We start from the raw sequence: 57450 nt of genomic DNA on the forward strand, positions 1-57450 counted from the left end.
AGCAGCACGTCGTACTGGCGCGAGAGGTCGTCCAGCACGCCCTGCAGGCCGCCCAGATCGGCGGCGGACTCGTTCAGGGCGCGGCTGAGCTGCTGCAGCGTGGAGAAGCGGTCCAGTTCCAGCGGGTCGAACGTGTGATCGGCCTGGTCCTGCTCACGCTGATAGCGCGCCACGATCTGCGCTTCGGTTTCCAGATCCAGGCGGCGCAGCTGATCGCGCAGACGGGCATTGGTGCGGTCCAGTTCGCCCATGGCGCCGCGGAAGGCACCGAGCTGCTGTTCCAGACGCGAACGGTAGATCGCCACTTCACCGGCATGATTGACCAGGCGGTCGAGCAGATCGGCGCGCACGCGCACCTGTTCCTGCTGCGGACGCGGCAGACCATCATCCTCGCTGACGGTTTCCAGCGGCACCGGTGCGGACAACGGGGCAGCGACGAGCGCGGCGATCGCGGCTTCGACCTTGGCGTCGCCGGAGGCAAGTGTCTGCTCGGCGGTTTCGATCTGCTCCGGCTCGGCACGGCCCTGGGTGCGCTGCTCGAAGGCGGCGATCAGGTCGTCCGGCATGGCCACGGTGCGGTGCTGCCCGGTCCGGGTCAGCAACTGGTGCAGACGATCGAAGCCACGCTCCAGCAGATGCACATCGCTGCGGTCGATATCGGTGCGGTTGGCTGCCACGGCTTCGAGCAGCGATTCGATGCCATGGCCGAGATCACCGATGGGATTGATGCCGGCCATGCGTGCGCCACCCTTGAGGGTGTGCAGGTCGCGCTGCAGGCCGGCGATGACGTCGCGGTCCTGCGGCGCGGCACGCAGTTCGCTGATCAGACCATCGCAATGGTCGAGCAGATCCTTGCCTTCCTCCACGAAGATGTCGACCAGTTCCTGATCGAGCTGGCTGAAATCGAGGGCATCACCTGCATCGAGTTCAACGTCATCGTCCGATGCCGCCGCCGCGAATGCGGTGTCGTCAGACTGCGCAACGGTGTTGACCGGCGCCGGCGCGTCTTCCAGTTCAAAGAAGCGCGCGGGTGCGGCGCCGGAGGGTTCGCTGTCGTCCGCGTCTGCGGTATCGGTCGCTTCGAAGGCTTCGGCAAAGGCGTCCCCTTCCACCGGTGCGTCGACCGTGGCATCCAGACCGAGCACACCGTTGTCTTCGCCCGCGTCGGCATCCAGTGCATCGAGCACGGTCAGGCCGTCGTCGATGGCCTGCTGCGCATCCACCACCTCGCCGAAGACCGGCGGCGGCGGCAGGATGTCGTCCAGCGCCTGCGCGTCGTCGTCGTCGTCGTTCTCATCGCTGCTGTCGGTGTCACGCCAGCCGTCGTTGGCGGCGTCGTCCACGGCGACCGCGTCGGCGCCAGCCGGCACAGTCCCGCCGCCGGGGTGAGACGCATCGAGGGTTGTCTCGACGCTATCGGCGTCGGCGTCGGCAACCGCTCCGGCAACGTCCTGTGGTTCGTCCGTCACGGCCGTCGTAGCACCCGGCTCCGGATCGGCCGCCAGCTCGGATGGGGTGAGGTGACCGAAGTACCGCGACAGATCTTCTGCGGAGGTGAGCTCCACGGCATCCAGACCGGCGTGCACCGCATCCAGATCGGTCTCCTCGGCCGCGGTGTCCTGCGTGTCCTGGACTTCGTTGAGCACCGGCGACGCCGGCAACCCGGCATCGAAGTAGGCGGACAGATCATCGGTTCCAGTCAGTTCCGCCGCGACCAGCGCGTCGTCAGCCGTGGCCTCGACGTCGACAGCATCCCCGTCGACCAGGGTCAGGCCGTCGGCCTCGATCAGCGCCTGCTGCACGTCGGCATCGGCAGCGTCATCGATGCTTTCCAGAACCGGTGCCTGCACGTCGACCGGCGGATGGTCAGCGGTGGCTTCTTCTGCAACGACAGCTTCTTCAGCAGCGATGGCTTGCTCAGCGTCGCTGGCCTCAACCGCAGCGTCGGCGTCCATGCCCGCAAGGTGATTGGCATCGGTCCCGTCCAGGGCCGAGTCTTCCTCCTCCAGGTCCCGTTCGTCGTCGACCAGCGCCGGCCAGCGTGCTTCGGGCAGTGTGTCGGCCAGGGCGACCAAGCGGGCAGCAAGCGCGCGCTGCACTGGCACGCGCGGCGCCTCTTGCTGCAGAGCCTCCATCGTGGTGGTGATCGCGGCACAGGTCTCCACCAGTGCCTGCAGACCTGCGTCGCTGGGCAGCGTATCGGCGGCCAGCGAACGCTTGATGTAACTCTCTGCCGCACCGGTGACCGCAGTGATCTCCGGCACGTCGGTCATGGCGAAGGCGCCATTCATGGTGTGCACCGCGCGCAGCAGGCCATCGGTGACCGGCTGCGACGCGTCGGACGCGCTGTCCAACCATGCCTGCAGCGTGGCCTGGTGCACCTCGACCTCGGCTTCCAGGATCTCGCGCAGGACGCTGTCGATGTTGGCCGGGGTGCTTTCCACCACGGGCGCGGGCACGGGTGCAATATCGACCGCCACCGGATCCGGCACGGTCGCCACCGGCGCCACCGGGCGCTGCAGCGGAACATGGAAGGTCTCTTCGCCTGCGGCCACGCGATCGGCGATCGCCTGCATCGCCTGCAGGTCGGCGGTCACGCGGCTGCCATCGCGCAGCGCAGCGTTGAGCTGCGGCAGGACGTCGTAGGCCTGCCCGACCAGCGCGACCACCGCCGGCGAGGCCGGACGGCTGCCGTCGAGCACGCGGTTGAGCATGCCCTCGATCTTCCAGCTGAATTCTCCCAGGGTGCGTGCACCGACCAGGCGACCACTGCCCTTGAGGGTGTGGAACACGCGGCGGATCGGTCGCAGCCGGTCCATGTTGTCCGGTGCGATGCGCCAGGCCGGGAGCAGGTTGCCCAGGTTCACCAGCTCTTCGTCGAACTCTTCGATGAAGACCTCGCGGATGTCCTGGTCGATGTTCTCGCCATCGTCCTCGAAGCCGGCCTCGATGCTGGTGTCCTCGGCAGTCACGGCAGCGACCTCGGCCACCAGGCCGGTGATCGGTGCCGCAACGGGATCGACACCCTCCGCGCGGAACTGCGCGGCGGCGGCATCCAGTTCGGCCAGGAACCGCACCGATTCGTCGTCCAGCTCAATCTTGCGGATCACCGCGTCCTGCACGCCCGAGGTCGGACGTGGCGCGGCCAACCCGTCGTCACTCTCGTCCGCAGATGCGACCGGGATGTCCTGGAGGAAGGTGGGAAGCGCCTGGACGTCTGCGTCGTCAGGCACCGATTCGGATGTCGATTCGGATTCGGCAACAGGTCCGGCGACAGGTTCGGCGTCGGCCGAACCCGAGTCGGCATCGTCGATCTGCAGCGACAACACGTCATCGGCGTTGTCCAGCCGCTCATCGAAGGTGAACTCGATCGGCTCGTCGCTCAGCTCCAGTGCCTCGTGCTCGGCTGCGACCGGATCGAACCCGGTCCCGTCCGCCACGAATGCAGGCATCTCCAGGAAGGTCGGATCGGCATCGTCGGTGCGTTCCGACGGCGTCGCATCGAGCTCCGTCTCGGCGGCGTCCGCCACCGGCGTGGACACCAAGGGAGGCACGCCCCACCCGGCACCGGCCGGGAGCTCGGCGATGACCGGATCGAAATGCGCGAAGGTCGGCAGTTCGTCCACATCGTTGTTGCCCGCCAGGGTCCACTGCGGCGCATCGGCCGCGATGGGCGCGGTCGACGCATCGAACACCAGCGCAGCCGGCGGGGCCACGGGCGTGGTGGCCGGCGGCGGCGGCGGCGGCGGATCGAAGGTGAAGTCCGGCAGCGGCGGCGGCAGGTTGGCCGGGCGCGGCATCTCGGCGGTGACGCCCAGCGCGATCGGCTCGGCGGCCGGCGCGTCCCACGGGGTCAGCTCGATGTGTTCCGGTGCCACCGGCAGGGCATCCGGCCCGGTATCGGCCGAGGGCTGGTTGGCATCCGGCAGCGGCCAGTAACGCAGGGTTTCCAGGCTGCTGCGGGTGATGTCCAGAATCTCGTCGCGGCCCGCGCGGCCTTCGCGCAGCGCTTCGAGGTAGTACTCCAGGCTGGCCATGGCATCGGCCAGGGTGTCGAGCTGGCGACCGCTCGGCACACGCTGCTTGCCCAGCAGTTCCACCGTGATGTACTGGCGCACGCCCTGCAGGTAGTCGGCCGGCACCGTCAGATCGAGCATGCGCAGCGCGCCGGCGACCTCGCCCAGCAGGCGCGGCACTTCCTGCAGCTGCTGGTGGTTCCAGTTGGTTTCGATGAAGGCGACGAAGTGCTCGCGCGCAGCGGCGAAGTTGGCGATTGCTTCATGCGCCAACACTTCCACCGTGCGCCGGTTTTCAGCCACGCTCGGGTCATCTTCGCCGCTGCCGGCGGCGCCCAGATGGGCGACCTGGTCATCCAGCGAGGCATCCACGTACAGCAGCGCGCCGGCGATATCCAGCAGCAGCGTTTCATCGATCTGCTGCACGCCCTGGACCACATCGCGCAGTGCGTCGCGCTGCTGCACGACCACGCCACGGGCCACGCCCAGGCCCATCATGCCCAGCGTGTCGGCCACCGCGCCCAGTTCGTTGACCTGGGTCTGCAGCTGCACCGGCTCGCCGCCGGTGCGCAGGTGCAGGTCCAGCGCATCCTTGATCCGCAGCAGCTCTTCCTTGACCGCGTTGCCGACGGTGTCGAGCAGCTCGCGGTTGCGCCCGCTCAGGCTGCCGCGCGCATGATCCAGCTCGGCCTCGGTGGCGCTCGCACTGTCCGGCGCGAAGGCGAACAGCACGCTTTCATTGATACCTGGCTCGGCGCGCGCCGAGCGGATGTCATTGAGCAGCGGCAGCAGCACGATCGGGATGTCGCGGTGACCGTTCTGCAGGCGCTCCAGGTAATCGGGCAGCAGCACGCTGCCACGCATCAGCGTGGCGCAGGCTTCATCACGATCGGGCACCTCACCGGCACCGATCGCATTGGCCAGCTGCTCCAGCTCCTCGGCCACCATCGCCGGGGCATACAGCTCGACCATGCGCAGGGTGCCCTGCACCTGGTGCAGGTAGCCGGCGCAGAAGCGCATGCGGCTGCCATCGGCAGGGTCTTCCACGTAGTACTCGACCTCGTTGCGCACCTGGCGCAGGGTCTCGTCCAGCTCCGGCTTGACCCAGCCCAGCGCAGCGTGGCTCATGGCATCGCGCAGCGTGCTCATGCCAGGTCTCCCGGCAGCTCGGCGCACATGGCGTGCGGTGATTTCTCGCGATGCATCATCTGCTTGTTCCTTCCCTCTCCGCCCTGCCCGCGGCTCACGCCGGCAGCTTGAAGTCGGCAACCGAGCGGCGCAGGTCGGCCGCCAGCTGTGCCAGGTGGCCGATCGACTCGGCGGTCTGTCCCGCGCCCTGCGAGGTCTGGCCGGTAATCTGACGGATCACGCCCATGGTGCGGGTGATGTCCGATGCCGCGGCCGACTGCTGCTGGGCAGCGATCGAGATGTTCTTGATGAGGTTGTTCAGTGCGTTGGAGACGCGCTCGATTTCAGTCAGCGCGGTACCGGCGTCTTCGGCCAGACGTGCGCCGGACACCACTTCGGCGGTGGTCTGCTCCATTGAGCTGACCGCTTCGTTGGTATCGGCCTGAATGGCCTGCACCAGGTTCTCGATCCGGCGCGTCGCACCGGACGTACGCTCTGCCAGGCGCTGCACTTCGTCGGCCACGACTGCGAAACCGCGACCGGCCTCACCGGCCGAGGCGGCCTGCACCGCGGCGTTCAACGCCAGGATGTTGGTCTGCTCGGAAATGTCGTTGATCAGTTCCACGATCGAGCCGATCTCCTGCGAGGATTCGCCCAGCCGCTTGATGCGCTTGGAGGTTTCCTGGATCTGGTCGCGGATCTGGTCCATGCCCTGGATCGTCTCGCGGACCACGCCGGCACCCTCGGCGGCGATCACCACCGAACGCTGTGCCACGTCGGCCGACTCGGCGGAGTTGCGCGACACCTGTTCGATGCTTGCCGCGATTTCGCCGATGCGGTCCGAGGCGGAGGTGATCTGGTTGGCCTGGTGGCCCGCCGCTTCTGCCAGCTGCATCGCCGTGGCCTGGGTTTCCTGGGTCGACACGGCAACCTTGGCCGAGGTGTCGTTGATCGTGGTCACCAGGTGGCGCAGTTCGTCCACGGCGTAGTTGATGGCGTCGGCGATGGCGCCGGTCATGTCCTCGGTCACCGAGGCCTTCACCGTCAGGTCGCCTTCACCCAGCGAGCTGATTTCATCCAGCAGCCGCATGATGGCCTGCTGGTTGCGGCTGTTGTACTCCACCTGGGTCTGGTAACGCAGTTCCTGCTCGCGCGAGCGGCTGCGCACGGTGCTGCCGACGAAGCCGACGATGGCGATCAAGGAGAGCGCACCGGACACCACGCCCAGCCAGAAATTCGGGAACAGGCGGGTATCGCGCAGCGAGCCGAACGAAGAAAACGCCTCGAACAGCTTTTTGCTGTCGCGGAGCATGTCCGCCGAGCCACCGGTCAGGGCGGCCGCCGAGGACTGCGCCGCGAACAGCTGGCGGGAACTGGCCAGGATCGCATCGGCGTCCTGCTTCATGGTGTCCCACTGCGCCTGCGACTGCTCCAGCGCAGCCAGCGCCGGGCCGTTGCGGACCGGGGCGATGCCCAGCTCGTCATTGCCGTTGCGCAGCGCATCCAGAATCTGGGTGAACACCACCGAGTCGCGGGCGAGCGCATCGCCCGCAGCGGCGGCATTGGCACCGCCGGCACGCATTTCGGTCACGCGGCGGGCCATGGAGCCGACCACCACCACCTGCTGCAGCGCGTTGTAGACCTGCGAGGAGGGCGCGCCACTGGCCGACATCGCGCGGACCACTTCGTTCAGCTGCGCCTGCAGTGCGGGCACGCCGTTGACGAAGTTGTTGGCGTTGCCCGCCAGGGCCAGCACCGCCGGTTCACTGGCGACCAGCTGGCCGGCGCTCTTGCCGAGCGGCTCCCAGGTATTGATCAGCGCATCGAGCGGGCCGGCGACATTGGTCTCGGTACCGTAGCGGCCCTGCAGGGCGCTGACGGTGGTTTCGATGTCGGTCTTGGTCAACTTGAACGCGGTGAACGCCTGGGCGTTGCCCGAGACCGCTTCACGACCCTGGTTGGCCAGCTGCTGCGAGAGCACCTGCAGGTTCGCCGCATCGGTGCTCGCACTGGCCAGGCGACTGCCCTGCCAGGTCGCCACGCCGGTGTTGACGCCGAACACGATCATCGACACGGCCAGCAGGCCGAGCCAGAAATTGGTGCCCACCGAGCCGAGCTTGCCGGCCTTGGCGGATTCCGAAGCAGTACTCATCGTTCAACCTCGATCTTCAATACGGAGAGACAGGCGCCTGCGGTCAGGCCGCGGCCTGCCTGAATTCGGGGGTACGCGACAGCAGCGACAGCGAGAACACGCCCCAGTCATGGCCGTCGCCGTGGAAGGCGCGGTCGACGAAGTGCGCATAACGGCCGGTGGCCAGATCGCCTGCGGCGGTGTCCTGGTCCTGCTCGAAGCTGCGCTGGCCGAACAGTTCATCAATGGTCAGCGCGACGTCGCCACCGGCCTGGCGCATGATCAGCACGCGCTGGCCTTCCTGCTGCACGGTGCGCTCGCCTTCCAGGAAATACTTCAGGTCCACCACCGGGAACAGGTTGCCGCGCAGGTTGCCCACGCCCAGCAGCCACGGCTGCGCGCCCGGCACCGGGGTGATCGGCGGCATCGGGACGATTTCCACCACTTCACGGAAGTCCGAGACCAGCCGGCGCTTGCCGACCCGGTAGCCGACGCCACGCCACAGGTCCTGCGAAAACTGCCGCTCGGGCAGCTGCACCGCATGGGCCAGGCTGCGCCGCTCGTAAGCCTCGAGGATGTCGAAAGGAGAACGCATCAGACCACCAACTGGTTGATCCGCGCGATCAGTTCCTCCTCGCGCGGCGGCTTGACGATGTAGTCGGCCGCCCCCTGGCGCAGCCCCCACGCCTTGTCGGTTTCCATCGCCTTGGTGCTGACGATGACCACCGGGATGTGCTTGATCGCCGCGTCGCGCGCCATCGCGCGGGTGGCCTGGAAGCCACTCATGCCCGGCAGCACCACGTCCATCAGCACCAGCTGCGGCGACTGCTCGCGCACGAGCTTGAGCCCGTCCTCGGCGTTGTCCGCTTCCAGGACTTCATGACCGGCCTTGGTCAACCACTGCGTGAACACCGCACGGTCGGTCGGTGAATCCTCGATCAGTACGATTCGAGCCATTGTGCCTTTCCCCCCTGGTCAGGCGTTGACGTATGTGCGGATGGCACCCAGCAGTTCTTCACGCGTGAATGGCTTGGTCAGGTACTGCTCCGAGCCGACGATGCGCCCCCGCGCCTTGTCGAACAGGCCGTCCTTGGACGACAGCATGATCACCGGCGTCGACTTGAACAGCTGGTTGCCCTTGATGAGCGCACAGGTCTGGTACCCGTCCAGGCGCGGCATCATGATGTCGACGAAGATGATCTGCGGCTGTTGGTCGGCGATCTTGGCCAACGCCTCGAAACCATCGGTCGCGGTCACCACCTCGCAGCCTTCGCGCTTGAGCAGTGTTTCCGCCGTCCTGCGTATGGTCTTCGAATCATCGATGACCATGACGCGTAGCCCTGCGAGTTCCCCACCCGCAGCCATGTATTCAGTCATTACCTTTCCCCAAGCGCGCGACGCGTGCACTGGTCCGGCGTCGCTGCGAAAGCGTATCTATATCCCAATACCGGCGCGCGCTTCAAGCATCCCCATCCCGGCCCCGCCGCGAGCGCCTCCCGCCGGCCCGGCGCCGGGCATTCTGCGCAAACCCGGGGGCGGCCCGTCGCCCGGCCGGACACTGCGTTGCGCTGCCCGGGGCAGGCATTGGGCGGCCATTGTCGCTACCATCATCGGCCTGCCCGCCAGGTTGCGACCATGCCGTTGAATGTCATCGTGGTGATGGACCCCATCGCCCATATCAAGATTGCCAAGGACACCACCTTCGCGATGCTGCTGGAAGCCCAGCGCCGCGGCCACGCCCTGCACTACGTCAGCCCCGGCGGGCTGGCCCTGCGCGACGGCCAGGCCATTGCCCGCACCGCCCCGCTGCAGGTGCGCGAGGACAAGAACGACTGGTTCACCCTGGGCGAGTTCAGCCAGACGGTCTTCGGCCCCGGCCAGGTCGTGCTGATGCGCAAGGACCCGCCGGTGGATGCCGAATTCATCTACGACACCCACGTGCTCAGCGTCGCCCAGCAGGCGGGGGCGATGGTGGTCAACGATCCGCAGGGCCTGCGCGACTACAACGAGAAGCTGGCCGCCCTGCTGTTCCCGCAGTGCTGCCCGCCGACCCTGGTCAGCCGCCGCAACGCCGACCTGAAGGCCTTCGTGCTTGAACACGGCCAAGCCGTGCTCAAGCCGCTGGACGGCATGGGCGGGCGCTCGATCTTCCGCAGCGGCACCGGCGACCCGAACCTCAATGTGATCCTGGAAACCCTGACCGACGGCGAGCGCACGCTGGCCCTGGCGCAGAAGTTCATCCCGGACATCACCGCCGGCGACAAGCGCATCCTGCTGGTCGATGGCGAGCCGGTGGACTACTGCCTGGCGCGGATTCCACAGGGCGACGAGTTCCGCGGCAACCTGGCGGCCGGTGGCCGTGGCGAAGGCCGCCCGCTGAGCGAGCGCGACCGCTGGATCGCCGCCCAGGTCGGCCCGGAAATGAAGCGGCGCGGCATGCGCTTCGTCGGCCTGGATGTGATCGGCGATTACCTGACCGAAGTGAACGTCACCAGCCCGACCTGCGTGCGCGAGCTCGACGCCCAGTTCGGGCTGAACATCGCCGGCACCCTGTTCGACGCGATCGAGGCCGGCCTGCCGCGATGAGTGCCAGCGTCGTCCCGGCCCCGACGTGGCAGGCGCGCGAATCCCAGCGGCTGGGCGCGACCCTGACGCTGTCCGTGCTCGTGCACGCGCTGCTGCTCCTCGGGGTCGGCTTTGCGGTGAGCGACAACGCGCCACTGGTGCCGACCCTGGATGTGATCTTCAGCCAGACCCAGACCCCGCTGACGCCCAAGCAGGCCGACTTCCTGGCCCAGGCCAATCAGCAGGGCGGTGGCGACCACGACAAGGCGCAGCGCCCGCGCGACAACCAGGCCGGGATCGTGCCGCAGACGCAGGCCGGGCTGTCGCCGATCCCGCAACAGCGCCAGGAGGCGGCCAGCGTGCCGCCGCCGCAGACCCGCGTGGTGAACAGCCGCAATGGGGCCGACACCGTCGCCGAGGCGCAGCCACAGCCGCTGCCCGAGCAACCCCGCCCGGATGCACCGATGACGGCCCGCGAGCAGCGCGATGTGGAGATGGCGCGGCTGGCCGCCGAAGTGCACCTGCGCTCGGCGCAGTACGCCAAACGCCCGAACCGCAAGTTCGTCTCGGCCAGTACCCGCGAATACGCCTATGCCAATTATCTGCGCGCGTGGGTCGACCGCGCCGAGCGCGTCGGCAATCTGAACTACCCCGATGAGGCACGCGCCCGCCGGCTCGGCGGGCAGGTGGTGATCACCGTCGGTGTGCGCCGCGATGGCACGGTCGAAAGTGCCCGCATCCTGCAGTCCAGCGGCACGCCGTTGCTGGATGAAACCGCGCTGCGCGTGATCACCCTGGCCCAGCCGTTCCCACCCCTGCCCAAGACCGAGGATGCGATCGACATCCTGCAGGTGACCCGTACCTGGGTGTTCCTGCCCGGCGGCGAGCTGCGCGACGACCGCTGATCGTGCACGGATCGCGCGCAGGGTCCAGCCACGCATGGCGTGGCTCTACGAGAACGCCGCGCAGGTAGTGCCACGCCATGCGTGGCTGGGGCTTACGATGCGATGCGCAGCTGGGCGCTACCAGGCGGCCTGCGTTACGAGGCCGCCTGCTTCGCCGCCCGCGCCGCCTGCTGTTCCACCAGGGTCAGTGCCACGTTGTTGCGCAGATACGCCGGCTCCACCAGCTCCGGTGCCACGCCCTCGCCGCGCTGGAACGCGGGCACTGCCAAGGCCAGCACGTCCGAAGCACGCGGCAGCGCCAACGCGTCCACGCCGGTCAGTTGATCGGCCAACCGCGTTGCCAGCACGCCCTCGGCCGCGCCGAAGCCAGTCCCCACGCCGAACCAGCGCGTGCCCCCAGGCAACACGACCTGCTCCGGCGCGCACACGCTCTCCTCGCCCTGCAGCTGCCACTGCCCGTCCACGCGGATGTGGCGTGCGGCATAGACCTCGCCCATGCGCGCGTCGATGCTGGCCAGTACATGATCGGCCTCGGCCGGCGCACGCAGCGCCAGCGCCTGCAGGGTGGAGACCGCGATCAGCGGGCGGTCCAGCGCGAGGGCGATGCCCTGGGCGATGGCGATCGCCAGCCGCACCCCGGTGAACGCGCCCGGCCCCCGCCCCAACGCGATCGCATCCAGCTGCGAACGGGCCACCCCCGCCTCGGCCAGCAGCGCCTCGGCCCAGGGCAGGCTCAGTTCGGCATGGCGGCGCGGGGCGATCTCGAAGCGCTCGCTGACCTGCCCATCCACATACAGGGCAACGGAACAGGCTTCGGTGGCGGTTTCAAAGGCGAGCAGTTTCATGGCGGTCAGAACAGGGAAGTGGGAAAGTCATCGGTAGGCTGCAGACGTACTACGGGCTGCGGTGATGCAGGCGCAGGTACAGACGCAGCGCCATCGACGGGCCATTGTGGCGCAAAGAAGGCCTGCACATCGGTCAGCGAACGGGTACGCCGGAACGGCGGCAGTGAATCCAGGAAGATCCGGCCATAGCCACGGCTGAGCAGGCGCGGATCACACAGCACCAGTACGCCGCGATCGGTTTCGCTGCGGATCAGGCGGCCCACCCCCTGTTTGAGCGCGATCACCGCCTGCGGCAACTGCTCATCGCGGAAGGGGTTGCCGCCGTCGCGGCGGATTGCATCCAGCCGCGCTTCGAACACCGGATCGTCCGGCGCGGCGAAGGGCAGCTTGTCGATCACTACCACGCTGAGTGCATCGCCCACCACGTCCACGCCTTCGCGGAAACTGGCCGAGCCCAGCAGGACGCCGTTGCCCGATTCACGGAAGCGCTGCAGCAGGGTCGCGCGCGGTGCCTCGCCCTGCACGAACAGCGGCCACGGTGCATCGCGCAGGGCCTCGGCCGCTTCGCGCAGTGCGCGGTGCGAGGCGAACAGCAGGAACGCACGGCCGTGCGAGGCCTCCAGTACTGGCGTCAGCGCGCGGATCAACGCGGTGCCGAAGCCGCGCGCGGCCGGATCGGGCAGATCGGTCGGCAGATAGCACAGCGCCTGTTGGGCCCAGTCGAACGGGCTGGGCTGCAGCAGGCTGACCGGATCATCCAGGCCCAGTCGTTGCGAAATATGCTCGAACCCCCCGTCCACGGTCAGCGTGGCCGAGGTGAATACCCAGGCCGCCATCGAGCGCTGGCGATGCTCGCGCAGCGGCCCGGACACATCCATCGGCGTGCGCTGGCAGCGGAAACCGCGTGGTGTCAGTTCATACCAGAGCACCTCCGCTGGCGGCGGCGCTTCGTCCGGATCGGTGTCGAAATCCAGCATCGGCGCATCGTCGCCCAGCCAGCGCGACAACCGCGAGACCGCTTCCATGGCGCGCGCATGGCAGGCATCCAGACCGGGTGACGCCTCGCGCACGCCGGCCAGCGCATCCCGCAGCTGCACCAGCGTACTCATCGCCGCATCGAAGCCATCGCGCACCTGCGGCACGGTCAGCGCCCGCCACTGGGTGCCGCGTGGCGGCAGGCCATCCATCGCCACGCGCAGGTCGCGCAGGGTCTGCTCCAACGCGGCCGCAGGCTCCTGCAGGGCGGCCTGCGCACCGGCCACGCTGCGGCTCTCGGCCAGGCAGTCGCGCGCCAGTTCCTGCCACGGGCGCATGCCGAAGCCTTCCCCGAAAAAGTTGGCCGCCAGTTCGGGCAGCTGGTGCGCCTCGTCGATCACGAACGCCTGCGCGCCCGGCAGGATCTCGCCGAAGCCTTCCTGCTTGAGCGCCAGATCGGCCAGCAGCAGGTGGTGGTTGACCACCACCACGTCGGCCGCCTGCGCCCGCTGCCGTGCCTGCACGACGAAGCAGTCATCCCAGAAGGGGCATTCGGTGCCAAGGCAGTTATCGACGGTGGAGGTCACCATCGGGTACAGCGGCGAGTCCTCCGGCAAGGCCTCCAGCTCGGCCATGTCGCCGTACTTCGTGCGCCCGGACCAGGCCAGGATGCGCTGGAACTGCGCGACCTGCTCAGGGGAACTGAAACGGGGTTCCCCCCGGGCCTGCTGCAGCCGATAGCGGCACAGATAATTGGCACGCCCCTTCAGCAGCGCACTGCTGTGGCCCACACCGAGCGCGGCCCGCACGCGCGGCAGATCGCGGTGATACAGCTGATCCTGCAGCGCGCGGGTACCGGTGGAGATGATGGTCTTCAGCCCGGACAGCAGCGCGGGCACCAGGTACGCATAGGTCTTGCCGGTGCCGGTGCCGGCCTCGGCCAGCAGCACGTCGCGCTGGTCGAACGCTTCGGCGATCGCCGCGGTCAGGCGCAGCTGGGCCGGGCGCGGAACGAAGGCATCGAGCTGGCTGGCGAGCGCACCGCCCTCACTGAGGGCATCGCGGCTGGCGTGGGCAAGTTGGGACATGACGCAATGATAAAGGGTGCCGACCGATGCCCGGCGCTACGCCGTCACGCATCCGACTGCATCGCCTACATCAGTAGCGCATGATCCCCGGCACCGTGCAGCCGTCCAGCTGGGCATGCGCCGAGGCCGCGTTTTCTTTCTCACCACGGGCCAGACGCGCCTGCTCGATCGTCGCCCAATGGCGACGGCACAGCGGGCCGGTCTTGGAACCGAGTTCGACCGACTTGCGGGCGAACGTTTCCGCCGCCGCCCAATCGCCCTGCAGCAGGGCGATCTCGGCCCGGTCCTGCAGCACCGACGGATCCGAGGCCATGATCGCCAGCGCCTGATCCAGCGCCGCCGCAGCGCCGGTCAGATCGTTGGCCTGGCGACGGGCATGCGCGGCCTGGCGCAGGTCTTCCACCTCGCTGTCGCGCAGCGGCTGCACGGCCAGCTCTTTATCATCATTGCCCGCGGCGGCATCCACAGCGGCCAGGCGCTGGGCCGGCGTGGTGGTGTCGACCGGCGCCTTCACGGCCGGTGGCGGAGTGACGCAGGCCGCCAGCGCGAGACACAGCGTGGCCAGCGACGCGGAACGGATCAGGAAACGGGTGGTCATGCAGGCAGGCCTCGATCAGGGTTGACGCGCGGGGGTGGCGGCCGGTGCATTCTGCGCCGGTTCGGGGGCGGGCTCCGGCTTTTTCTCAAGGCCGAACCAGCTGCGCCAGCCACCGCCTTCACTCTGTTCGCCGCCCTCGCCCTCCGGCAACGCGCTCGGCGCGGTGCACGGTACATAGGCCGGGGTGTAGCCGACCACGAACGGGAAGCGACGCGCGCCCGGGCAGGCTTCATCGGTGGTGGCCGTGCCGCTGGCCTCCACGTACTGCCAGTCCAGGCCCTTGTTGCTGACCTTCAGCGGCGAACTGGGCAGGCGCTGGAAAATGCCCGACCAGACCCTCATCGACCCGGTCGCGCCATACAGCCCGGCTTGTTCATTCTGGTCGTTGCCCATCCAGATCACGGCCAGATGGTCACCGGTGTACCCGGCGTACCAGCTGTCGCGGCCGTCGTTGGTGGTGCCGGTCTTGCCCGCCGGCTGCAGGCGGCCCAGGCCGTCGGCGTTGAGGCGCTGCGCGGTACCGCTGGCCACGACCTGCTGCAGACCGATGCTGATCAGGTTGGCGGCAATCGAGTCACCTTCCTGCGCCGGCGCCGGGGTCTTGTCGTAGCGCTTCATCAACTTGCCCTGCGGATCGAGCACGCCACGCACTGCGTGCAGCGGCTGGATCTCGCCCCCGGAGGCCAGGAACTGATACAGCTGGGCCATCGCATACGGGCTTTGATCCGTGGAGCCCAGGATCACCGCGGGATTGGGCTCGGCCTTGATGCCGGCCAGAACATGGATCAACTGCGTGACCCGCTCCGGGCCGACCTGCATGCCCACCCGGACCGTGGCCTGGTTGTAGGAATGGGCCAGCGCATCGATCAGGCGGACCGTACCGTGGCTGCGGTTGTCCGCATTGCCGGGCGACCACTGCTTCCCGCGGCTGAGCTGCACCGTCACCGGCGAATCATCGACCCAGCTGGACAGCGAGTAGCGGTCCGGCTGCGCCAGCGCCAGCAGATACACGAACGGCTTGAGCAGCGAGCCGACCGGGCGCTGCGCCTCGATGGCCCGGTTGAAGCCCGGCTCGGACACGTCACGGCTGCCGACGACGGCCAGCACATCCCCGTTGTGCACGTCGGTCAGCACCAGGCCGGCCTGCAACGCGGGACGGCGCTTGCTTTCCAGTGATTTGATCGTCTTGGTGACCGCACCTTCGGCATAGGCCTGCGCCGAGGGCGCCATGCCCGTCATCACGCTCAGCCCGGCGCCCTGCAGCACCGACTCGGGGTAATCGTGGCCGAGCTGGCGACGGACCAGATCGACATACGCCGGGAAACGGTTGGCCGCGATCAGGCCCGGCGTCTTGGGCACGCCCAGCGGCGCATCGACCGCGCGTTTGTACTCGGCATCATCGATCAGGTTGGCTTCGCGCAGCTTGCCCAGCACGAAGTTGCGCCGGTCCAGCGCGCGCTCGGGATTGCGGCGCGGATCGTAATACGACGGGCCCTTGACCAGACCGATCAGCAGCGCGACGTGCTCGGTATTGAGCGAGGCCAGATCACGCCCGAACCAGAACTCCGCGCCCGAGGACATGCCGTGGATGGCCTGGCTGCCACGCTGGCCCAGGTAGACCTGGTTGAGGTAGGCCTCCAGGATGGTGCGCTTGTCGTAGCGCGCTTCCATGATCAGCGCGTACAGCACCTCATTGAACTTGCGGGTGACGGTCTGCTCTTTGCCGATCCCGAGCAGGCCGCTGCGGGCCAGCTGCTGGGTCAGGGTCGAGGCGCCCTGGCGGCTCTGGCCACCGGAGCGAACCGTCACCCAGATCGCGCGGGCGATGCCGCTCAGATCAATGCCATGGTGGCGGTTGAAGTCCTTGTCCTCCACCGCCTGCAGGCCGGTGACCAGCAGCTCGGGGGTCTCTTCGATCCGCACCAGCCGGCGCTCTTCCTGCTTCTGGCCGTACAGCGTGGCGATACGGGCCGGATCCAGACGCGCGGCCTTCAGCGCCTTGCGGGTGTCGGGATCACGCAGCGAAGCGATCGACCCGCCGGACAGGCTCAGCTCGACGCGGCGCGGGGCGACCCGGCCGTCAACGTCGTTGTAGCCACGGCTGGAGATGACGAAACGCCCCCCTTCCTGCGTGTACGTGGCCGGTGATTTGCCGATCCCGTCATCCCGGTAGGCCGAGGCCGCCAGCTCGGTCTTGAGCGTGGCCGCATCCATCGCCACGCCGGGCGCCAGCGGCAGCGGGCGCGCATAGACACGCGTGGGAATCTGCCAGCGCAGCTCACCGAAACGCTGGGTGACCTGTTGGTTCAGGTACACCGTATAGGGGATCAGGAAGCCCAGCCCCAGCGCGACAGCCGCCATGCTCCAGGTGATCAACCGGCGTCGCCACAGTGGGCCGCGGCTTTCGGTGTCGTCTTCGAACTCGTCGATGTCGTCGGAATCGTAGCGTCGGGGCACGGGGATGCGAGAATATGGATTCCGGCGAGTCTAACGCAGCCGCTGCGGGAGCAGGTCGCCACCAGATCCACGTTTCAGTGCAGTTCAATCACATCAGGGGTCGGCCGCGCAGCCCGGCCCAGGCACCTTTGCACGCCGCAATCGCGGCTCGCCAGCCGCCGCCGGCCAGACATGCGTTGGCAAGGCGGGCCAGCAGGCGCGGAACATCATGAACAATCCAGGCCCACTCCACGTCGGGGCGGCGATAGAGCTGAAGTCGGGACCACGCCATCCGCCACGTCAGCGCGCCAAGACCCTTCAGCCGCGCAGGCGCTACTTGAACCCCGCGCGCCGACAACAACACCAGCAGCGCCTGCAGACGATGCGCGGTGCACATCCGCTGCCGCTCATCAAGCAACGCCAGGTTCCTCAAGCGATCCCGGATCGAGCGCCGGGATGCGCCGATCTGATTGCCAGCATGCTGGCGATAGTCGATCGTGGCCTGCGGCAGAACATCCAAGCCTCCCTCAAGTGAGGCGACCACCGCCAACCATTCGTCGTGACTCCACTTGGATCCAATCGGCAAGCCGTTTTCAAGCAGCACGCGCCTCAGCGCACACGTTGCCCCCGTGACAAAGTTGCGCATCAATACGGCATCCAACACCAGCCCGGAGCGCTCCAGTTCCAGCTCGGCTGGATGGACGCGCAACATGCCGAACAGCATCGCCCCAAGAGGTTCGCCCACTCCGTCGACCAGCCGCGCATCACTGTGCAGGAGCATCAAAGAGGCATCCGAATCGAACCTTTCCAGGTACGTCTCGACACGATCCGGATACCACACATCATCCTGATCACACAAAAACACGATTTCTGCCGTACAGCGCTGCAACACATCGGCGAAATTGAGTACATACCCCAGATTGCGGGGACGCTGGACAATATCAACGCGAATGCCGCGGGTGGCCGCGTGGCGTGCAAAGTCATTCAGTAGCGACAGTGTTGCATCGGATGAACCGTCATCGCCGATCACCACCTCGTCCACAGGGACGGTCTGAACCAGAAGACTGTCCAACTGCGCCTGCAGATAGGCCGCACCGTTGTAAGTGCACATCGCCACGGCGACGCGTGGAACTGCGCTGGACGTCATGCTGCACATCAGACGCAACCCTGCTGCGTTTGGACACCGCAACAATAGCAGCGCGCACGGTGACGGCCGCGCCCAGCCGCAAAGCGCAGATACGGGGTCAACGGACTGAGCCTGCGATGCGTTCCATCGCCTGGGCCGGGCTCATCGGCCTCCACGTCGCAGCCTCTGGCTTGAATGCCCGGGGGTGCACGCCAAGCCTCGACTGCAGGGGGCCATTATCAGCGATCAGGTCCTGCTCCAGGCGAGAGACGGGGCCACGCGCGCGCGCACTACACGCTGCCAGCAGGCGCAATGTGAACGATGGCAGATAAAACGGCACGATCCGCTCATCCAGACTCGCGTGTACCCGCTGGAACATATGCTGATAATCAAGGCGCTCACCGCCACCGATCTCGATGACCTGCCCGGCAGCGGCATCCGTGGACAACGCTGCAATCACGGCAAGGGCGATGTCATCGGCATGCACGGGCTGACGCATGCCGTGAGCCATGGGGATCGGGAACACACGCAGCCTTCGCGCCCGCTTCACAATGGGCGTCACGCTGCGGTCAATGCCAGCACCGTAGATCAGCGTCGGTCGCAGGATGGTCCACTGCATACCCAGGCGGTCCGCCTGCCGCGCCAATCCCTGCTCACCTTGCTGCAGACGCGCAACCACCGCTTGCTCGTCCGACTGGGCCGACCCCTGCTTGGTCACAATGCTCATCGAACTGGTCGCAATGATCTTTGCCGCCGGCGCAACAGTCTGCTGGGACAACCAGTGCACCCATGCTTCGAGTGGGCTGAAACTGGCAATAGCATCCCACGGCGGGTCCGCTGCGGTTGGCAGGACGCTCCCCAGATCACCGGTCAACCATGTCACACCCGGCTGAGCGGGCTGTGGCGTGCGACTGGCCGCAACGACGGGCGTTCCGGCAGCGATCAGCCGGGGCAGCAGATACCGGCCGATCTGGCTGGTCGCGCCGGAAACGAAGAGGGTCATGCAAACGCCGGTCTTGAAGAAGGGCCCGTACTATAGCTGAGGCACAGGCGGGGGCTCAGCGCGAGGATTCCAGATCCCGAAGCCGGCGATCCAGCGATTGATAGTCTCCACCGCCCGTTTCACTCCCGAGCCGCGCGGCCTGCTGCAAGGCCATTCGGGCAAATGCAGCATCGCCCCGCCCCAGCCGTTCGCTGCCGATGGCGAGCCAGCGCTGGGCAAGTCGCTGCCGGGCCTGCGCAACGCCCTGTGATCCAGGGCCCAGCGCCTGCCAGGCATCCAGGCACGCACCGGCGGCCAGCACACGGTTCTCGCGCAGCCGATCCTCGAAGCACTGCCGGCTGGCCGGCAGCAGGCGCTGTGCGGCCGCCCGCACGCGCGGATCCTGTGGTGCAACTCCCTGGGCTTCGCGCAGGGCGTCGTAGGCACTGCGCCCGGGGGGCTCAAGGAACTGCCCGGCGCCTTCCGCATCGTCCAGACGCGCGAGCAGGCGCTGAAGGGTGCGTTCGCGCTGGGCCCGCGGCACCGCCGGGGTCGTCAACGCCGCCTGGGAACGCCGGGCCTGGTCGATCGTATGTTGCACCGTCTCGAGCGCACGCGTGGACGCCCCCAGCGCTTCGGCTGCCTGCAGCGACTGGCCGGCTTCGTCGAAACGGAAATTGCCGGCCTGGCGGGTCGCCCGCATCAGCTGGGCGTCGGCGACCTGCAGCTGCCCACGGTGCGCGGCAGGATCATCGGGCACTGCCGAGAGCACCGCAGCGAAGGCCGCTGCCGCCGCCTCCAGCTTCTGCCGACGCAGTGCGGTCTCGCCGTCGCGCTGGCGGCGTTCGAGCGCATTGTTCACGGCCTCCTGGGTCGCCGGCAGGTCGACATGCCCTGCATCGAAACCACGGGCGCTGCGCACCAGCGCCGCCGCGCGTGCAACATCGCCACCCTCCGCTGCAGTGCGTGCCTGCTGCAGGAGATCGGACAACGCGTCCTCTCGTCCTTCCAGTGCGCGCAGCTGGTTGGGCATCAGCGCCAGCACCTGCTGGAACAGCGGCAACGCGCTGTCCGGGCCGCCATCGAGTCGTTGTGCCTGAAGCGCGGCTTCGGCACGGCCGAGCAACGCGCCGATCCCGGCGCGTGCCTGATCACGCGCGCGAAGCTGCTGCGCGAGCGCATCGGCATCGCGCTGTGGCACCTGCAGGTCGCGGGCCAACGCCAGGGCGGCGCTCGCCGCGACATGATCGCCCCGGTCCAGCGCATCGTGTGCCTGTTGCAGCGCTGCCTGGCCGGTCCGGGCGAGGCCGGTACGCGCCTGCAGCCGATCATTGTCCAGCGCCAATGCCGCCTGGAAAGACTCCCGCGCGCCACTGCCATCGGCCGCACTCAACCGGCCCGCGGCCAACGCACGATCGCCCTGATCGAGCAGCTGCTCGATCTGCGGCTCGTTCCAGAACCAGTTGGCCAAGGGCCGCCGCAGCAGCGCCAGGCTGACGAACAGCAGCACCGCCACCAGCGCCGCCCAGCGCCAGATGCGGCGGGCGTGGCGCGCCTGCAGCCACCACCAGCGGCCCTCGCGGCGTACCCGCCGCAGCGCCTCGTGCGCGGCGTCATGCCTGTCATCGTCCCGGCTCATGCCGCGAGCCTAGCGTGCGGCACGTGAGGTCAGCCTAGACGCCGGGCTTCGCTGACGCCGGGCAGCGCGTCCAGCTTGCCCAGCAGGGTGGAGAGCTGCCCGTAATCGCTGACCTTCAGGCGCAGGCGCAGATGCGCCCGGCCACTGTTGCGGACGTTGTCGCTGTGGATGTCCAGCACGTAGGCATCCTCCTGCGCGATCAGGTTGGTGATGTCCTTGAGCAGCCAGCGCCGGTCGACCGCATCGACCACGACGTCCACTTCGTAGCCGCCGCCGGCCTGGCCCCACTCCACTGGCAGGATGCGCTGCGGACTGGCCGCCGCCAGCCGCGCCAGCGCGGCGCAATCGGTGCGATGCACGGTGACGCCGCGGGCGCGGGTCAGATAGCCGACGATCGGCTCACCGGCCACGGGCTGGCAGCAGCGCGCCAGCTGAACCAGCAGGTTGCCGACGCCCTGGACGGTGAAGTTGGCGCTGCGCACGCTGTCGCGCCGCGCCGTCGGGCGCGGCAGGGCGGGCACCGCCGGCTGGCTGGCGGCACGCTCGGCTTCCAGCAGCGTGCGGCTGACCTGGTTCGGCCCGGTGTCGCCCAAGGCCACCTGGATGTAGAGATCATCGACGCTGTCGGCGTGGAACTTCTTCACGGCGATCGTCAGGTCGGCGTGCGCCAGGCCAAGGCGCTTGAGTTCCCGTTCGAGCAGTTCGCGACCGGCCTGCACGTTACGCGCCCGGTCCAGCTTGTGGAACCAGCCGCGCACCTTGTCACGCGAGCGGTTGCTGGCCAGGAAACCGCCGGAGGCGAGCAGCCAGTCGCGGCGCGGGTCGGCCTCTTTGCCGGTCAGGATCTCGACGCGGTCGCCGCTGCGCAGGCGGTAGGTCAGCGGCACGATGCGGCCATTGACCTTCGCCCCGCGGCAGCGATGCCCGACCATCGTATGCACGTGGTAGGCAAAATCCAGCGGCGTGGCGCCCTGCGGCAGGTCCATCACCTCGTCCTTGGGGCTGAGCGCGTAGACCCGGTCTTCGGTCAGTTCGGCATCCAGCGCGCCGGCCAGTTCGCCGGCATGGCCCTCCTGGGATTGCTCCAGCAACTGGCGCATCCAGGTGATCTTGCGATCGAACGCCTTCTCCGCACCCTTGCTGCCTTCCTTGTAGCGCCAATGCGCGGCGACACCCAGCTCGGCCTGGGCATGCATGTCATGGGTACGGATCTGCACTTCGATGGTGCGCCCTTCCGGGCCGACCACGGCGGTATGCAGCGAGCGGTAATCATTGGCCTTCGGGCGCGCGATGTAGTCGTCAAATTCGCTCGGCACCGGCGCCCACAGCGCATGCACCACGCCCAACGCGGCGTAGCAGGCAGCCACGTCGTCGACCATCACGCGTACCGCGCGGATGTCATACAGCTGCTCGAAGGCCAGCCGCTTCTTCTGCATCTTCCGCCAGATGCTGTAGATGTGCTTCGGGCGACCGCTGACCTCGGCGCGGATGCCCTGCGCCAACAACTCACGCGAGAGCGCCTTCTTGACGCCCTCGACATAGCGCTCGCGGGCCAGACGGGTTTCATCGACCTCACGTGCGATGCGACGGTAGGTTTCCGGCTCCAGGTGACGGAACGCCAGATCTTCCAGCTCCCACTTCAACTGCCAGATGCCGAGCCGGTTGGCCAGCGGCGCGTGGATGTCGCGGGTGAGCTGGGCCAGCGCGCGGCGCTCTTCTTCGGGCAGCCGATCGGCACCGCGCATGCGGGCCAGCTGGCGGGCGAGCAGGATCGGCACCACGCGCAGGTCGCGGATGATCGACAGCAGCAGGCGACGCAGGCCTTCGCTGTTGCGCCCGGCCTCGCGCCCGGCGTGCAGCGCCCAGACCTGGTCGGCCGCATCCTGCCCATCGAGCAGGCCGACGATCACCGGCTTGAGCGCGCCCAGCGGCAGCGTATCCACGCCAGCACGCAGCCACGGCAGGTCGAACAGCAGGGTGGCCAGCAACGCCGACTCGTCGGCGGAGAGCAGCGAGAGGGCATCGAGCGTGTCGGCCAGCACCGGCCAACCCACGCGCATGTCCGGATCGGCCTCGGGCAACTGCCAGCGCTGCAGCAACGCCTCACGCAGTTCAGGCGGCAGCGAGGCCACCGAGGGACGGTTCAACAAGGCATCCAGGCCGGGGGCAGAAGCGCGGTTCACAGCATCGTACAGACAAGATAGAGGCCACCTACACTAGCGCCGCAGCGCCCCCCCTACAATCGCCGTCGCCTGCATGTGCACATGCCGGGGCGCTGGCACTACACTGCGGCCATTCCTAGGAGAGACCCTGCCATGCGCTATTCCCGTCTGCGGTTGTTGGCCTGCGCGGCCGTTCTGATGAGTCTGTCGCTGCCGGCCCTGGCCCAGCGTGTGGTCGACGGCGATCTCCAGCAGCAGATGTCCGCGGCCGAATTCAAGGCGGCCGGGCTGGACAAGCTGAGCTCGCAGGAAATGGCCTCGCTCAACAACTGGCTGCAGGGCAAGGTGGCCGCGGCAGCCGCCGATGCACGTGAGCAGGTGCGCGAACAGGCCCGCGAAGAAGGCCGCCAGGAGGTCATCGTCAAGAACCGTGGCTTCTTCGACTTCGGCAGCAAGGACCCCATCGACAGCACGCTGCCGGGCGAATTCACCGGCTTTGGCAAGGGCCGCACCTATACGCTCGCCAACGGACAGGTGTGGGAGCAGACCGATGCGGCAGCCGTGGGCGGCGTGCGCAAAACCGATGCAAAGGTGTCGGTCATTCCGGGCATTTCCGGCGTGTGGTATCTGCGCGTGGAAGGCATCAACACCCGCGCCAAAGTGCGCCGCGTCAAATAACCGTAACGCCCCGTGCCGCAACGGCACGGGGCGCCAGCCGGATCAAGCCTTCTGCAGCGCCGCCACGCGCTGGGCCAGCTTCTTGGCCGAAATGCCGGTCCTGGCGCCCAGCTCCTGGGCGAACAGCGACACCCGCAGTTCCTCCAGGTCCCAGCGCAGATCCTGCCATTGCGGCCGCTGCCGCAGACCGCGCGCCTCGGCCTGCGCCAATGCGTCCACGAACGGACGCAATTCCAGCATCCGTGCCTGGTCGCGCGGTGGATCGCGCTTGGCACGTTCGGTGCGCAGGATCATGGCGCGCAGGTAACGCGGCAACTGCGCGAGGGCATCGGCCGGGGTTTCGCGCAGGAAGCCGGGATGGACCAGTGCCGCCAGCTGCTGCTCCATGTCATCGAGATTGCCGCGTGCCCAGCCCATCAGCGGCGCCTCCAGCTGCGGCTTGAGTTCGGCCACATGGGCCAGGATGTTCTCGGCCAGCTTCAAGCGGGCCATCGCCTCGCCGAACAGCGCTTTGCCCGCCTCCGCGCTGCGCGTGGCGAACGCGGCCGGGTCGCGGATATCGCCCAGACCATCGGCAAGCACGGCATTCATCGCGGCATCGACCAGGTCGCCACGCAGGCGCTCCTGAGATTCGATCGCGGCATACAACAGCCCGGTCTTGGGCGGCACCGGCAGCTGCTTGCGCGCCTGCTTGGCCTTGTCGGCCAGCGCGATCTCCAGCAATCGACGCACACCGAGCGGATGCTGCTCCAGCGCCTCATTGCGATCGGCAAAGATCTTCAACGCGGCGGTCTCGCCCTGGTCGACCAGGGCCGGGTAGGCCGGCACGCCCGCTTCGCCGGGCACCTGCAACGGGATCGGGCTGGCCGGGAAATCACGCAGCCCGTCGGCCGCCAGCGCACGGCCGGCGCGTGCGGCAAAGGCATCACCGGCCTTGTCACCGAAGCGGGCGCGCAGTGCATCCAGATCGCGCGAGGTCGCCAGCACCTTGCCATCGGCATCGCGCAGCCGCAGGTTCATGCGCAGATGGGCGTCCAGCGCGGCGTCATCGAAATCGGTCGCGGCCACCTTGGCACCGGTCGCACGCGCCAGGAACCGTGCCAGCTCGCCACGGATGTCATCGGCGGTCGGCTCGGCAAACGCTTCGGCGAACGCGCGACCGAAGTCCGGTGCCGGCACATAGTTGCGGCGCATCGCCTTGGGCAGGCTGCGGATCAGCGCCGCGGCCTTGTCAGCCACGAAGCCGGGCGCCAGCCATGACAGCCGCGCTGGATCGAGTGCGTTGAGCAGGTGCAGCGGTACCTCCAACGTGACGCCATCTTCGTCGGCACCTGGTTCGAAGGTGTAATGCAGCGGCAGCCGTGCATCACCCAGCGGCAGATACGCGGGATACCGCTCGGCATCGCTGCCCTCACCCGGCAGCAGATCGGCCAGTGTCCACGACAGGGCGCGGCGTTTCTCCGGTGCCAGCGCCTTCCACCAGGTATCCAGGCCCATCGCCGAATGGATCTCGGCCGGAATCCGGTCCAGGTACCAGCGCGCCTGCCAGCCTTCGTCGGCGACGATGCCGGCGCGACGCAGCTTGGCCTCTTCCTCGCGCGCCTGCTCCAGCACCTTGAGGTTGTCGGCGACGAAGCCGGCACGGGTGTTGATTTCGCCGGTCACCAGGCCCTGCCGCACGAAGATGTCGTGCGCTTCGCCCGGTGCGATGCGGCCGTAGTGCACCGGCTTCTTCGGGGCCAGTACCAGCCCGAACAGACTGATCTGCTCGGAGGCCAGCACCTGGCCCTGCGCGCGCGACCAGTGCGGGTCAAAGTGCTTGCGCAGCAGCAGGTGGGGCAGCTCGTTGATGACCCAGTCCGGCTCGATCGCCGCGTTGGTCAGGCCCCAGATTTTCTGGGTATCCAGCAGGGTGGCGGTCAGCAGCCACGGCGGCGGCCGCTTGGCCAGGGTCGAGCCTGGGAACGGCAGGAAGCGGCGCTGGCGCGGTGCCAGGAAGTCGCCCTTGTCGCTGCGGTGGCCGATCTGCGTGGGCAGCCCGGCGATCAAGGCACGGTGCAGGGTCTGGTAGGCCGCCGCGCGCACTTTGTCGCTGAAGGCGTTGCGCGCCTCGGAATCGGCCCCCTTGACCGGCGCCGGCGTGTTCTGGGCAGGGGTCGGCTCGGATTTCCCTTCACGGGCCAGGCGTGCGGCACGGTGCTGCTGGCCACGCGTCGCCTTGATCTTGGCCTCGTCATCGCGCGCCGGGGCAGGCGCGGAGGATCCGGCAAGCAAAGGCGCCAATGACGTTTCCGCGGGCTCCTCACTCCAGCCCAGCTCCTCGCACAGCACGCGCAGCTGACGGTGCAGCTCCCGCCACTCGCGCATGCGCAGGAAGCCGAGGAAATGCCGCCCGCACCAGTCGCGCAGCTTGGACTGGGTCAGGTCTTCGTGGGCCTGGCGGTAGCCGTCCCACAGCCGCAGCACACCGACGAATTCCGAACGCCCATCGGCGAACAGCGCGTGTGCGTTGTCGGCCGCGGCGCGCGCTTCCGGCGGGCGCTCGCGCGGGTCCTGGATACCCAGGAAGGAGGCGATCACCAGCATCGGCCGCAGGCAGCCCTGCGCCTGCGCGGCGACCAGCATGCGGGCCAGTTTCACGTCCACCGGCAGGCGCGCCATCTGGCGCCCGATCGGCGTCAGGCGGCGCTCGGCATCGACCGCACCCAGCTCACCCAGCTGCTGCCAGCCATCGGCGATGGCGCGCTCATCCGGTGCCTCCAGGAACGGGAAATCCTCGATCTTGCCCAGGCCCAGCTGCAGCATCCGCAGGATCACCCCGGACAGGCTGGAGCGGCGGATCTCCGGATCGGTGAATTCCGGGCGCGACAGGAAATCCGCTTCGGAATACAGCCGGTAGCAGATGCCTTCGGACACGCGGCCACAACGCCCTTTGCGCTGGTTGGCGCTGGCCTGCGAGACCGCTTCGATGTGCAACCGATCCAGCTTCTGGCGCGGGCTGTAGCGTTTGATGCGGGCGAAACCCGGGTCGATCACATAGCGGATGCGCGGCACCGTCAGCGAGGTTTCGGCGACGTTGGTGGCCAGCACGATGCGCCGGTTGGCACCCGGGTTGAACACCAGATCCTGATCCTTGACCGACAGCCGCGCATACAGCGGCAGCACGTCGGTGCCACGGTACTTGCGTCGTTCCAGCGACTGGTGCGCATCGCGGATTTCGCGCTCGCCTGGGAAGAACAGCAGGATGTCGCCACGCGGGTCGATCCGGGTGATTTCATCCACCGCCGCGACCACCGCATCATTCACGGTGCGATCGCCATCGCGCCCACCGTCGGCTTCGCCACCGCCCTCACCCTCCAGCGGCCGGTAACGCACCTCCACCGGGAAGGTACGGCCTTCCACGCTGATCACCGGGGCATCGTCGAAATGCTGGGCGAAGCGCGAGGTGTCGATGGTCGCCGAGGTGACGATCAGCTTCAGATCGGGGCGCTTGTTCAGCAGCTGCTTCAGATAGCCCAGCAGGAAATCGATGTTGAGGCTGCGTTCGTGCGCCTCGTCGACGATGATCGTGTCGTAGTTGGACAGCCAGCGGTCGCTGCTGATCTCGGCCAGCAGGATGCCGTCGGTCATGAACTTGATGCGGGTATCGTCACCAACGCGATCGGTGAAGCGCACCTGGTAGCCGACGGTGGTGCCCAACTCGGACTGCAGTTCCTGCGCAACGCGGGTCGCCACCGCACGTGCGGCGATCCGTCGCGGCTGGGTGCAGCCGATCATGCCGGCGGTGCCACGGCCGGCGGCCAGGCACAGCTTGGGCAGCTGGGTGGTCTTGCCCGAGCCGGTTTCACCGGCGATCACCACGACCTGGTGGTCGCGGATCAGCGCGGTGATGGCCTCGGCTTCACGCGCAATCGGCAGTTGCTCGTCCAGAGTGATGGCCGGCTGATTCAGCGCACGCGCTTCACGGCGCTGCACGGAGGCCCGCAAGGCCTGCTCGAACGCCGCCGCCAGCCCCGTATCCGCCGGTTTGGCTCGCCAACGCGAGAGCATCCCCAGCAAACGACCGCGGTCGCGGCTCATGGCCCCGTTGATGGCGGCCTGCTGCTGGGCCAGGCGTGCTGCATGTGGTTTTTCGATAGCGCTCATCAATCGATTCGTTTAGAACTTTTGTTTACTACTGAAAGGGTAGTCTGATCTATTGTGAAGGCCATCCGATTCATCCCATCCATAAGGAGTTCTCCCATGGCGAAGACGACCAAGACCCCGGCAAAGCCCAAGACTGCCAAGCAGAAGCTCGGCGCGGCGGCCCCGTCGGCCCCGAACATCGATATCGGGATCAAGGAGGGCGATCGCAAGAAGATCGCCGATGGGCTGTCGGCCTTCCAGGCCGATGCGTTCACGCTCTACCTGAAGACCCACAACTTCCATTGGAACGTGACCGGGTCGATGTTCAACTCGCTGCACACCATGTTCGAGACCCAGTACACCGAACAGTGGGCGGCCCTGGATGACGTGGCCGAACGCATCCGTGCGCTGGGTTTCAATGCCCCGGGCTCGTACCGCGAGTTCGCGGCCCTGACCTCGATCGCCGAGGAGCCGGGCCTGACCGACAGCGCGGACTGGCGTGAAATGGTACGCCAGTTGGTCACCGCCAACGAGGCGGTGTGCCGTACGGCGCGCAAAGTGCTGGACGTGGCCGACGATGCGGACGACGCACCGACCGAGGATCTGATGACCCAGCGTCTGCAGACCCACGAAAAGTACGCCTGGATGCTGCGTTCGCTGCTGCAGTAAGGATGTGTTTTTTGGCGGGCTTGGCTGGCTTGGCTGACTGAAGGCAGAGGCAAAGGCAAAGGCAAAGGCTTTGGCTGACGGGGTCTCCGTGTTGGCGAGCGGGGGCCAGGCCCTGCCGGGACGCGCCGTAAACCCATCCTTGGGGGCTCGACGTGCGCCATCCATGGCGCACGACGGTCCCGTCAGGGCCTGGCCCCCACTCGCCAGACAGATCTGGATGGACGGTTGGGCAAGCCAGAGCGGCCTCTTCGGCAAGCGGTAACAGGCCTCAGGTCACAGGCAAGCAACAGCAGACAGGCGCCGAGTGGCGCCTGTCTGCGTTTGACTGGCTCTGGACTGGCTCTGGACTGGCTCTGGACTGGCTCTGGACTGGCTCTCCTTTGAAGACCAACCAAGTGTCGACGGCGCGGTGTGGGTGGGTCTGCAGGACCGTTGTGCGCCATGGATGGCGCACATCGAGCCCCCATGGACGGGTTCACGGCGGGTCCAGCAGACCCACCCACACCGCGCCAACCCCGTAGGAGGCCACGCCCGGCGCTTTGTGCCTTCAGCTCTAGCTCTAGCTCTGGCTCCGGCCTCGGCTTTCCTACAGACCGATCCGGCATCAGAGGACACGGCCCGTAGCCTGGGCAAGGTAAACTAGCGCGATGTCTTCCCGCCCCGCGCACGACCTGCTCAGCCGCATCTTTGGTTACGACGAATTCCGCGGTCCGCAGCAGGCGATCGTCGAGCATGTCGCCGCCGGCAATGACGCGCTCGTCCTCATGCCCACCGGCGGCGGCAAATCGCTCTGCTACCAGGTCCCCTCCCTGCTCCGCGACGGCACCGGCATCGTCATCTCGCCGCTGATCGCCTTGATGCAGGACCAGGTCGAAGCCCTGCGCCAGCTTGGCGTCCGCGCCGAATACCTCAACTCCACCCTTGATGGCGAAACCGCCGCCCGCGTCGAGCGCGAACTGCTCGCCGGCGAACTGGACATGCTCTACGTCGCCCCCGAGCGACTGCTGACCGGCCGCTTCCTCTCGCTGCTCTCGCGCAGCCGGATTGCCCTGTTCGCCATCGACGAAGCCCACTGCGTCTCGCAGTGGGGCCACGACTTCCGCCCCGAATACCGCCAGCTCACCGTCCTGCACGAGCGCTGGCCCGACGTCCCGCGCATCGCGCTGACCGCTACCGCCGATCCGCCGACCCAGCGCGAAATCGCCGAACGGCTGGACCTGACCAACGCCCAGCACTTCGTCAGCTCGTTCGACCGGCCCAACATCCGCTATACCGTCGTCCAGAAAGACAACGCCAAGCGCCAGCTGCTGGACTTCCTGAAGGTCCACCGCCAGGAAGCCGGTATCGTCTACTGCATGTCACGGCGCAAGGTCGAGGAAACCGCCGAGTTCCTGTGCAAGGAGGGCATGAACGCCCTGCCCTACCACGCTGGCCTGCCCGCCGAGGTGCGCGCCGCCAACCAGCGCCGCTTCCTGCGCGAGGACGGCATCGTGATGTGCGCCACCATCGCCTTCGGCATGGGCATCGATAAACCGGACGTGCGCTTCGTCGCGCATACCGATCTGCCCAAATCGATGGAAGGGTATTACCAGGAAACCGGCCGCGCAGGGCGCGATGGCGAGCCTGCCGAAGCCTGGCTCTGCTACGGCCTGGGCGATGTCGTGCTGCTCAAGCAGATGATCGAACAGTCCGAAGCCGGCGAAGACCGCAAAACGCTCGAACGGTCCAAACTTGATCACCTGCTCGGCTACTGCGAATCCATGCAGTGCCGCCGTCAGGTCCTGCTGGCCGGGTTCGGGGAAACCTACCCCCAGCCCTGCGCCAACTGCGACAACTGCCTGCTGCCACCGGATGCCTGGGATGCCAGCGTCGCCGCCCAGAAAGCACTGAGCTGTGTCTACCGCAGCGGCCAGCGCTTCGGTGTCGGCCACCTGATCGACATCCTGCGCGGTGGCGACAACGAAAAGGTGCGCCAGTTCGGGCACACCGAATTGAGCACCTACGGCATCGGCAAGGATCTCGACGCCCGCACCTGGCGCAGCGTGTTCCGCCAGCTGGTCGCCTCCAGCCTGCTCGAGGTGGACAGCAGCGCCTACGGCGGCCTGCGCCTGACCGATGGCAGCCGCGAGGTCCTCAAGGGCCAGCGCAAGGTCATGATGCGCCGCGAGACGCCCAAGGCCGCCCGCGAGCGCGACCGCAGCGGCCAGCGCACCGGCCTGTCGGTGCTGCCACAGGACCTGGCGCTGTTCAATGCGCTGCGCAGCCTGCGCGCCGAGCTCGCGCGCGAGCAGAACGTGCCCGCCTTCGTGATCTTCCACGACAGCACGCTGCGCAACATCGCCGAACAGCGCCCCACCAGCGTCGATGCGCTCGGCCGGGTCGGCGGCATCGGCGGCACCAAGCTGGCCCGCTATGGCGACCGGCTGGTCGAGATCGTGCGCGAGGAAGGCTGATGCCCGGCCAAGCCCGCACGGACCGGCCTCCAGAGTTGAACCACGTGTTCAGCCGCAGGTGCGACCGCCCGGATTTGGCAGTAAGGTGAGGCCCATGTCCGCCAGTGGCCTGCTCCTGCGAGTGGTATTGATGCTCAGCCTGTTGCTCAACGGGCTGAACGCCGCCATGGCCGGCCCCATGGCGCTGGCCATGGCCGAACCGAGCCGCACCAACACGCCCGGCCCGCCCTGCCATGGCGATGCGCCGATGCCCGCCGCACTCGATCACCACGCCATGGCCGCCGCCGACACCGACACCGGCGTCCAGGCCCCGCACGATGGCGACTATTGCAAGATCAAGGACTGCCTGCGCAGCTGTGCCCAGCAGCCCAGCCTGACCGTCCAGATCGCGTGGATCGCCACGCCGCCACCGTTGTCGCTGGCGCCGATCCTGACCGCGCATCCGTCGCGGCCGATGCCCCCGCTGGACCGCATCACCCGCCCTCCGATCGCCTGATCCACCGCGCGCTGCGAGCGCCGGCCTGAGGCTGTGCACATGCGCCCCGGCGTGTGTGCGATGACGGCACCACGTGTGCCATTCGAATCGGATTCGGAGTTGCAATGACTTTCCCCAGAATACCCGGCACGGGCACCCCGCCCATGCCGTCACGCCGCCTGTTCGTGCAGGGCGTGGCTGCCGGCGGCGTGGTCGCCAGCCTGGCCGCCACCGGCCTGAGCCCGCGTGCGTTCGCCGCCGCCGGCCCCGGTCTTGCCGGTGCCCCGCAGGTCCTGAGCAGCCATGACGTGCAGCTGAGCATCGGCGAATCGCTGGCCAATTTCACCGGCCGCACCCGCCCGGCCATCACCGTCAATGGGAGCCTTCCGGCGCCGATCCTGCGCTGGCGCGAAGGCCAGACGGTCAACATCCGCGTGGCCAATACGCTGCAGGGCCACCCCACCTCCATCCACTGGCACGGCCTGCTGCTGCCGGCCAACATGGACGGCGTGCCCGGCCTGAGCTTCAACGGCATCGCCCCGGGCGAGGCCTACCAGTACCGCTTCACCCTCAAACAGTCGGGAACGTACTGGTACCACAGCCATTCCCTGTTCCAGGAACAGGCGGGTCTGTACGGCGCGCTGATCATCGACCCGCTGGAACCGGCGCCGTATCACGTCGACCGCGAACACGTGATCCTGCTCTCGGACTGGACCGACCTGGACCCCGGCGCGCTGTTCCGGCGCATGAAGAAGCTCGCCGAGTACGACAACTACTACAAGCGCACCCTGCCCGACTTCCTGCGCGATGTCCGCAAGGACGGCTGGGCCGCGGCCACCGCCGACCGCGGCATGTGGGGCCGGATGCGGATGACGCCAACCGACATCTCCGACATCAACGCCCACACCTATACCTACCTGCTCAACGGCACCGCCCCGGCCGGCAACTGGACCGGGCTGTTCCGCAGCGGCGAGAAGGTGCTGCTGCGCTTCATCAACGGCGGCTCGATGACCTATTTCGACGTGCGCATCCCCGGCCTGAAGATGACCGTGGTCGCCGCCGATGGCCAGTACATCCACCCGGTCAGCATCGATGAATTCCGCATCGCCCCGGCCGAGACCTTCGATGTGATCGTCGAACCCAGCGGCCAGGACGCGTACACGATCTTCTGCCAGGACATGGGCCGCACCGGCTATGCCGCCGGCACGCTGGCGGTGCGCCACGGCCTGCAGGCGCCGATCCCCGCGCGCGACCCTCGCCCGCTGTTGACCATGAGTGACATGGGCCACGACATGGGCCATGCCTCGAACGGGATGGCAGGCCACGACATGAAGGGGATGGAAGGCGGCTGCGGTGCCAGCATGGGCCACGGTGCGCACGGTGCCGATCCCAAAGCGCCGCGTCACCCGGCCAGCGAGCAAGGCAACCCGCTGGTGGACATGCAGAGCATGGCCACCGAGCCCAAGCTGGATGATCCTGGTATCGGCCTGCGCGACAACGGCCGCAACGTCCTCACCTACGGCGCGATGCGCAGCCTGTTCGACGATCCCGATGGGCGCGATCCCGGCCGCGAGGTCGAGCTGCACCTGACCGGCCACATGGAAAAATTCAGCTGGTCCTTCGACGGGATCCCGTTCGCCAGCGCCGAACCGTTGCGCCTGACCTACGGCGAGCGCATGCGCATCGTGCTGGTCAACGACACGATGATGCAGCACCCGATCCATCTGCATGGCGTGTGGAGCGACTTGGAAAACGCCGACGGCGAGTTCCACCTGCGCAAGCACACCATCGACATGCCACCCGGCACCCGCCGCACCTACCGCGTCCGTGCCGACGCCCTCGGCCGCTGGGCGTACCACTGCCACCTGCTGTACCACATGGAAGCAGGCATGATGCGCGAAGTGAGGATCGAAGAATGAGCCGCTCACCTCTCACCGCGCTGTCCGCACTGAGCGCCGCCCTGCTGCTGGCGTTGGCCGCACCGGCCTGGGCACAGTCGCATGCCGGCCATGCCACCGCGCCGACCACGACTGATGCTCCACCGGCGGATGACCGCCCGATCGATCATGGCAGCATGGATCACACCAAGATGGACCACTCAACGATGGAGCACGGCAGCGCTGATCACAGCCAGATGGACCACTCGAAGATGGACCATGGCAGCACCGATCACAGCCAGATGGACCACTCGAAGATGGGCCATGGCAGCACCGATCACAGCCAGATGGACCATTCAACGATGGATCACGCCGCGATGGGCCATGCCCCACCGAAGCCGCCTGTGCCCACCGAGCCGCTCGAACCGATTCCGGCCGTGACCGCCGCCGACCGCCTCGCCGCGTTTCCGCCGATCGACCACGGCGCGATGGAGCATGCGCCGGAGATCCACAGCCTGCTGCTGGTCAACCGTCTCGAACACTGGGACGGCCAGCACGGCAGCGGCCAGGCGTGGGAAGCCAGCGGCTGGGTCGGTGGCAACATCCACCGGCTGTGGCTGCGCAGCGAAGGCGAGCGCAGCGACGGCCGCACCGGCTCGGCCGATCTGGAAGTGATGTACGGCCGCAGCGTGTCGCCGTGGTGGGATGTCCTGGTCGGCGTGAAGCAGGATTTCCGGCCGGCCGATTCGCGCACCTGGGCGGCCGTCGGCATCCAAGGCCTGGCGCCGTACAAGTTCGAGACCTCGGCCACGGCCTATCTAGGCGAAGGCGGTCAGTTGGCGGCCACGGTCGAGGTGGAATACGAGCTGCTGCTGACCAACCGGTTGATCCTGCAGCCGCTGCTGGAAGCCACCTTCTCGGCCAAGGACGAGCCCGCGTATCGCAACGGCGCGGGCCTCAACAAGGTCGAAGCCGGGCTGCGCCTGCGTTATGAATTCAGCCGCCGCTTCGCACCGTACATCGGCATCAGCCACGAGCGGTTGTTCGGCGCTACCGCCGATTATCACGAAGCGGCCGCCGAACACGCACGCGATACCCGCTGGGTGGCGGGTGTACGGGTCTGGTTCTGATCCAGCAGCCATGGCAGGTTCCGGGTACCGACGTACCCGGAACCACGGCCGATCCCAGGCGATGGCGTAAGCTGCCGGCCCCACCTGCCTGCCTTGCGCCATGACGTTGATCCTCCGCCGTGCCACCGTTGCCGATGCCGACGCCCTCTCGGCGATCGCCATCGCCACCTACACCGAGACCTTCGGCGACTCTTACCCGCCGCAGGACCTGCGCGATTTTCTGGACAACCATTACGCGGTCGAACCACAACGCCGCGAGCTCGCCGATCCATGCAACGCGGCGTGGCTGCTGGACGACGGCGACCGTGTGGTGGGCTATCTCGCCGCAGGCCCGAACAGCCTGCCGCATGCGGACGCTGCCGAAGGCGATATCGAACTCAAGCGGCTGTACGTGCTCGCCAGCCACCAGGGCGGTGGTCACGGTGCGCACCTGATGGACGCGTTCCTGGCATGGCTCGACCAACCGCAGCGGCGAACGCTGTGGGTCGGCGTGTGGTGTGAGAACCTGGGTGCGCAACGCTTCTACGCGCGCTATGGCTGCAGCAAGGTGGGCGAATACGATTTCCCGGTCGGCGACAGCGTCGACCGGGAATTCATCCTGCGCCGCGCCTGAGCGCAGCGCAGGCCTGCATCAGAAGTCGAACAGGTCCGACAGGAAGCTCTCTTTCTTCTTCTTGCGATAGCCGTGCTGATCACTGTACTGCTGCTGGCCCAGATGGCGGGTATCCCTGTGCTGCACGGCGGCCGGCGGCGGCGGAGCGGCGGCGCGTGCCGGGGCGGGCGCAGGCGCTGCGGCACCGGCCGAGCGCTCGATGATCTTGTCCAGTTCACCACGGTCAAGCCACACGCCACGGCACTGCGGGCAGTAGTCGATCTCGATGCCCTGACGCTCGGACATCTGCAGCGCTTGGGTTTTGCATACGGGGCATTGCATGGGCGGTAATCCAAGGGGCAAAGCCGCACTCTAGCCGGTCATAGCTGACCGTGGTGCAACGCGGCCATGACCGATGGCCCCCCGACCTATGCCCCATGCTGCTGGTGTGGCAATGGCGAACAATCCACGCCGTCCCTGGATATGGAGCGTCCCATGCCGTCCCTTCGCCTGCCCACCTGGCTGGCCACCTTCGTGGTGGTGCTGACCCTGGCCGTGTCGATCAATCTGCGCGACCTCGCCGCGTGGCTGGGCAGCCCGATTCCGAAGCTGCCGATTCCCTATGGCGGTGCCATCCTCGACAACGGCCTGGGCGTGCTGCTGGTGCTGGCCGTGGCTGCACTGCTGCTGCGCCCCGGTCAACGCCTGCACGCGCTGCTCGGGTTGCGCTGGAATGGCTGGCAGGGCCCGGCGCTGGCCCTGCTGGCGACCGTGCCCTGCTGGCTCGGCCTGTGGTGGCTGGGCGGGCTGAATCCCACCCAGGACCTGCTGGCCTTGCTGATGCTCGGCGTGCTGTTTCCGTTGGCCGAGGAAATCATCTTCCGCGGTTTCGGTTTCATCTTCGCCCACCGCCAGCAGCGCTGGCCGTGGCTGGCTGCTGCGCTCGTGCAGGCGGTGGTCTTCGGTGCGATCCACTGGTGGTCGTTCGGCGGCGGCGGCGGCATGGCACTGCAGGTGTTCGCCATCACCGGCATCGGCGGGCTGGTGTTCGCCTGGCTCAATACGCTGGACGGTTACACCCTGTGGAGCGGGCTGGCGCTGCACGTCTCGCTCAACCTGGCCTGGAACGTCTTCGTGATCACCGAGGCGACCGCCGTCGGCTGGCCGGCGACGGTGCTGCGCCTGTCGGCGGCGGGCCTGGCGGTCGGGCTGGTGTGGGCCTGGCGGCGCCATCGAAAACGTTCACTCGCCCTCGCATGACCCGCGCCAACGCGGGCAGCACGGCCGGTTCACCGGGCATTTCGGCGACGTCAACGATCTCCTCACCAGCGCCCCGCGATAATTGCGCGCCCCTCTCCGGGGGAAAGCCGGAACCACGCTCCATGTTGTTGTCCAAGCACCATCCCGAACCGCGCGTGCTGTTGATCGAAGACACCGAAGACACCCGCGAGCTCAGCCGCATGGCCCTGGAAAGCCAGGCCTGCGAAGTCGTGGCGGTCAGCTCCGCCGAAGCCGCACTGGGCCTGCTGCAGGCCGGCGAGCGCTTCGATCTGGTCTTCACCGATGTCTGCCTGGGCGCGGTGAGTGGCATCGAGGCGGCGCATCGGGTCAAGCAGCAACAGCCCGGGCTGCCAGTGCTGGTCACCTCGGGCCTGGAGCCCTCCGTGGTGGTGCCGCAGCTCGGTCCGGGCATGCATTTCCTGCCCAAGCCCTACAGCATGAGCGAGCTGCTCGACGCGATCCGTGCCTGCTTCCAGCAGCCGCTGGCGGCCTGCGCCTGAGGCGAGTCACCTGCGTCGGCCGGCGGCCGGCCGAGCGCGCCGCTGAGTGACCTTCATCCGGATTTCATGTCCGCGTGCCCATCGTCGGTGCCGGGAACGGGGGTCTCCCGCTTTCCATACGATGCGACACGCTCCTTTTCCTTGCCGGAATCGACGACATGCTCTTCCGTATGCTGCTGGCCACACCCTTGCTGTTGATGCTGCCGTTGGACGACGCGCGCGCGGATGACGTCGTCACCTGCGAGAGCCGCGACAACCGCTATCAGTCCTGCACCCTGCCTCGCGCCGGCTACGTCACCCTGGACCGCAAACTGTCCGGTGCGGACTGCCGTCAGGGCCGCAACTGGGACTACGATCGTCGTGAGGTCTGGGTCGACGATGGCTGCCGCGCCTCGTTCCGTGTACATGGCGACAGCGATCGCGATGACCGCCATGACGATGACAACCACGACGCCAAGGTCGCCGCCGGCGTGTTGATCGGTGCGGCGATTCTCGGCGCGTTGGCCCACAACGCCAACAAGGATGACGCGCGCTACGACGACGAGAACTACCAGGGCGCACGCCACACGTCCTATGTGCCCAACTGGATGATCGGCGAGTTCGAGGGCTACAACCCGACCTTCAACGCCGACATCCGCATGCGCATCGACAGCGACGGCCGCATGAGCGCACACACGCGTGGGCAGTCGTTGAATGGCTGGGTCAATGGCGGCCAGCTCAACGTCGGCAGCAGCGTGTTCGACATCAGCCAGAGCCGCGAGGGCTTCGTCACCACCGAGGTGGGCGACCGCCAGAACGAGGTGCGTTACCGCCGCGTGCCTTGAGCTACGCGGCGATGGCCGCCATCACTTGGCGATCTGGCACTGCAGCGTGGTGCCGTAGAACTCCAGCGTGGTCTGGTCGTTGTGGATCCGCAGGTCGACACCTTCGCGCCCCCAGCGGCCACCGTTGTTTTCCTCACGGGTCACCGGCACCGGGAACACGATCGCCTGATCGTTGCCCCAACTGACCACGGCCGCGGTCGGGTCGATGTCGTTGTAGAACACCGCCGTCACCGGCTTGCTGTTGTCATCGCAGCGGTACTCGACCTTCGCCGGCACCTGGATGCCGCCAGCGTTGAGGGTCAGCTCGACCAGACGCGTCTGGTAGGACTCCACGAGACAACGGTGCGGATCGACCGCGCGCGAACAGGCATCACGCCCCTTGATCCAGCCCCGCTGTTCGGCCGCGATGTCCAGCTCGTCCGGGCTGGTCTGCACCCGCTTGTAGAGCGCGGCCAGCTGGCGATCCAGTGCGGCCAGGCGCGCGTCGCCGCACACCAGCGTCTCCGCCTGGGACTGCGCCTTGGTGCAATCGAACGACGGCGGCTGCAGGGTCGGGCTGGCGGGGGCGACGGGCGCGCTGGCAGCGGGGGGCGACGTGGCCGGCGCGGCAGGCTCTGCCGGAGTCGCGGTATCGGACGGCGCCGGCTTGGAACAGGCCGCGAGCGCAAGCGCCCCCACACCCAGCAGGACGAAACGGTTCATGGCACCTCCAACAACGATCAACGAATGACTGGCTATTGTGCCCCCGTAAGCGGTTCTGCGGTGTGCACAGGCAGACCGCTCGTGGGCCACGCCTGCATCGCTGCTCACCGTCATTCGAGGACAACCGATTGCCGGGCACCCGCAGGATGCCCCGGCGAGGCATGCTGCGCACCGGGTTGCCGCCCAGCCCCGGCTCACCTACGCTCCATGCCCGAATCGATCCAAGGACCATGCCCCGGATGAGTGGCAGCCCGTTTTCTTCTCTCACGCGACGACTGGCATGGCCGGCGCGTGCGCCTGTCCAGACACCGCTGGGCGCGGCCCTCCTCGTGGTGTTGCTGGTCGCCTCACCCGCACGTGCCGATGACATACCGCCGCAGTTCATGGCGCAGTACGAAGCCACGCGCGATTACCTGCAACTGCTGCAGCAAGCCGACGCCGACAAGGCACCGGAGCAGCTCGACAGCCCACGCGCCATGCAACTGCTGGCGGCGGTGACCAACACGACCGACGTCCTGGCGCCGGACTACGCGACGGCGGACCTGGGGCTGCTGACCAACGCGTGCCAGTACGGCGTAACGCTGTCCACCCGGTTGATGCAGTTCGGCATGGGTACGATGCCAGCCGCGGTGCTCCTCCATTCCGGCGAGCAGGCCCGCCAAGGCAAGCACAACGCCGAGCGCTTCCAGGCACAGCTGGGCCTGCTGCTGCCGTACCTGCTGCAGTGCGGTGCACGGATGCAGCCCCTGGTGGATACGTGGCTGACCGTTGCAACGCCCGCAGAGCTCGCCGGTCTGGGACCGGGCGGCACCGACACCCTTCGCCGCAATGCGCAACGCCAGTATCTGGAGATGCTGGAGGTGATGCGTGCCCAGCCGGCGGGCAGCACGCTGAAGCGGACCCTGGTCGGTGCGCTGGCGGAGACGGCGGCGCCTTACGCGCAGATGCTGCAGCCCGCGCAACGGCAGCCGGTGCGCGAGGCGTTGAAGGAAGCGCTGGAACAGGTGGACCCAAGCGAGGCTCCGCTCCTGCAGCAGGCCATTGCCGCGTTCAGCAGCGACCATTGCGGGACACTCTGCCAATCCTGATACATCGACGGCCGCGTCCACCAACTCGGCGCCTCGGATGAAGGGACGTTGTGGACCCGCAGCGTCGTGGGTGGTCACACCCACGCGGTGTAGCACTTGGTCATGAGACTACCCTGACCCGATGCTCATCCCAGTGCGACCCTCGCGTAACAGCGGCAGGTCCACGCTGGGGTTGCGACATCACGTCGCCTTGGAGTCACACCATGTCCAACATGCAGAACAACGAAAACAACGTCAAGAATGCTGCTGCACAGAAAGGCCCGCAGTCCGAACAGGATCGCAAGGACGCGCAGGCCAAGCAGCAGAAGCAGGAACAGGACACCAAGAACGCCCCTGACGCAGGCAACAAGCCGCAGCAGAAGTAATCGCTCTGCCGCATGGTGGGGCTGCGCATCCGCGCAGCCCTCACATGCAGACGGCGACCAGGCGCACTCGGCGCCATCCCGCACCCTTCAACGTCTCGCGTCCTTCAATCTCCTGCATCCTTCACTACGAACTTCACTACGAAGCTCATTCGCGACGCTGTTGATTCGCGACGCTGCGCATGCGCCTGCTTCCTTGAAGGTGTGGGTAACGGTGTGGGTGACTATGCATCCCGGCCCCGCAGGTCATCTACCTCCTGGCGCATGTCGTCCCAACCGAGCCGCGTCTCCAGCAGCATGCCGTTGAGCGTTCGTCGCGCATGTGCCGTCAGTGCGCCATCGCGCGCGGCCACTTCGAGTGCCCTCACCAGACGCGCTTCAGCTGCCTGGCTCTCGCTGGCGTACTGGATGTCCGCATCCCCGAGTACGGTACCCAACCTGCCAAAGCCGCCACGGAGGCTGCCGGCCAGGGTACGGTGGCGGGAGGGCTGGCCACCGGCGTCGCGCACCAGCCGCGTGACCCCATCGATGACCTGCATTTTCGCTGCGGCCATCCGCATCATCAGCGCGTTCAACTGCGAATCCTGCGTCCCATCGTCGGCGACGGCTCTGGCGTAGATGTCGTGGCCGTCACGCGCGATGCCGATGATCTGGTTGAGTTCGCGTATCGCGTGGCCGGATTGGACGGTACTCATCACAGCGCTCCGTGGGATCGTGGGCCCACTGTGGCCGGGGATCGCCTGATCGTGCGCGCGTCGTGGGGACGGTAGCGTGATGCGGCACCGGGACTTCCGGGAAACACGCGCATTGGCTACGATCGACCGGAGTCGATCGCACACACGATCCCGTCACCCTTGCCCCGTGCGGCACTGCGCCGGGTCGCAAGGAGGCTGTATGGCAGGGTTAAGTGGCACTGTATTCATGCTCGCGATGCTGGGTGTCGCCGCGCCGGGGGCATCCGTTGCCGCGCCGGCATTCGATCGCAGCGCCTGGCAGGCCGACCATGTGGCGCTCAAGCGCGCCTTGGAGCAGGACTACGCGCACCTGGCATGGGCCGCCTCGCCGCAAAGCGGCGTGGACCTTCCCGCACTGGATGCCGCGGCGCGGCGTGCGCTGGCTGAAGCACGTACGGATACGCAGGCGCGCCAAGCCCTGCACACTTTCCTGGCCGGGTTCCAGGATGGTCACCTCAGCCTGCTCGACCCGCTTGAACAGGCGCCCGACACGGCCTCGCCCACTGCCGTGGACCCCCGCACGCTGGGCGCGAGCGCAGGGTGTGCCGCGCTCGGCGTGGCCGATGAAGGCCGGCACGATTTCAGCCTGCCGCTGGAAACGCTGGCCGGCTACCAGCCCCTCAACGACGACGCCGATCCTGTGCTGCGCGCCGGCATTCTCTCGCTGCCGGATGGCCACACGGTGGGTCTGCTGCGCCTGCATGAGTTCGATGCCTTGCGCTATCCGGGCCTCTGCCACGCGCTGTGGCCGCAACTGCGGCATGCGGACTCCACCGACGACATGCGCGGCACCCTGGCCCGGGGCTGGGTCGCGGTGATCGCCGCCAGCCTGCGGCGTTTCCAACAGGACGGAGTGGACGCCGTGCTGGTGGATGTCGGCGACAACCCGGGGGGCGACGACAGTGGCGATACGCTGACCCGGCTGTTCACCCCGCAGCCGGTTGCTTCCGCCGTGCTCCAGGTCAGCCAGTCCCCGGCCGGCAAGCCCTATCTGGACGAACAATACGAGCGGCTCGACGACGCACTGCGCAATCACCGCCCCAACGCCACAGCCCGCAGGCTGCTCACTACGGAGCGGCAGGCGTTCCAGGCGTCGCGGCAGGCCACGGCGCTGCCGGCCTGCAATCTGTCATGGGCCTGGCGGGTACAGCACGACTGGAACGGCCCCACATGCCGGCGCCTGGTGCCCGCAGGTACCTCCGGGGGCCCGTTGCCGAGCCCTGCCGTGGACACCCTCGATGATTTCCTCATCGCGCACCGCCTGGACTGGTCACAGGATCTGCGCGAGCACTGGGGCGCCTGGAAGGGGCCGGTATATGTCCTCACCAATGCAAAGACGGCGTCCTCCGCCGAGATGTTCGCGGCGCGGATGCAGGACAACCACATCGCGCGCATCGTCGGGACGCACAGCGGAGGATACGGCTGCGGCTTCATGAGTGCGCAGGCGATGCCTGAACTGCCCCATTCGCATCTGCGCCTGCGCGTTCCGAACTGCGTGCGCCTGCGTGCCGATGGCAGTGACGAGGTGGCCGGCATCCGGCCGGACCTGCCGGTCGCGCCGCGTCGTGGCGAAGGCGCACGGGCCCGCGCGCAGCGGCTGGTCGATACGCTCATCGGCGACATCGCGCTGCATTGAATGCGGGCCGCGGCGGAGCCAATCCGGCACGCAGGCACGCGGTGAGCGCCGCTACACTGTGCACGCTGCAGGATCCGCAGCCTTCGGCATCGTCTGTCCCATGGAAAGAAGCTACTTCGCCACCCTGCTTGCCTTGATCCTTCATCAGATCGACGCCGCATTCTGGCGTGAGTGGGAGATGTTCCTGCTGCCCGGTGGCGTGCAGGGCTTCCTGGTCTTCAACCTGCTGGCCATCGGCGTGGTGCTGCTCGGCTACCGCGACGTGCTGCTGCAGACCAGCAAGGCGCGCGGCTTTGCGATGGTCTGCGCGGCGCTGGGCATCGCGACGTTCCTCATTCACCTCTGCTTCGCCGTGTTCGGCCACCGCGCTTTCCACCTGCCGTTGTCGATGGCGGTGATCGCAGCCTGCCTGGTCTCGGCGGTGTGCCTGTTGCGCTCGCTGCGCACCGATGCGCAGGGACGCCCACGCGCCTGACCGGTACCCTGGAAACACTGCGCGGGTGTCGGGCGAAGGTATCGGGAGCGACCCTGCCGCCCGGTCTGCCGGTGTGCCAATGCCAGGCGCGCAGTAGGAGAGCAAAAAGGGACAGTACCGTCGCAAAGACGACGGCGGTCTGCAGGACATCGATCACCATTGCCATTCCACTGCTCCGGATCGACCGCCGGCATGCACGCGTTCTCCGGGAAGCGGCATGTCGTGCTCAAGGTCGGGAGGTACAGCGTGCGCGTCCGGGCGATGGACAGGCATCGGTTCTTGCCCTGCTGCGCCTCAGTGAAAGGCGCAATTCGCTGTGATGAAGCTCGGTAGCGCGGACTTGAGCTCTCATGGCGCGTGCGCCCCGCTGGAGGCATGAAAAAGGCGACCTCGCGGTCGCCTCGATCATGATGCAATTGGTGGGCCGTGATGGATTCGAACCATCGACCAAAAGATTAAAAGTCTTCTGCTCTACCAACTGAGCTAACGGCCCATTGCATCCCCGACATGACGCCGGGGGTGCGCATTCTAACGCATCTTGAAGCTCATGCGTACCCGTCCGGCATCACACGTAATGGGTCGGGTCCGGCACGCCGGCATCGGTGAAGCCCTGCGCACGCAGGCGGCAGGCATCGCAGTGGCCGCAGGCGCGGCCCTGGTCATCGGCGTTGTAGCAGGACACGGTCAGGCCGAAGTCCACGCCCAGGCGGACGCCTTCACGCACGATGTCGGCTTTGCTCAGGAATTGCAGCGGTGCATGGACCTGGATCCCCGCCCCTTCCACGCCTGCCTTGGTGGCCAGGTTGGCCAGCGCCTGGAAGGCCTGGATGAACTCGGGGCGGCAATCCGGGTAACCGGAATAGTCCACCGCGTTGACGCCGCAGAAGATGTCGTTGGCGCCCAGCACTTCGGCCCAGCCCAGCGCGACGGACAGCATGATCGTATTGCGTGCCGGCACGTAGGTGACCGGGATGCCCTCGCCGCCCGCTTCCGGGACGTCGATGTCATCGGTCAGGGCCGAGCCGCCGATGCTGCGCAGGTCGACATTGACGGTCTTGTGGGCGACCGCACCCAGCGTGCTGGCGACGGCGGCAGCGGCATCGAGTTCGGAGGTGTGGCGCTGGCCGTAGCGCACGCTCAGTGCGTGGACGGCGAAGCCCTGCTCGCGGGCGATGGCGACAACAGCGGCGGAGTCCATGCCGCCGGACAGGAGGACGACTGCTTTTTTCATGGGGGTGTTTCCGGTGGTTTGCGGGGAACCAGCACGCTGTCCCGCGCCGGACGTCTTTACGGATGGTGAGGCGTGGTCGATGACAAGCGCAGCGCCGTAGCGCTGCAGCCGGCGTTACCTCCCGGGCTCGTCATTCCACAACAGCTTGTGCAGCTGCATCTGGAAGCGCACCGGCAGGCGATCGGCCACGATCCAGTCGGCCAGCTCGCGCGGGCTGACCTCGCTCTTGCTCGGCGAGAACAGCACCATGCTGCGCTCGTTGAGCCGGTGCTCGCGGACCATGCCGCGGGCCCATTCGTAATCCTCGCGGCTGCACAGGACGAACTTGATCTGGTCGCGCTTGGTCAGCAGCGGCAGGTTCTCCAGGCGGTTGCGGGCCATTTCGCCGGAGCCGGGGGTTTTCAGGTCGACCACGCGCGACACGCGCGGATCGACGGCGCTGACATCCAGCGCGCCGGAGGTTTCCAGCGAGACGTCCAGGCCGGCGTCGCAGAGCTTCTCCAACAGCACCAGGCAGCGCTTCTGCGCCAGCGGCTCGCCACCGGTCACGCAGACGTGGTGGACGCCCTGGGCGAGCACCTCGTCCACGATCGCGTCGATGTCCCACCAGGTGCCGCCGTGGAAGGCGTAAGCGGTATCGCAATAGGTGCAGCGCAGCGGGCAGCCGGTCAGGCGCACGAACACGGTCGGCCAGCCGGCAGTATCGGCTTCGCCCTGCAGGGACAGGAAGATCTCGGTGATCTTCAGTCGCGGCAGCGGGGACTGCACGATCTCACTGGGGAGTGCGGCAGCAGCAGACAGGGTCGTGGTCATGGCGGTGATTCGTGGGGGACGGCTTCGGAAACGACAACAGCCGGGCATGGCCCGGCACGGAGGACCGGGCAGCGCCCGGTTGGCGATCCATCAGTATACCGGGCCCGGCCGCTCCAGCGGCCCGGGGCGGGTTCAGCGGATCTGCTGACCCAGCCGGATCGACTGCAGACGGTCCTGCGCAGTGCGCGCGGCGTCGGAGCCGGGATACGTGGACACGACCTGTTCGAGGGTCGCCTGGGCCTGGTCGACCTTGCCTTCGCCATACTGGGAAAGGCCGATCTTGAGCAGGCCACCGGACGCCTTGTCGTGGGTCGGGTAGCGCGAGATGAGGTCGCGGAACTGCGCCTCAGCCAGCGGGAAATTGCGGGTGGCGTAATAGCTCTCGCCCAACCAGTACAACGCGTTGGGGGTGTAGACGCCGTTGGGGTACAACTCGAGGAAGCTCAGGAACAGCTGCGCCGAGTCGTCGTACTTGCCGGCCTTGAGCGAATCGAAGGCGACGTTGTAGGCGGTGCGTTCGTCGCCACTGGCAGCCAGGCTGCCGGCATCGCCGTGCACGCTTGGCGGCCGCTCGGAAGCGGCCGTTGCCGGTTTCGGGGGGGCTGCGGGGGCAGGCGCGGCTGCGGCCGGGGCGGCGGGAAGCGCGGGGGCTCCACCTTCCAGGCGGTTCAGGCGGCTGTCCAGATCCAGATACTGGTCCTTGGCGGACTGCTTGAGCTGCTCATTGTCGTGCTGCAGCTGCTCGACCTGCGACTGCAGGGCCTGCAACTGGGTACGCAGCTGATTGAGCTGGTTGAGCATGTCCATGTTGGACTGGTTGTTGTTCGCCTGCTGCTCAAGCGCGCCGACACGGTCGGCCAGACTCTGCCGCTGCGCATTGGCCGGTGCGGCAGCCACGAGGGCTGCCGCAACGATCATCGATAGAAATCGAAAGCGCATCTATTACTGAGCCGTGTACACGATCTCGACGCGACGGTTCTGCGACCAGCAGGACTCGCCCGACTCGGTGCAGACCGGACGCTCTTCACCGTAGGACACGACGGTCAGCTGCGAAGCCGAGCCACCGTTGGCCTGCAGTGCCGAGGACACGCCGTTGCCACGACGCTCGCCCAGAGCCTGGTTGTAAGCGCGCGAACCGCGCTCATCGGTGTGGCCCTGCAGGGTCATGCGCGAGGACGGACGGTCACGCAGGTACTTGGCGTGGCACGCCATGATGGCCTGGAACTCCGGCTTGACGCTGTCCTGGTCCAGATCGAAGTACACCACGCGCTGGCGCAGGCAGGAATCGGTATCCAGATCACCCGGACCGTACAGACCCGAGGTGGACGGGCCGGTCGGAGCAGTGGTGCTGCCGGTATCAACCGGGGCAGCCGGCACTTCCTTGACCTTCTTGGAACAACCGGCCAGGGCGGCCACGGACAACAGGGAGACAAGCAGAACGCGGGTGGTCTTGTTCATGGCGATACCTTTGAGGCTCCTAAAGCCGGATGAGGGATGAATACGGCGAAATCTTAACACTCTGTTAGCGCTTTGTACGGTATGGCGACCAAGAAGGCTCACGAACATCACCGTCGGCCAGAACCAGCCGCTGGCGCACGCGCGCATCGGCCGATACGGCGTACAACACTCCACGACCACCTTCACGGGCGGCGTACAACACCATGCTTGCGTTGGGCGCGAAGCTCGGCGATTCATCCAGCGACCCTGGCGACAGCGTGTTCCAGCGGGCCGAGCCCGTGCTGCTGTCCATCATCGCGATCTTGTAGGTGTTGCCGCTGCCCTGGGCGACCACCAGCTTCTTGCCGTCGTAGGACAGGCTCGGGGTGGCGTTGTAGTTGCCCTGGAAGGTCACGCGCGAAGCGCTGCCACCGCTGGAGGCGACCTGGTAGATCTGCGGGCGGCCGCCACGGTCGGAGGTGAAGTACACGCTGGAACCGTCCGCACTCCAGGTCGGCTCGGTATCGATGGCGAAGTGGTTGGTCAGCTGGGTCAGCTGCTTGCTGCCCAGATCCATCACGTAGATTTCCGGGTTGCCGCTGCGCGACAGCGACAGGGCCAGGCGGCGGCCATCCGGGGAGAACGAGGGCGCGCTGTTGATACCGCGGAAGCTGGTCACCAGCTCACGTGCGCCGCTGGAGATGTTCTGGATATAGATCGCCGAATTGCCACGCTCGAAGCTCACGTAGGCCAGCTTGTTGCCGTCCGGGCTCCAGCTCGGCGAGAGCAGCGGTTCGGCCGAGCGCACGATGGTCTGCGGGTTGAAGCCGTCCGAATCGGCCACCATCAGCGCATAGCGCATGGCATCGCCCTTGCCGCTGGCAGTGACATAGGCGATGCGGGTCCAGAAGGCGCCGCGCACACCGGTGATCTTTTCGTAGATGGCATCGGCCATCTGGTGGGCGACATCGCGCATGGCATTGCCACGGGCGGTCATCGCCAGGCCGAGCAGGCGCTCGCCCTTGGGCACGTCATACAGTTCGTACTCGACGCGGTAGGCGCCGGCACCGGCGTCCATGACCCGGCCGACCACGATGTAGTTCTGCTTCAGCGCGCGCCAGGTAGCGAACTGGATCTCGCTGCCACGGGTCGGCTTTTCGACGATCTGGGCTTCGGGAAGATTGCGGAACTGGCCCGAACGGTCCAGATCGGCGCGGACCACGGCAGCCACATCGGTCTGCGGAGCACCGGCCGAGCCCTGGTAAGGCATGGGGACAACGGTGATCGGCGTGGCGGAGGCGTTGCCGCCGATGATGTCGATATCCAGCCCCTTCTGCTGCGCCACGGCAGCGAAGGGCAACAACAGGGCCGCAACAACGGCAAGCCAACGAGGCATTTTTTTCATGGAGCGCTCAATAGGGGGAAACCAGAACGAGGGATAACAGGACGGCGGTGAACAGTTTCGCAATCATGAACCAAGGCAGTGTGAATTCCGAGTCACCAAGTGCACAAAACTCACGGGCCGTTAACGACAACGTCCCATTTCAATGCCCGCGATGCGTGCCGGCCCTGCACAGAGACACCGGCATGTCAGTCCAATCGCCCCACCGCCCGGCATCAATCCTGGGCGGTGAAGGTGAAATTGATCGTGCGCGCGAACACCGACTCGAAGCCGCGGTACGGCAACGGTTGGGCGTTCAGCACGGCGGCCTCGATCGAGCGGCGGCCGGCCTCATCGAACGGGCAGCTCCCGCTGACCTTGGCCTGGATCACCTGCCCACCGGGAATCTGGGTGATCGAGACCTGGCAGCGCTGACCCAGCGGCACCGAATCCGGCCGGGTCCACTGCGCGGAGACCTTCTGCTGGATGGCCGCGGCGTACTTGGCGCTGAGGTCGTCACTGGTGCCGCCGGCACCGGCAGCCGGCTTGGCCGCACCGGTGGCGCCGGAGGTCGAGGCCGAGGCATTGGCCGCGCGTGCCGCCGACACCTGGCGCAGCTTCTGCTCGGCCAGCTTGGCTTCGTTCTCGGCCTGGGCGCGCTTGCGGCGGATTTCGGCGAGCTTCTTGTCGCGCTCGGCGTCGGCCTTGGCGTCGTTGGCCTTCTGTTCCTGCTCGGCCAGCTTCTTCTTCTCGGCCTCTTCCTGCTGCTTGGCCAGGCGCAGCTTCTGCTCGGCCTGGTCCTGGCGCTTGCGCTCGGTCAGGTCGATCTGTTCCTGGCGGCGCTTGGCTTCCTGTTCCTGCTTGGCCTTTTCAGCCGAGATCGCCAAGGCGTTGACCGCCTCCTGATCGACCGTGTCGGGCTGGGCGATGCGCTCCTGGGCCTGTTGCTGCTGCGGGGTGGGAGCATCCTGAGGGCGCGGCTCTTCAATCGGCTGCGGCGGCGGGACGGTATCTTCCGGCACCGGTTCGGGCTCGGCGACCGGCTCGGGCAGGTCCGGCAGCGCTTCGGAGGCACGCAAGGCCTGGCGCGCGGCCGATGCCTCGGAGGCGGACAGCTGCAGGCTGGCTTCAATCGCCGGATCGCCGGCCGCCGCTTCGGTCGTGCGCTGCGGCGACCACAACCAGGCGGCAATGAAGATCAGTGCCAGCAGCAGGTGGACGCCGAGCGCCAGCGCGACCGGCAGGCCCCACTCCTCATCCCGTGCGCGCTGCGGTGGCAGGGCTTCAGTGTGCATCGGTCGCCAGGCCCACCTTTTCCACGTTGGCGCGCTTGATCACGTCCATGGCCGCGACCACCTTTTCATACGCCACGGCCCTGTCGGCAGCGACGATCACGCGCAGGTTCTTGTCCTGCGAGGACAGTGCGGACAGCTGGGCCTGCAGCCGGTCAGCATCCATCGGCTCGGGGTCCTTGGCCTCGGGCAGCTTGAGGCTGAGCTGGCCATCCAGGCGGACGGACACGACAACCGGATCCTGCTTGCTCTCCAGCGCCTTGGCCTGGGAGGTCGGCAGATCCACTTCAAAGCTCAGCGTGAGCAGCGGCGCGGTCACCATGAAAATGATGAGCAGCACCAGCATGACGTCGATGTACGGCACGACGTTGATTTCGGATTTGAGCTTTCGGCGCTTGCGGCGGCCAATGGCTGCGGTCATGGCAGGACTCCTGTGCTGGGCGCTTACTCGTCGCCCGCGGTCTGACGCTGCAGGATCGAGCTGAACTCTTCTGCGAAGGTTTCAAAGCGCACCGACATGCGCTCCACGCGGGTGGTGAAGCGGTTGTAGGCCCACACCGCCGGGATCGCCACGAACAGGCCGATCGCGGTGGCGAACAGGGCTTCGGAGATGCCCGGGGCCACCGAGGCGATACCGGCCTGCTCACCGCTGTTGATCATGTCGTGCATGGTCACCATGATGCCGAACACGGTACCGACCAGGCCCACGTACGGGGCGGTCGAGCCGATGTTGGCCAGCAGCTCCAGGCTGCGTTCCATCTGATCCACTTCACGGGTGTAGGTGGTGCGCATGGCGCGCTGGGCGCCTTCAAGCTGCGCACGGCCGTCCAGGCGGCGCTTGTCGCGCAGGCGGGTGAACTCGCGGAAGCCGGCTTCGAAGATGGCTTCCAGCCCGCCGACCTTGCGGTTGCGGTCGGTCGCCGAGCTGTACAGCTTGCCCAGGTCCGCGCCGGACCAGAAGCGGCTTTCGAACTCGTCGGCCTCGCGGTTGGCGGCGTTGAACACGCGCGCCTTGCGGAAGATGATCACCCAGCTGATGAACGAGCCGGCCAACAGCAGCAGCACGATGATCTTCACCGGGATGCTGGCCTTGATCATCAGGTCCAGGTAATTGATGCCACCGCCATGCGCGGCTTGGGCGACAGTCTGTGCCGCGGCGCTGGTGACTTCCTGCGGCAGCGCTTCGGTCACCGTGGCCTGCAGGGCCAGGAGCATTGCGATCATCCGTTGTTCCTCAGTGTGCGGATTCTGGAAATTCGAGGTGTTTCAGCGCGGCATGCAGTGCATCGTCCATGCCACGCGGTTTGAAGGTGGTTGCATCGAGCGCGGCGATCTTCACCTGCGCGGTCAGCAGTGTCTCATCGCCCCGATGGACCGCCTGGGCGAACACCATGCTGGCGCGCTTGCACTGCACCAGCGTGGCGGTGACCGCCAACGCATCATCCAGACGCGCCGGCTTGAGGAAATCCATGGACATGCTGCGTACCGCGAACACCAGGCCGTGGTCGCAGCGCATGCGCTCCTGACCATACCCCAATGCCCGCATCCATTCGGTGCGCGCCCGTTCCATGAAGGCCACGTAGCGGGCGTGGTACACGACCCCGCCAGCGTCGGTATCTTCCCAGTAAATGCGTGTCGGCCAACTGAATCGGGGATCAACCGACATCCGGAATCTCCGCGAACAAGTCGGCCGGCGGGTTTTTCGGCTTCAACCCCATGTGCCGGTAGGCCTTGTGCGTGCACATGCGGCCCCGCGCGGTGCGGATCAGGAAGCCCTGCTGGATCAGGTACGGCTCGACCACATCCTCCAGCGTGCCACGCTCTTCGGACAGGGCCGCCGCCAGCGACTCGATGCCGACCGGGCCACCGTCGAAGTAATCCACCATGGTCCGCAGCAGCCGCCGATCGAGCTCGTCGAAGCCCTCCGGGTCGACCTTCAGCATCTGCATCGCCGCCTGGGCGACGTCCTGGTCGATGTGACCGGCGGCCTTCACCTGGGCGAAATCGCGCACGCGGCGCAGCAGCCGGTTGGCGATACGCGGGGTGCCGCGCGAGCGCCGTGCGATCTCGGCCGCGCCTTCGGCGGTGCAATCAATGTTGAGGATGCTGGCCGAGCGCCGGACGATCTTGGTGAGCTCTTCCGGCGTATAGAACTCCAGCCGGTGCACGATGCCGAAGCGGTCGCGCAGCGGCGCGGTCAGCAGGCCTGCACGGGTGGTCGCGCCGATCAGGGTGAACGGCGGCAGATCGATCTTGATCGAGCGGGCCGCAGGGCCCTCGCCGATCATGATGTCGATCTGGAAATCTTCCATCGCCGGGTACAGCACTTCTTCCACGACCGGCGAGAGGCGGTGGATCTCATCGATGAACAGCACATCGTGCGGCTGCAGATTGGTCAGCAGCGCAGCCAGATCGCCCGCCTTTTCGATCACCGGGCCGGAGGTGACGCGCAGCGCGACCCCCAGCTCATTGGCGATCACATGGCTCAACGTGGTCTTGCCCAGACCCGGCGGCCCGAAGATCAGCACGTGGTCGAGCGCGTCGCCACGGGCCTTGGTCGCCTCGATGTAGATCGACAGCTGCTCGCGCACAGGCGCCTGGCCGAGGTAATCGGCCATGCGCTTGGGGCGGATGCTGGCGTCGGTGCCCTCGTCTTCGCGGGTGGCACCGGCGGCGATGATGCGGTCGTCGGTCATTCGGCAATTATGCGGCAAAAGCGGCGCGATCCGCGCCCCGTAGTGCCGGCCGCTGGCCGGCTCCTCATGACATCTGCATCCCGCGGAGCCGGCCAGCGGCCGGCACTACCGGGATCGAATCGGAGGAAGAGCCCCCTTGTTGTTCAAGGGGGCGCGCCGAAGGCGCGGGGATAAGGTGGAATGCGCCCGGGCCCCAAGGTTTGCGAAGCAGACCTTGGGCCGCAGGTGGCGATCTGACGGCGTCAGATCTCCACCTGCGCCCCCAGTTCGACCAGCCGATTACCCGGAATCCGGAAGAACCCGGTCGCCGGCGCGGCGTTGCGGTGCATCAGCGCGAACAGCTTGTCGCGCCAGATCGGCATGCCGCGGTTGGCGGTGGCCACGATGGTCTCGCGGCTGGCGAAGAACGTGGTGTCCATCGGATCGAAGTAGATCCCGCCGTGGTCGCACGAACGCATCAGCGCCAGTGGCACGTCCGGCGTTTCCATGAAGCCGAACTTCACGTAGATCCGATAGAACTCATCGCCCACCGATTCGATCTTCAGGCGCTGGCCCGACGGCGCGTACGGCACCGGCAGGGTCACCACGTGCAGGAACACATTGCGCTCGTGCAGCACCTTGTTGTGCTTGAGGTTGTGCATCAGCGCATGCGGGGCCACCGAGGGATCGGCGGTGAGGAACACGGCAGTGCCCGGCACCCGCACCGGCGGGGCCAGCATCAGGCCCGGCAGGAAGGTGTCGATCCGGATGCCGTCCTTGCGGATTTCATCGCGCAGCAGCTCGCGGCCACGGCGCCAGGTGCGCATCATGGTGAACAGCACGATGCCCAGCACCACCGGGAACCACGCGCCCTGCAGCAGCTTGGCGCCATTGGCGATCACAAAGCCCAGGTCGATCACGAAGAACACCGCGCACAGCGGGATGATCCAGTAGCGCGAGGTCGGCCACAGCGCGCGGGCCACCAGGGCCAGCAGCAGGGTATCGATCAGCATCGTGGCCGAGACCGAAATGCCGTAGGCCACGGCCAGGTTGGAGGAGCTGCGGAACGCCAGCACCAGCCCGATCACCATCACCGCGATGCCCCAGTTGATGCCCGGGATGTAGATCTGGCCGATGGTGTCGTGCGAGGTGTGGGTGATGCGCATGCGCGGGATGTAGCCCAGCTGCATGGCCTGGCGCGACACCGAGAACGCCCCGGTGATCACCGACTGCGAGGCGATCACCGCGGCCATCGTGGCCAGGATGATCATCGGGTACAGCGCCCAGTCCGGCACCGCTTCGAAGAACGGGTTCTTGACCGCCTCGGGGTTGTTGAGCACCAGTGCGCCCTGCCCCAGGTAGTTCAGCACCAGGCACGGCAGCACGAAGAAGTACCAGGCATGGCGGATCGGCTTGGCGCCAAAGTGGCCCATGTCCGCGTACAGCGCCTCGCCGCCGGTCACGGCCAGCACCACCGCGCCGAGGATGAAGATGCCGTGCCAGCCATGCTCCATGAAGAAGCGCAGCGCCCACATCGGGTTGAACGCCTTGAGCACCTCGGGTGCATCGACGATGTTGTAGATGCCGATCGCGGCCAACGAGATGAACCAGATCGAGGTGATCGGACCGAACAGCTTGCCGATCTTCTCGGTACCAAAGCGCTGCACGGCAAACACCGCCAGCAGCACCACCACCGTGATCGGCACGATGAACGCATGCAGCCCGGGAGCCGCGACCTCCAGACCTTCCACCGCGCCCAGCACCGAGATGGCCGGGGTGATCACCCCGTCACCGAAGAACAGCGAGGCGCCGAAGATGCCCAGGATGCCCACCACGTAGGCCGAGCGCGAGCCGTTGCGCAGGGTTCGCTGGGTCAGCGCCATCAACGCCATGATGCCGCCCTCGCCCTCATTGTCGGCGCGCATGATGATGGTGACGTACTTGAGGGTAACCACGATGTTCAGTGCCCAGAAGGCCAGCGACAGCACCCCCAGCACGGTGTCATGGTCGCTGTTGAGCCCGTAGTGCGGGGAGAACGCTTCTTTCAGCGTGTACAGCGGGCTGGTGCCGATATCGCCGAATACCACGCCGATGGCGCCGATCATCAGCGCCATGCCACCGGCGGCCGGCGCGTGCCCGTGCGGGGACGGGCCATCGCTGTGCTGGGAAGAAGTGGTGGACATGGGGCTCCGGGCGGACGCGGTCGGTAGTGTCGGCAGCTAGGGAAAGACAGGCGCGCGGCTCAGCGCAGCGCGGCCTGCAGGGCTTTGCGGATGACCGTGGCGACATCGTCGCCCTCGGCGTTGGCATCGCGTGCCATGCGCGCGGCCTCGGTCGGCTTGTAACCCAGCTGCTGCAGGGCCACGGTTGCCTCGGAGACCGGATCGGTGGCCGGTGCGGCACCGGCGATCGGTGCGCCGCCACCACCGAAATTGGCTGCGCGGTCGCGCAGTTCCAGCACCATGCGCTCGGCGGTCTTCTTGCCGATGCCCGGAATCCGGGTCAGCGCGGTGATGTCACCGGCCTGCAGCATGCGCGCGAACTCGTCCACGCTGACGCCGGAGAGCACGGCCAGCGCAATCTTGGCGCCGATCCCGCTGACTTTCTGCACATCGCGGAACAGGCGCCGCTCGCCCTCGCGCAGGAAGCCGTACAGCGAGACGCTGTCTTCCTTCTGCGCGTAATGGGTGAACAAGGTGACCTCGCGGCCCAGTTCGGGCAGGTCGTAGAAGGTGCTCATCGGCGCCTCCAGCTCGTAGCCGACGCCATTGACGTCCACCATCAGCCAAGGCGGCGCCTTGTAGGCCACGATCCCGCGCAGACGACCAATCATGCAGTGTTCCTCATTTCCGGCTCCAGGCCTGGCGCGCATTGACGCCCAGGCGCAGCGCCGTCGCCCGGACATGGGCGTGGGTGATCGCCACGGCCAACGCATCGGCGGCGTCGGCCTGCAGCTTGGTTTTCAGGTTGAGCATGAGCCCGACCATGTGTTGGACCTGTTGTTTTTCCGCGCCACCGCGGCCGACCACGGCCAGCTTGATCTCGGTGGCGGCGTACTCGCTGACCGGCAGGTCGCGCATCACCACGGCCGAGATGGCGGCGCCGCGCGCCTGGCCCAGCTTCAAGGCCGAATCGGGGTTGCGCGCCATGAAGACCTTTTCGATGGCCACTTCGTCGGGACGGTATTCCTCGACCAGGGCGGTCAGACCCACCACCAGCAGCTTCATCCGCTGCGGGAAGTCGTCCGCGCCCAACAGGACCAGCGGCAGGTGATGCACATGCACCACCTTGCCGGCGGCGTCCACATCAATGATGCCCACCCCGGTGCGCTGCGAACCGGGGTCGATGCCGAGAATGCGGGTCATGCGGCACACACACGGGGATAACAGGGAACGGCTGGAGTCATCATGGTCCGCATTGTCCGCTCACCGGTCGCGCAAAGCGACCGGTGAAGCGCCCGCTCAGGCGTAGGCGTCCGCGCCGAGCTCGGCGTTGGAGAACACGTCCTGCACGTCGTCCAGGTCTTCGAGCATGTCCAGCAGCTTCTTGACCTGCAAGGCGGTGTCGCCTTCGACCTTGATGTCGTTGTCGGCACGGTAGGTGATTTCAGCATGGTCCGGGCTGAACCCGGCGGCCTCCATCGCATCCTTGACGGCGTGATAGCTGTCGGCCGCGGTGACCACGTCGATCGCCCCGTCCTCCGGGTAGACCACGATGTCGTCCGCACCGGCCTCGATCGCCGCTTCGGTGACGGCCTCTTCGTCCGCGCCGGCGGCGAAGTGCAGCACGCCCAGGCGCTTGAACATGAACGAAACCGAGCCTTCCGTGCCCATGTTGCCGCCGCACTTGCTGAACGCATGGCGGACATCGGCCACGGTGCGCACGCGGTTGTCGGTCAGGCAGTCCACGATCACGGCCACGCCACCGGGGGCATAGCCCTCGTAGCGGATCTCTTCGTACTCGACGCCTTCCAGCTCACCGGTCGCCTTCTTGATGGCGCGCTCGATCACGTCCTTGGACATGTTCGACGACAGGCCCTTGTCCATGGCCACCCGCAGGCGCGGGTTGTTGTTGGGGTCGCCTCCACCGCCGCGCGCGGCAACGCCGATCTCGCGGATGATCTTGGTGAAAATCTTGCCGCGCTTCGCGTCAGACGCGTTTTTGCGGTTCTCGATGGAGGGGCCTCTACCCATGGGGTGACTCTCGTGTTTCTGTCAGGAACAGGGCGCGAATTCTACCTGATCCGTCGGCCTGCCCGTGTCAGTGCCGGGCCCGATCAGGCGGCGTGGGCCGCGTCGTCCCGGCGGAACCGGCCATCGCGCAGGAACGCGGCGGTCTGGCGCGCGGCATCCGGCGAAAATACCAGCCCGCTATGGCTGGCCGGGATCACGCAGTGGTCGGCCAGACCGGGCAACTGCGTCTCATCCAGCGCCACGGTGCCATCGGAGGCATCGCCACAGGCGCCCAGCAGGCTGCCCAACCCGTGCGGGACGGAGCCGGCGATCAGGCCGACCTGCGCCCTGCCCTCCCAGGCCGGCAGGCCATCCAGCAGCAGTTCCGAGCTGCGCCCCAGCGCCAGCGACCAGCCGTGATCGCTCAGGGAACGGGCGGTCACGCTGCCGCGCAGCGGCGAACCGAGGCAGACCACCCGCGAAACCGGCAGCTCCGGCGCACGCCGCAGCGCCTCCAGCGCGACCAGTCCACCCAGGCTGTGCCCGACCAGCGAGACCGGGCCGCTGTCCTTGAGCCGCTCCAGCAGTTGCGGCACCGCCACCTCCGGCCCCCCGAACACACTGGAATACCCGAAGGTATCCACGGCGAAGCCACGGGCACGCAGACGCCAGGCCAGCGGGCCGACCCACGCGCGCGCATTCCAGATGCCATGCAGCAGTAAAACAGGGGGATTCATGGTGTCAGCCTAGCCCGTTGGGCGGGGCGCCTGCAGAAAGAAACAGCGTCATTAGACGAATGGACCGGACAACGGCAGGTGAAGCCGTCGCGGCCCGTCAGGATCCGGCTCAGGCGGCCGTTGGCGGACGGCGCAGGATGAACTCCAGGTCGCGCACGTTGCCGACCGGGAACTCGTAGGTGCCGACCTTGCTGAAGCCGTAGCGGGCATAGAAGCGCTGCGCGCCGAAGTTTTCCGACCAGACACCGAGCCACACCGTGCGCGGGCCGTCGCGTTCCAGCCAGGCAAGCGCCGTTTCGAACAGACGGCTGCCCCAGCCACAGCTCTGCTGGTCCTTGATCAGGTACAGGCGCTTGAGCTCGCCATCGCCGGGCTGCACCTCGGCATGCGGCAGCCCACACGGCCCGGCAGCGGCGTGGCCCACGGCCACCCCATCCAGTTCCAGCAGCCAGACCGCGTAATCGGGGTGTTCGAGGATGATGCGCTGGCGCTGCGCCGGGTAGGCCTCGTCGAGGAAGGCCTGCAGGTCCTCGGGCGGGTACAGATGGCCGAAGGTTTCCACGAAGGTACGCGCGGCCAGCACCGACAGGGTCTGGGCATCGTCCGGGGTGGCGCGGCGGATGGTGTAGCGGCCTGGAGTCACGGCGGGAGCATCGGCATCGGCGGGAGCCGCCAATTTACCTGAACGCTGCGGTGATGGCGCGGCCCGGCACCGACCTCCTGCCGGTACCTGCCGCACCCCACGCCGACCGATGGCCGGCGCTTGCCGGCTTATTCCTTGACCGCGCGCGGACGGACCTGGACATGCACTTCGGCCAGCTGCTCGTCCGGGATCGGCGACGGGGCACCGGTCATCAGGCACTGCGCGCCGGTGGTCTTCGGGAACGGGATCACATCGCGGATCGACTCGGTACCGGCCATCAGTGCGGCGATACGGTCGATACCGAAGGCGATGCCACCGTGCGGCGGCGCGCCGAAACGCAGCGCGTCGAGCAGGAAGCCGAACTTGCCCTCGGCCTCTTCGGCCCCGATGCCCAGCAGGTCGAACACGGCGCTCTGCATGTCCGAGCGGTGGATACGGATCGAACCACCGCCGATCTCGTTGCCGTTGAGCACCATGTCATAGCCGCGCGATACGGCGGTCCTGGCGTTGGCGCGCAGATCGGCGATGTCATCCACTGCCGGCGCGGTGAAGGGGTGATGCAGGGCGACGTAGCGCTGGGCTTCGTCGTCGTACTCGAACATCGGGAAATCGGTGACCCACAGCGGTGCCCAGCCGGCGGCGACCAGGTTGAAGTCTTTGCCGGCCTTCAGGCGCAAGGCGCCCATGAAGTCGGAGACCTTGTTGTAGCCACCGGCGCCGAAGAACACGATGTCGCCGTTACCGGCGCCCACCTGGGCGACCAGCGCGGCGAAGGCCTCTTCGCTGAAGAACTTGGCGATCGGCGAGATGACTTCGCCGCTTTCGCTGATCTTGATGTAGGCCAGGCCCTTGGCGCCGTACTTGGCGGCATG

Annotated in this window: 50 protein-coding genes and 1 tRNA gene (2 of these 51 running past the window's edge); 16 read left to right on the forward strand and 35 right to left on the reverse strand. The window is 67.3% G+C overall.

Translation table 11 applies throughout. The features are described from left to right. The 5 genes from ACWV8V_RS17780 to pilG all read right to left on the reverse strand — a co-directional run. A protein-coding gene (locus ACWV8V_RS17780; protein WP_455900361.1) for an Hpt domain-containing protein crosses the window boundary here: on the reverse strand, positions 1 to 5165 show its 5' portion. Its footprint begins 1444 nt before the window's first position; only the first 5165 of its 6609 coding nucleotides appear in the window; its start codon is at positions 5163 to 5165; its stop codon lies beyond the left edge, outside the window. Positions 5166 to 5259: 94 nt separating this feature from the next. Next, complete coding sequence (locus ACWV8V_RS17785) at positions 5260 to 7296, reverse strand: methyl-accepting chemotaxis protein (protein ID WP_259259437.1); 2037 nt, start codon at positions 7294 to 7296, stop codon at positions 5260 to 5262. 43 nt (positions 7297 to 7339) lie between these two features. Then, positions 7340 to 7870 (reverse strand): chemotaxis protein CheW, encoded by a 531-nt coding sequence (locus ACWV8V_RS17790; RefSeq protein WP_259259436.1) that lies wholly within the window; start codon positions 7868 to 7870, stop codon positions 7340 to 7342. Further along, entirely contained in the window at positions 7870 to 8232 is a 363-nt protein-coding gene (locus tag ACWV8V_RS17795) for a response regulator (RefSeq protein ID WP_123730426.1), read from the reverse strand. The genes ACWV8V_RS17790 and ACWV8V_RS17795 overlap by 1 nt, the downstream gene beginning before the upstream one ends. Positions 8233 to 8250: 18 nt before the next feature. Next, positions 8251 to 8652, reverse strand: a complete 402-nt coding sequence (gene pilG, locus ACWV8V_RS17800) for a twitching motility response regulator PilG (protein ID WP_121039045.1) — start codon at positions 8650 to 8652, stop codon at positions 8251 to 8253. Between the two features lie 258 nt (positions 8653 to 8910). Between pilG and gshB the strand changes: the two genes are divergently transcribed. Beyond that, entirely contained in the window at positions 8911 to 9861 is a 951-nt protein-coding gene (gshB, locus tag ACWV8V_RS17805; RefSeq protein ID WP_123730425.1) for a glutathione synthase, read from the forward strand. Then, positions 9858 to 10745, forward strand: coding sequence for an energy transducer TonB family protein (locus ACWV8V_RS17810; RefSeq protein ID WP_455900362.1), 888 nt, complete (start codon positions 9858 to 9860; stop codon positions 10743 to 10745). The genes gshB and ACWV8V_RS17810 overlap by 4 nt, the downstream gene beginning before the upstream one ends. A gap of 134 nt (positions 10746 to 10879) precedes the next feature. Here ACWV8V_RS17810 and tsaB read toward each other — a convergent pair whose 3' ends face one another. The 8 genes from tsaB to ACWV8V_RS17850 all read right to left on the reverse strand — a co-directional run bounded on the left by tsaB (position 10880) and on the right by ACWV8V_RS17850 (position 22617). Further along, positions 10880 to 11590 (reverse strand): tRNA (adenosine(37)-N6)-threonylcarbamoyltransferase complex dimerization subunit type 1 TsaB, encoded by a 711-nt coding sequence (gene tsaB, locus ACWV8V_RS17815; protein ID WP_455900363.1) that lies wholly within the window; start codon positions 11588 to 11590, stop codon positions 10880 to 10882. Between the two features lie 5 nt (positions 11591 to 11595). Beyond that, a complete protein-coding gene (locus ACWV8V_RS17820) occupies positions 11596 to 13653 on the reverse strand; it encodes an ATP-dependent DNA helicase (protein ID WP_455900364.1) in 2058 nt (685 codons plus the stop codon). A 70-nt stretch (positions 13654 to 13723) separates the two neighbouring features. Continuing rightward, entirely contained in the window at positions 13724 to 14251 is a 528-nt protein-coding gene (locus ACWV8V_RS17825) for a hypothetical protein (protein WP_259259431.1), read from the reverse strand. Between the two features lie 15 nt (positions 14252 to 14266). Beyond that, the gene (gene mrcB, locus ACWV8V_RS17830) at positions 14267 to 16708 is read right to left on the reverse strand and encodes a penicillin-binding protein 1B (protein ID WP_123730420.1); all 2442 of its coding nucleotides are present in this window, start codon (positions 16706 to 16708) and stop codon (positions 14267 to 14269) included. An 88-nt stretch (positions 16709 to 16796) separates the two neighbouring features. Then, the gene (locus tag ACWV8V_RS17835; RefSeq protein ID WP_259259430.1) at positions 16797 to 17834 is read right to left on the reverse strand and encodes a glycosyltransferase family 2 protein; all 1038 of its coding nucleotides are present in this window, start codon (positions 17832 to 17834) and stop codon (positions 16797 to 16799) included. Positions 17835 to 17931: 97 nt separating this feature from the next. Continuing rightward, positions 17932 to 18816, reverse strand: coding sequence for an SDR family oxidoreductase (locus ACWV8V_RS17840; protein WP_259259429.1), 885 nt, complete (start codon positions 18814 to 18816; stop codon positions 17932 to 17934). A 55-nt stretch (positions 18817 to 18871) separates the two neighbouring features. Beyond that, positions 18872 to 20434, reverse strand: coding sequence for a hypothetical protein (locus tag ACWV8V_RS17845; protein WP_455900365.1), 1563 nt, complete (start codon positions 20432 to 20434; stop codon positions 18872 to 18874). Positions 20435 to 20463: 29 nt separating this feature from the next. Next, positions 20464 to 22617: a bifunctional (p)ppGpp synthetase/guanosine-3',5'-bis(diphosphate) 3'-pyrophosphohydrolase gene (locus tag ACWV8V_RS17850; RefSeq protein ID WP_259259427.1), complete on the reverse strand. Its 2154-nt coding sequence runs from the start codon at positions 22615 to 22617 to the stop codon at positions 20464 to 20466. Positions 22618 to 22749: 132 nt separating this feature from the next. Here ACWV8V_RS17850 and ACWV8V_RS17855 point away from each other — a divergent pair, with 132 nt between their 5' ends. Continuing rightward, the gene (locus tag ACWV8V_RS17855; RefSeq protein WP_259259426.1) at positions 22750 to 23274 is read left to right on the forward strand and encodes a hypothetical protein; all 525 of its coding nucleotides are present in this window, start codon (positions 22750 to 22752) and stop codon (positions 23272 to 23274) included. A gap of 42 nt (positions 23275 to 23316) precedes the next feature. Here the strand turns inward: ACWV8V_RS17855 and hrpA are convergent, their stop codons facing one another. Next, a complete protein-coding gene (gene hrpA, locus ACWV8V_RS17860) occupies positions 23317 to 27420 on the reverse strand; it encodes an ATP-dependent RNA helicase HrpA (RefSeq protein WP_455900366.1) in 4104 nt (1367 codons plus the stop codon). A 96-nt stretch (positions 27421 to 27516) separates the two neighbouring features. Here hrpA and ACWV8V_RS17865 point away from each other — a divergent pair, with 96 nt between their 5' ends. The 6 genes from ACWV8V_RS17865 (at position 27517) to ACWV8V_RS17890 (ending at position 34616) form a co-directional block, all read left to right on the forward strand. Further along, the gene (locus ACWV8V_RS17865; RefSeq protein ID WP_019185151.1) at positions 27517 to 28068 is read left to right on the forward strand and encodes a Dps family protein; all 552 of its coding nucleotides are present in this window, start codon (positions 27517 to 27519) and stop codon (positions 28066 to 28068) included. Positions 28069 to 28715: 647 nt separating this feature from the next. Beyond that, on the forward strand, positions 28716 to 30521 hold the full coding sequence (gene recQ, locus ACWV8V_RS17870) for a DNA helicase RecQ (RefSeq protein ID WP_455900367.1): 1806 nt from the start codon (positions 28716 to 28718) through the stop codon (positions 30519 to 30521). A 94-nt stretch (positions 30522 to 30615) separates the two neighbouring features. Continuing rightward, a complete protein-coding gene (locus ACWV8V_RS17875; RefSeq protein ID WP_455900368.1) occupies positions 30616 to 31017 on the forward strand; it encodes a CopL family metal-binding regulatory protein in 402 nt (133 codons plus the stop codon). 104 nt (positions 31018 to 31121) lie between these two features. After that, positions 31122 to 32915, forward strand: coding sequence for a copper resistance system multicopper oxidase (locus tag ACWV8V_RS17880; protein WP_455900369.1), 1794 nt, complete (start codon positions 31122 to 31124; stop codon positions 32913 to 32915). Next, complete coding sequence (locus ACWV8V_RS17885; RefSeq protein WP_455900370.1) at positions 32912 to 34003, forward strand: copper resistance protein B; 1092 nt, start codon at positions 32912 to 32914, stop codon at positions 34001 to 34003. Before ACWV8V_RS17880 ends, ACWV8V_RS17885 begins: the two co-directional genes overlap by 4 nt. Before the next feature lie 100 nt (positions 34004 to 34103). Continuing rightward, positions 34104 to 34616, forward strand: a complete 513-nt coding sequence (locus ACWV8V_RS17890; protein ID WP_455900371.1) for an N-acetyltransferase family protein — start codon at positions 34104 to 34106, stop codon at positions 34614 to 34616. Between the two features lie 18 nt (positions 34617 to 34634). Here the strand turns inward: ACWV8V_RS17890 and ACWV8V_RS17895 are convergent, their stop codons facing one another. Then, a complete protein-coding gene (locus tag ACWV8V_RS17895) occupies positions 34635 to 34937 on the reverse strand; it encodes a TFIIB-type zinc ribbon-containing protein (RefSeq protein ID WP_259259419.1) in 303 nt (100 codons plus the stop codon). A gap of 153 nt (positions 34938 to 35090) precedes the next feature. On the opposite strand from ACWV8V_RS17895, the gene ACWV8V_RS17900 reads away from it, so the two are divergent. From ACWV8V_RS17900 to ACWV8V_RS17910, 3 genes are all read left to right on the forward strand, one after another. Beyond that, complete coding sequence (locus ACWV8V_RS17900) at positions 35091 to 35855, forward strand: CPBP family intramembrane glutamic endopeptidase (RefSeq protein WP_259259418.1); 765 nt, start codon at positions 35091 to 35093, stop codon at positions 35853 to 35855. 122 nt (positions 35856 to 35977) lie between these two features. Then, positions 35978 to 36376 (forward strand): response regulator, encoded by a 399-nt coding sequence (locus tag ACWV8V_RS17905; protein WP_259259417.1) that lies wholly within the window; start codon positions 35978 to 35980, stop codon positions 36374 to 36376. 158 nt (positions 36377 to 36534) lie between these two features. Beyond that, positions 36535 to 37200, forward strand: coding sequence for a DUF3011 domain-containing protein (locus tag ACWV8V_RS17910; RefSeq protein ID WP_455900372.1), 666 nt, complete (start codon positions 36535 to 36537; stop codon positions 37198 to 37200). A gap of 21 nt (positions 37201 to 37221) precedes the next feature. Here the strand turns inward: ACWV8V_RS17910 and ACWV8V_RS17915 are convergent, their stop codons facing one another. Next, complete coding sequence (locus ACWV8V_RS17915; RefSeq protein WP_455900373.1) at positions 37222 to 37902, reverse strand: lysozyme inhibitor LprI family protein; 681 nt, start codon at positions 37900 to 37902, stop codon at positions 37222 to 37224. A gap of 230 nt (positions 37903 to 38132) precedes the next feature. Between ACWV8V_RS17915 and ACWV8V_RS17920 the strand changes: the two genes are divergently transcribed. Continuing rightward, on the forward strand, positions 38133 to 38990 hold the full coding sequence (locus ACWV8V_RS17920) for a hypothetical protein (RefSeq protein ID WP_455900374.1): 858 nt from the start codon (positions 38133 to 38135) through the stop codon (positions 38988 to 38990). Between the two features lie 203 nt (positions 38991 to 39193). Then, the gene (locus tag ACWV8V_RS17925; protein WP_313210433.1) at positions 39194 to 39355 is read left to right on the forward strand and encodes a hypothetical protein; all 162 of its coding nucleotides are present in this window, start codon (positions 39194 to 39196) and stop codon (positions 39353 to 39355) included. A gap of 221 nt (positions 39356 to 39576) precedes the next feature. Here the strand turns inward: ACWV8V_RS17925 and ACWV8V_RS17930 are convergent, their stop codons facing one another. After that, positions 39577 to 40047, reverse strand: coding sequence for a PA2169 family four-helix-bundle protein (locus ACWV8V_RS17930; protein WP_455900375.1), 471 nt, complete (start codon positions 40045 to 40047; stop codon positions 39577 to 39579). A 226-nt stretch (positions 40048 to 40273) separates the two neighbouring features. Here ACWV8V_RS17930 and ACWV8V_RS17935 point away from each other — a divergent pair, with 226 nt between their 5' ends. Then, entirely contained in the window at positions 40274 to 41722 is a 1449-nt protein-coding gene (locus ACWV8V_RS17935; protein ID WP_455900376.1) for a S41 family peptidase, read from the forward strand. 100 nt (positions 41723 to 41822) lie between these two features. Further along, complete coding sequence (locus tag ACWV8V_RS17940; RefSeq protein WP_259259411.1) at positions 41823 to 42197, forward strand: DUF6713 family protein; 375 nt, start codon at positions 41823 to 41825, stop codon at positions 42195 to 42197. Between the two features lie 417 nt (positions 42198 to 42614). On the opposite strand, the gene ACWV8V_RS17945 is transcribed toward ACWV8V_RS17940, so the two are convergent. The 18 genes from ACWV8V_RS17945 to aspS form a co-directional block, all read right to left on the reverse strand. Continuing rightward, positions 42615 to 42690 (reverse strand) — tRNA-Lys (locus ACWV8V_RS17945). Positions 42691 to 42762: 72 nt separating this feature from the next. After that, entirely contained in the window at positions 42763 to 43428 is a 666-nt protein-coding gene (queC, locus tag ACWV8V_RS17950; protein WP_259259410.1) for a 7-cyano-7-deazaguanine synthase QueC, read from the reverse strand. Positions 43429 to 43542: 114 nt separating this feature from the next. Continuing rightward, complete coding sequence (gene queE, locus ACWV8V_RS17955; RefSeq protein WP_259259409.1) at positions 43543 to 44241, reverse strand: 7-carboxy-7-deazaguanine synthase QueE; 699 nt, start codon at positions 44239 to 44241, stop codon at positions 43543 to 43545. Between the two features lie 132 nt (positions 44242 to 44373). Continuing rightward, positions 44374 to 45180, reverse strand: coding sequence for a tol-pal system protein YbgF (ybgF, locus tag ACWV8V_RS17960; RefSeq protein WP_259259408.1), 807 nt, complete (start codon positions 45178 to 45180; stop codon positions 44374 to 44376). Between the two features lie 3 nt (positions 45181 to 45183). Further along, entirely contained in the window at positions 45184 to 45699 is a 516-nt protein-coding gene (pal, locus tag ACWV8V_RS17965) for a peptidoglycan-associated lipoprotein Pal (protein ID WP_121039134.1), read from the reverse strand. A 64-nt stretch (positions 45700 to 45763) separates the two neighbouring features. After that, complete coding sequence (tolB, locus tag ACWV8V_RS17970; RefSeq protein ID WP_259259407.1) at positions 45764 to 47083, reverse strand: Tol-Pal system beta propeller repeat protein TolB; 1320 nt, start codon at positions 47081 to 47083, stop codon at positions 45764 to 45766. Positions 47084 to 47295: 212 nt separating this feature from the next. Next, on the reverse strand, positions 47296 to 48354 hold the full coding sequence (gene tolA / locus ACWV8V_RS17975) for a cell envelope integrity protein TolA (RefSeq protein ID WP_259259406.1): 1059 nt from the start codon (positions 48352 to 48354) through the stop codon (positions 47296 to 47298). Beyond that, the gene (gene tolR / locus ACWV8V_RS17980; protein ID WP_123730396.1) at positions 48344 to 48772 is read right to left on the reverse strand and encodes a protein TolR; all 429 of its coding nucleotides are present in this window, start codon (positions 48770 to 48772) and stop codon (positions 48344 to 48346) included. Before tolR ends, tolA begins: the two co-directional genes overlap by 11 nt. Positions 48773 to 48795: 23 nt before the next feature. Continuing rightward, entirely contained in the window at positions 48796 to 49575 is a 780-nt protein-coding gene (tolQ, locus tag ACWV8V_RS17985) for a protein TolQ (protein ID WP_121039143.1), read from the reverse strand. A gap of 10 nt (positions 49576 to 49585) precedes the next feature. Then, complete coding sequence (gene ybgC / locus ACWV8V_RS17990; protein WP_123730395.1) at positions 49586 to 50017, reverse strand: tol-pal system-associated acyl-CoA thioesterase; 432 nt, start codon at positions 50015 to 50017, stop codon at positions 49586 to 49588. Further along, positions 50007 to 51047 (reverse strand): Holliday junction branch migration DNA helicase RuvB, encoded by a 1041-nt coding sequence (ruvB, locus tag ACWV8V_RS17995; RefSeq protein ID WP_123730394.1) that lies wholly within the window; start codon positions 51045 to 51047, stop codon positions 50007 to 50009. Before ruvB ends, ybgC begins: the two co-directional genes overlap by 11 nt. Before the next feature lie 242 nt (positions 51048 to 51289). Next, positions 51290 to 53140, reverse strand: a complete 1851-nt coding sequence (locus tag ACWV8V_RS18000) for a potassium transporter Kup (protein ID WP_184997297.1) — start codon at positions 53138 to 53140, stop codon at positions 51290 to 51292. 128 nt (positions 53141 to 53268) lie between these two features. Next, entirely contained in the window at positions 53269 to 53859 is a 591-nt protein-coding gene (gene ruvA / locus ACWV8V_RS18005) for a Holliday junction branch migration protein RuvA (RefSeq protein WP_088433901.1), read from the reverse strand. A 10-nt stretch (positions 53860 to 53869) separates the two neighbouring features. After that, positions 53870 to 54391, reverse strand: a complete 522-nt coding sequence (gene ruvC / locus ACWV8V_RS18010; RefSeq protein ID WP_121039160.1) for a crossover junction endodeoxyribonuclease RuvC — start codon at positions 54389 to 54391, stop codon at positions 53870 to 53872. Positions 54392 to 54487: 96 nt separating this feature from the next. Then, complete coding sequence (locus ACWV8V_RS18015; RefSeq protein ID WP_259259405.1) at positions 54488 to 55219, reverse strand: YebC/PmpR family DNA-binding transcriptional regulator; 732 nt, start codon at positions 55217 to 55219, stop codon at positions 54488 to 54490. A gap of 83 nt (positions 55220 to 55302) precedes the next feature. Continuing rightward, positions 55303 to 55935, reverse strand: coding sequence for an esterase/lipase family protein (locus ACWV8V_RS18020; protein WP_259259404.1), 633 nt, complete (start codon positions 55933 to 55935; stop codon positions 55303 to 55305). 109 nt (positions 55936 to 56044) lie between these two features. After that, positions 56045 to 56578 carry a GNAT family N-acetyltransferase gene (locus tag ACWV8V_RS18025; protein ID WP_259259403.1) on the reverse strand — a complete coding sequence of 178 codons (534 nt, stop codon included), beginning with the start codon at positions 56576 to 56578 and terminating at the stop codon, positions 56045 to 56047. A 128-nt stretch (positions 56579 to 56706) separates the two neighbouring features. Beyond that, a protein-coding gene (gene aspS, locus ACWV8V_RS18030; protein ID WP_455900377.1) for an aspartate--tRNA ligase crosses the window boundary here: on the reverse strand, positions 56707 to 57450 show its end. Its footprint extends 1014 nt past the window's final position; 744 of the gene's 1758 nt are visible here — the last part of the coding sequence; its start codon lies beyond the right edge, outside the window; the stop codon is at positions 56707 to 56709.

Source organism: Stenotrophomonas sp. Ker107b (assembly GCF_053847245.1).

Bases quoted from the DNA above. Each gene is read 5' to 3' on its own strand.
- ACWV8V_RS17785 (WP_259259437.1), bottom strand. From the start codon at position 7,296: ATGAGTACTGCTTCGGAATCCGCCAAGGCCGGCAAGCTCGGCTCGGTG.
- ACWV8V_RS17790 (WP_259259436.1), bottom strand. From the start codon at position 7,870: ATGCGTTCTCCTTTCGACATCCTCGAGGCTTACGAGCGGCGCAGCCTG.
- ACWV8V_RS17795 (WP_123730426.1), bottom strand. From the start codon at position 8,232: ATGGCTCGAATCGTACTGATCGAGGATTCACCGACCGACCGTGCGGTG.
- pilG (WP_121039045.1), bottom strand. From the start codon at position 8,652: ATGACTGAATACATGGCTGCGGGTGGGGAACTCGCAGGGCTACGCGTC.
- gshB (WP_123730425.1), top strand. From the start codon at position 8,911: ATGCCGTTGAATGTCATCGTGGTGATGGACCCCATCGCCCATATCAAG.
- ACWV8V_RS17810 (WP_455900362.1), top strand. From the start codon at position 9,858: ATGAGTGCCAGCGTCGTCCCGGCCCCGACGTGGCAGGCGCGCGAATCC.
- tsaB (WP_455900363.1), bottom strand. From the start codon at position 11,590: ATGAAACTGCTCGCCTTTGAAACCGCCACCGAAGCCTGTTCCGTTGCC.
- ACWV8V_RS17820 (WP_455900364.1), bottom strand. From the start codon at position 13,653: ATGTCCCAACTTGCCCACGCCAGCCGCGATGCCCTCAGTGAGGGCGGT.
- ACWV8V_RS17825 (WP_259259431.1), bottom strand. From the start codon at position 14,251: ATGACCACCCGTTTCCTGATCCGTTCCGCGTCGCTGGCCACGCTGTGT.
- ACWV8V_RS17835 (WP_259259430.1), bottom strand. From the start codon at position 17,834: ATGACGTCCAGCGCAGTTCCACGCGTCGCCGTGGCGATGTGCACTTAC.
- ACWV8V_RS17840 (WP_259259429.1), bottom strand. From the start codon at position 18,816: ATGACCCTCTTCGTTTCCGGCGCGACCAGCCAGATCGGCCGGTATCTG.
- ACWV8V_RS17845 (WP_455900365.1), bottom strand. From the start codon at position 20,434: ATGAGCCGGGACGATGACAGGCATGACGCCGCGCACGAGGCGCTGCGG.
- ACWV8V_RS17855 (WP_259259426.1), top strand. From the start codon at position 22,750: ATGCGCTATTCCCGTCTGCGGTTGTTGGCCTGCGCGGCCGTTCTGATG.
- hrpA (WP_455900366.1), bottom strand. From the start codon at position 27,420: ATGAGCGCTATCGAAAAACCACATGCAGCACGCCTGGCCCAGCAGCAG.
- ACWV8V_RS17865 (WP_019185151.1), top strand. From the start codon at position 27,517: ATGGCGAAGACGACCAAGACCCCGGCAAAGCCCAAGACTGCCAAGCAG.
- recQ (WP_455900367.1), top strand. From the start codon at position 28,716: ATGTCTTCCCGCCCCGCGCACGACCTGCTCAGCCGCATCTTTGGTTAC.
- ACWV8V_RS17875 (WP_455900368.1), top strand. From the start codon at position 30,616: ATGTCCGCCAGTGGCCTGCTCCTGCGAGTGGTATTGATGCTCAGCCTG.
- ACWV8V_RS17880 (WP_455900369.1), top strand. From the start codon at position 31,122: ATGACTTTCCCCAGAATACCCGGCACGGGCACCCCGCCCATGCCGTCA.
- ACWV8V_RS17885 (WP_455900370.1), top strand. From the start codon at position 32,912: ATGAGCCGCTCACCTCTCACCGCGCTGTCCGCACTGAGCGCCGCCCTG.
- ACWV8V_RS17890 (WP_455900371.1), top strand. From the start codon at position 34,104: ATGACGTTGATCCTCCGCCGTGCCACCGTTGCCGATGCCGACGCCCTC.
- ACWV8V_RS17895 (WP_259259419.1), bottom strand. From the start codon at position 34,937: ATGCAATGCCCCGTATGCAAAACCCAAGCGCTGCAGATGTCCGAGCGT.
- ACWV8V_RS17900 (WP_259259418.1), top strand. From the start codon at position 35,091: ATGCCGTCCCTTCGCCTGCCCACCTGGCTGGCCACCTTCGTGGTGGTG.
- ACWV8V_RS17905 (WP_259259417.1), top strand. From the start codon at position 35,978: ATGTTGTTGTCCAAGCACCATCCCGAACCGCGCGTGCTGTTGATCGAA.
- ACWV8V_RS17910 (WP_455900372.1), top strand. From the start codon at position 36,535: ATGCTCTTCCGTATGCTGCTGGCCACACCCTTGCTGTTGATGCTGCCG.
- ACWV8V_RS17915 (WP_455900373.1), bottom strand. From the start codon at position 37,902: ATGAACCGTTTCGTCCTGCTGGGTGTGGGGGCGCTTGCGCTCGCGGCC.
- ACWV8V_RS17920 (WP_455900374.1), top strand. From the start codon at position 38,133: ATGCCCCGGATGAGTGGCAGCCCGTTTTCTTCTCTCACGCGACGACTG.
- ACWV8V_RS17925 (WP_313210433.1), top strand. From the start codon at position 39,194: ATGTCCAACATGCAGAACAACGAAAACAACGTCAAGAATGCTGCTGCA.
- ACWV8V_RS17930 (WP_455900375.1), bottom strand. From the start codon at position 40,047: ATGAGTACCGTCCAATCCGGCCACGCGATACGCGAACTCAACCAGATC.
- ACWV8V_RS17935 (WP_455900376.1), top strand. From the start codon at position 40,274: ATGCTCGCGATGCTGGGTGTCGCCGCGCCGGGGGCATCCGTTGCCGCG.
- ACWV8V_RS17940 (WP_259259411.1), top strand. From the start codon at position 41,823: ATGGAAAGAAGCTACTTCGCCACCCTGCTTGCCTTGATCCTTCATCAG.
- queC (WP_259259410.1), bottom strand. From the start codon at position 43,428: ATGAAAAAAGCAGTCGTCCTCCTGTCCGGCGGCATGGACTCCGCCGCT.
- queE (WP_259259409.1), bottom strand. From the start codon at position 44,241: ATGACCACGACCCTGTCTGCTGCTGCCGCACTCCCCAGTGAGATCGTG.
- ybgF (WP_259259408.1), bottom strand. From the start codon at position 45,180: ATGCGCTTTCGATTTCTATCGATGATCGTTGCGGCAGCCCTCGTGGCT.
- pal (WP_121039134.1), bottom strand. From the start codon at position 45,699: ATGAACAAGACCACCCGCGTTCTGCTTGTCTCCCTGTTGTCCGTGGCC.
- tolB (WP_259259407.1), bottom strand. From the start codon at position 47,083: ATGAAAAAAATGCCTCGTTGGCTTGCCGTTGTTGCGGCCCTGTTGTTG.
- tolA (WP_259259406.1), bottom strand. From the start codon at position 48,354: ATGCACACTGAAGCCCTGCCACCGCAGCGCGCACGGGATGAGGAGTGG.
- tolR (WP_123730396.1), bottom strand. From the start codon at position 48,772: ATGACCGCAGCCATTGGCCGCCGCAAGCGCCGAAAGCTCAAATCCGAA.
- tolQ (WP_121039143.1), bottom strand. From the start codon at position 49,575: ATGATCGCAATGCTCCTGGCCCTGCAGGCCACGGTGACCGAAGCGCTG.
- ybgC (WP_123730395.1), bottom strand. From the start codon at position 50,017: ATGTCGGTTGATCCCCGATTCAGTTGGCCGACACGCATTTACTGGGAA.
- ruvB (WP_123730394.1), bottom strand. From the start codon at position 51,047: ATGACCGACGACCGCATCATCGCCGCCGGTGCCACCCGCGAAGACGAG.
- ACWV8V_RS18000 (WP_184997297.1), bottom strand. From the start codon at position 53,140: ATGGCGCTGATGATCGGCGCCATCGGCGTGGTATTCGGCGATATCGGC.
- ruvA (WP_088433901.1), bottom strand. From the start codon at position 53,859: ATGATTGGTCGTCTGCGCGGGATCGTGGCCTACAAGGCGCCGCCTTGG.
- ruvC (WP_121039160.1), bottom strand. From the start codon at position 54,391: ATGACCCGCATTCTCGGCATCGACCCCGGTTCGCAGCGCACCGGGGTG.
- ACWV8V_RS18015 (WP_259259405.1), bottom strand. From the start codon at position 55,219: ATGGGTAGAGGCCCCTCCATCGAGAACCGCAAAAACGCGTCTGACGCG.
- ACWV8V_RS18020 (WP_259259404.1), bottom strand. From the start codon at position 55,935: ATGAATCCCCCTGTTTTACTGCTGCATGGCATCTGGAATGCGCGCGCG.